Consider the following 56,810-nt stretch of genomic DNA (forward strand, 5'->3'; position numbering starts at 1 on the left):
TGATCTTTGGTGATTTCGGGTGTTGGAGGGCCTACCCGTTGTCGGTGGACCTACCCGGCCTGAGTCGCAGTCAGCCCCACTGGAACGCGCCAAAAAGCGCACATCCATGTGCAGGCTCGGGCGGCGACATCCATGTCGCCGCACGGTTCCAGTGGGGCTGACTGCGACTCAGTCCTCGCATTGCGGTTAACCCGGATCTTTGGTGAGTTCGTTCAAACAGAAACTAATCGGGAATGGGCTTTGATTTGTCGTTTGGTATTTCTTGATCACACACTTGCTCCCGATTCCCGATTCCCGATTCCCGATTCCCGATTCCCGATTCCCGATTCCCGATTCCCGATTCCCGCGCCTTGGTTCGAGAATGGATTCCTCCAGCGCACCGCACTCGCTCGAAACGGAGGGCTGTGCAGGACTATGCCTGTTGGAACCGTGTGGCGACATGGATGTCGCCACCCGAGCCTGCACACGGACGTGCGCTTTTTGGCGTGTTCCAACAGGCATAGTCCTGCACAGACCGGGGAGCCACGCACCGCCCCCAAAAACCTCCCGATTACACAAACACAGTTATTCAAGAACCAGGCCAAACTACGAAAATTCGTAATCAAAAACTACGAAACCCCGTGATTTACGAAATTTCGTACCCCCAGGCATCTCCGGCCTAACCCAAATAAATCAACACATAACAACAAGTTAAGCCAGTACCGACAGTTTGGCACCGGAATTGCTATCTACCTGTCAGCGGCTGCGCAAAGAGTGCCGATCCGGCGGAAGCCGGCCGAAAGCAGGGCAGCAAGCAGGGGCAACATGAGCAGAGAGCGACCCGCGCGATCCACCTGCGCACCAACTTGAACCACACAACGACAACCGGATGAGGACACACCACCATGAGCAACAAGAGCCTTGGCAATCCCTTCGATGCCGATACCCGACTGACCCATACCGCCAGCTGCAGTTGTGATGCCTGTTCAGCGGAAGCGGCGAACCCCGGGGGGCTGGGAGACAGGGAGCGCCAGATACTCTTGGAACGCCAGATCGAGGCGGGCGCCAGCCACGCGCACACGGCCCCGGCGGCGGGTCCCGCCAGCCCGCAGTTCGACAGCTCGGAGGACATGATGGACCGGGTGATCGAGAGCGCGATCGTGCGCGGGGTGTTCGGCCACAACGACGCCGACCGGCGCCAGTTCATCAAGCTGGTGGGCGGCGGCACCCTGGCGGCGGCGCTGGGTACCATCCTGCCGATGGATAAGGTCAAGGCGGCGGTGAAGGATTCCATCGGGCCGCTGGAAAAAACCAAGCTGAAAGTCGGTTTCGTGCCGATTACCTGCGCCACGCCGATCATCATGGCCCAGCCGATGGGTTTCTACGCCAAGTACGGCCTGGACGTGGACGTGATCAAGACCGCCGGCTGGGCGGTGGCGCGGGACAAGTCGCTCAACGGCGAGTACGACGCCTCCCACATGCTCACCCCGATGCCGCTGGCGATGACCATGGGCGCGGGTTCCACGGCGACGCCCTATATCATGCCGGCGGTGGAGAACATCAACGGCCAGGCCATCGTGCTGCACAACAAGCACAAGGACAAGCGCGACCCGAAACAGTGGAAGGGCTTCAAGTTCGGCGTGCCCTTCGACTACTCCATGCACAACTTCCTGCTGCGCTACTACGTGGCGGAACACGGCATCGATCCGGACCAGGATATCCAGATCCGCGTAGTGCCGCCGCCGGAGATGGTGGCCAACCTGCGCGCCGGCAACCTCGACGGCTATCTCTCACCCGACCCTTTCAACCAGCGGGCGGTGTACGAGAAAGTCGGCTTCCTGCACACCCTGACCAAGGACATCTGGGAGGGTCACCCCTGCTGCGCCTTCGCCTGCAGCCAGAAGTTCGCTACCGAGATGCCCAACACCTACGCGGCGCTGTTCAAGTCCATCGTCGACGCCACCCACTACTCGCACAAGGCGGAGAACCGCGCGGAGATCGCCAAGGCCATCTCGCCGAAGAACTACCTCAATCAGCCGGAGATCGTGGTCAACCAGGTGCTCACCGGGCGCTACGTGGACGGCCTGGAGAAGAAGGTCTACGACGTGCCCGACCGCATCGACTTCGACCCCTTCCCCTGGCACTCGATGGCGGTGTGGATCCTCACCCAGATGAAGCGCTGGGGCTACGTGGAGGGCGACATCGACTACACCGGCATCGCCGAGCAGGTCTACGTGGCCTCGGAAACCGCGGAGGTCATGAAGAGCCTCGGCTATGAGCCGCCGGCCAAGACCTACGAGAACTACACCATCATGGGCAAGGAGTTCGACTACACCAAGCCGGAAGAATACATCGCCAGCTTTGCCATCAAGCGGACCTGAACCATGGCCTCACTGAATGTTCGCGCGACCCTGGTGTCGCTGATGATCCTGGTGGTCTGCCTGGGCCTGTGGGAGGCGCTGAACCAGCCTCCCGAGGCCACGGAGGCGATGTCCGAGTTCGAACTGCTGATGGGCGGGGCCGACGACGAGGCGCGGGTGCCCCCGCCCTCGGACGTGATCAAGCACGCCTGGGCGGAACTCAGCGATCCCTTCTACGACGCCGGCCCCAACGACAAGGGCATCGGCATCCAGTTGGCCTATTCATTGTTTCGCGTACTGACCGGCTATTTCGCCGCGGCCCTGATCGCAATCCCGCTGGGCTTCGTGGTGGGCATGTCGCCGCTGATGTACAAGGCGCTCAATCCGTTCATCCAGGTGCTGCGGCCGATCTCGCCGCTGGCCTGGATGCCGCTGGCGCTGTTCATCATCAAGGACTCGGAGCAGTCGGCGATCTTCGTGATTTTCATCTGCTCCATCTGGCCGATGCTGATCAACACCGCCTTCGGGGTGGCCAACGTGCGCGAGGACTGGGTGCGGGTGGCCAAGACCCATGAGCTGGGCCCGCTGAAAACCGCCTTCCAGGTGATCCTGCCCGCGGCGGCGCCAACCATCCTGACCGGCATGCGGATATCCATCGGTATCGCCTGGCTGGTGATCGTGGCCGCCGAGATGCTGGTGGGTGGCACGGGCATCGGCTACTACGTGTGGAACGAGTGGAACAACCTGGATCTCAACAGTGTGATCTTCTCCATCCTGATGATCGGGGTGGTGGGCATGGCGCTGGATCTCATTCTCGGACGGGTTGAAAAACTCGTGCAGTACGAGGAGTAATCATGACCAAGCATTTCCTCAGTATCGAGGGGCTGGCGCGCAAGTACCCGTCCAGGGACGGCGAGATGGTGGTCTTCGAAGACGCCAACTTCACCATCGACAAGGGGGAGTTCGTCTGCATCATCGGCCACTCCGGCTGCGGCAAGTCGACCATTCTCAATGTGCTGGCGGGGCTGGATACACCCTCCGCGGGCAATATCATCATGGACGGCAAGGAGGTGCTCGGCCCCAGCCTGGAACGCGGCGTGGTGTTCCAGAACTACAGCCTGCTGCCCTGGCTCACCGCGCTGGAAAACGTCAACTTCGGTGTGCGCGCGCGCTTTTCCGAGTGGAGCAAGAAGCAGGTTACCGAGCACAGCACGAAGTTCCTGGAGATGGTCGGCCTTGGCCACTCCCTGTACAAGAAGCCCTCGGAGCTGTCCGGCGGCATGCGCCAGCGGGTGAGTATCGCCCGCGCTTTCGCCACCAGCCCCAAGCTGTTGCTGCTGGACGAACCCTTCGGCGCGCTGGACGCGCTGACCCGCGGCATCATCCAGGACGAGCTGATCAAGATCTGGAGCGAAACCCACCAGACCGTGTTCATGATCACCCACGACGTGGACGAGGCGATCCTGCTGGCCGACCGCATCCTGCTGATGACCAACGGCCCCCACGCCCGGGTGGCGGAGTCGGTGAAGATCAGCATCGATCGCCCGCGCAACCGCGGCGAGATCATCGACAACCCGGCGTATTACCGCATCCGCAATTACCTGGTGAACTTCCTCGTCAACCGCTCCGGCGAATTGTCGGGACCCGGCACACCCGCGGGCGCACAGCCGCGCGAGGTGGACCCGGGGGCGGAAGGCGAATCAGCGGAAACTGAAATCACATCGGGGCAGGGCGCCCCGGAATCAACGACATCGGCGGTCAAGGCCGCCATCTGACATCACCATCGCGAGCAAGAGGAAAATCCTGATGGATAAAATCACCATGACTGAAACGATCGTCGCCACCAAGCTGGCGAAGGGCCTGAGCTGGGAAGCGATGGGCAAGGAACTGGGGATGTCGCCGGTCTGGCTGACCTCGGCCTGCCTGGGCATGAACAGCGCGCCGCCGGAAAAAGCGGCGGCCATCGCCGAGTACCTGGGCCTGGGGCCGGAAGTGGCGACCGCGCTGGAAGCTTTCCCCACCAAGGTCTGGGAGCAGACGGTGCCGACGGACCCCCTGATCTACCGCCTCTATGAAATCGTCGGCGTCTACGGCGATACCCTGAAAGAAGTCATCCAGGAAAAATTCGGCGACGGCATTATGAGCGCCATCGACTTTTCCATGGAGGTGGACAAGATCGAGGATCCCAAGGGCGACAGGGTGCTGCTTACCATGAACGGTAAATTCCTGCCCTACAAGAGCTGGTAAGACAGTGAGTGCCAGTTCCCTGGTAGCGCCTGACGCGGAGGCCGGGATCGAGCCCAGGCCTCCACTGCCGCCCTTCAGCTACGAGGAGGCGGTACTCAAGGTGCGCAAGGCAGAGGACGCCTGGAACAGCGGCGATCCGGAAGCCATTGCGCTGGCCTATTCGCCGGATTCGGTGTGGCGCAACCGCACCGAATTCCTGCGCGGACGCAAGCAGATTGTCTGGTTTTTGCAGCGCAAGTGGCAGCGGGAGCTGGACTACCGCCTGATCAAGGAAATCTGGGCCCACAGCGATAACCGCATCGCGGTGCGCTTCGCCTACGAGTGGCACGACGACAGCGGCAACTGGTTCCGCTCCTACGGCAACGAGAACTGGGAGTTCGACGAGTACGGCCTGATGCGCGCTCGCCACGCCAGTATCAACGACCTGAATATCGGCGAGTACGACCGCAAGTTCTTCTGGCCGAAGGGACCGCGGCCGGCTGATCATCCGGGATTGTCGGCGCTCGGGCTCTAGTACAACCGGTTATTCCCGGGGTGATCGCAATCGCTCTGTCTGCTGCTGGAGACAGCGGTGGGCATTGTTTTCATATTCCCGAAGTTAGCCCTCAAATGTCGTTCTATACTGCTTGTCGGTAACGGCCAATAAGACCATCCCGACAGGTGAACATTATGAAAAAGCTCTTACTTCCCGTATTGCTCGTACTCCTTCCCGTTTGCGTCCAGGCCGAAGAGGAAGGCAATTGGGACAAGGCAAAGGAATCCAGTGCCGAGGCCTGGGACAAGACCAAGGAAGCCTCCGGTGACGCCTGGGACGCCACGAAGGAAACTTCGAAGGATGCCTGGGACGCCACCAAGGAGGGTAGCGAGAAAGCCTGGGACGCGACCAAGGAGACCTCGGGCGAAGCCTGGGACGCCACTAAAGAAGGCAGTGAAAAAGCCTGGGATGCTACCAAGGAGGGTAGCGAGAAGGCCTGGGATGCCACCAAGGATGCAGTCGGCGCCGGTGAGGATTGATCCGGTCCGCGGTTGAAGGCGTCCCCCTACTTTTTACTGGATAAACCCGGTCGGCTCCTCGTCGTGGCCGAGCAGCTTGATCTTCACCGGCGAGGCGTGCCAGATATCCTCGCAGTATTGCTGGATCGAGCGGTCCGACGAGAACTTGCCCGAGCGCGCCGCGTTGAGGATCGACATGCGCGTCCAGTGCTCGCGATCCAGGTAGGCGCGCGAAACTTCATCCTGGCAGCTCACGTAGGACGCGAAGTCGGCGAACAGCATGTAGGGGTCGTGGTGCAGCAGGCCGTCGGTGAGCCCCCGAAACAATTCGGTGTCAAAAAGGGGCTCTGACCCCTTTTTTCGTTGAAAATTTTCACGCGCGAATCGGTTGCCAAGCTGCACAATGGACCAGGCACACAGACAGGGCTCCTCTCTGGTGATTACGGCCCTCGCAGCTTTTACCTTGCTGGAACGATTGGACCACACAATAACCGGCGGTCGCATTTGGCCAGGTCCAGAATGTCACTGCCTTTTGTGTTATGTCTGGACCGTCCCGTGAATTGCCGTTCCTGCTCCGGATATCGAGTAGCGAAAGTGACTCTGATGCCAAATTCGTGAAACTCTTGCGGTTCTCCTTTGCTACCGTCTCAAGGCACGATCACCCGAGAAAATAATGACGTGAACTTGACGAATCGTAAATACTGGACTAGACCCATTCTTTAACTTCACTGTGCTTCGAAACAGCACGCTGCGTGATCAGGGATGGAAATGCATAACTATCCCCATTCTTCCTCATATCACGCAAAGTCTCAGGCCCTGTTTTCCAGGGTAGCCAGTCTTCCGGAGGTTCGCCGATTAGCGGGTGAGCTTTTTGCGGGCTGGATTGAAAATCTTTAACTGCATTTTAGTCGAGCGCCAAAATGATCTATGGCCTTGACGCTGTCATGCAACAAGAATTTTGTGACCGTGTGAATTGGGATGTCAGCTTTTCCTGTCGGTCACAAATAATCGGAGAATCTGAAGAGAGGTCAATTATTCAGTAGATCCAGATACCAAAGCGGGTTCACGCCCCTATTCGCATGCAGTTGTTCTTACGGAGGGAGTAAGACATGAACACAGACTGTATATGTAACCGTTGTGAACGCGCGACAGGAAGGTCGCCGCGATTGATCACTCGATCATTTACTGGAGTGGCGTTAGCGGTGCTATCGCTCGCTGCAACTACCAGCCGAGCTGATTTTCTTTCGAATGGTGATTTCCAGAGTGCACCACTGTCAGCCGGTGAGGCTTACACTATCAGCAGCAATCTGGATCAGTGGATCACCTTCTCGAGCCAGTACACGCTGGAAGCAAAGACTGCCGATCCTACAGATTTCTTTGCCAAACACCGTGAAACCGGTGGTGGGCAGGATGAAAAACTTGTGCAATTCATCGACGCGAGCGGGATCAGCGGTACGCTGGCATTGAATCTGGATTACGTCTACACGGATTCTGTCGGAGCACAATCAAATCCACAGGGGAGAGTGTCTCTTATCGGCATTGCCGCAGACCGCATGTATTACATGTACGGCGGGAGAGGGGTAGATGGTTTCCCCGCTCCCCCTACCCCAGATGGATCCGGGGATTACGGGGTAGCTCCACCGGACAGTTTGCTCGCCCAGGTGCAACTTCCGTTCTCCAGTTCATGGACGCCTGCAATAACACTCATCGCCAATGTGCCAGCCGGCACCTATGACTACATCGGTGTGGTCGTACAATCAGGGTGTTACGAGGGCGGCGGTACTCCAGACTCCTGCGAAACGTTACGGGGCGTCGACAATTTTGCCTTGTATGTCGATGAAGAAGGTCCGTTCACCAAGCACGTCATGGGAACGCCCAATGCGGCTGTGTTTGGAACACCCTTTGTCATTACTGCAGTTGTTGATGACACGGAACGCGGAAACTCCACCATTAAAAGCGCTGAATACAGGATTCTCGACGGTGGTGGCGAGGTAGTTCCCTGGACGCCGATGAACGCGGCGGATGGGGCATTTGACATGTCATTCGAGGAAGTATCGGCTAACCATGGTGGACTCCCCATCGGTAATTATGAAATTTGCGTCCGGGGAACGGATGTGGTCGATAATACCGGCGAGGAGAGCTGCAGCAATTTCGTCACGTTTAACCCGATCTCGGATTCAGGCCTGAACATACCCATCTCCAACGAGTGCGCGATCTTCTACACGCTGGAAAACCCGGGGGCGGAGAACGAGGTCACGACGCTGAACTATGGCGAAGATATTGTGTTTGACACGATGTTCCACCTCAATACGAGCCTGAACCTCAGCAATCCCGAGAATATCAAATTCAAGTTTCACGTCTCGGCCAATGGACAGGGCGAGGGTGTGACTTCGGGTATTCAATACAACCTGCTGCTGAATTCCATGCTCAAGGTGAACCTGGCGGATGATTTCGATCCCTTCACGAGTGATTTCAGTTTGCGAGCCAAAATTGTCGGCCAATCCCAGGAAATTGACGGCTACGGCATTCTCAATGGTGCGCAGAATAATGCAACTCTGCTGTTGAAGGTTCGCATTCACTATGAGGCCGGCGTACTCAATCTGGAGGTGTTCGATTTCAGCATCGAGTGCCAGGGCGACCCGTGGTCGAACCTGATGGAGAACAAGGATAAAGATACGGGTCTGCCAGTAGGTCGAGGCTTCGGAGATGAATACAACAAGTACGGATGGACGGGAATCGAGGCATTCAACTCCCTGATTGTGGGTACGAAGAACGCGTACTACGATCTGGAGACTTACGTGAATGGCGACGGTGGCGGGATCAGCGCCTGTTATGCCGCCCCTTCCGACTTCCCCAGTATCTACCAGCGCTTTGCCTGTATGGAGATTCTGGGCTTCGGCAATCCCAATGTCCGCGACTCGCACGGGGCGCAGATCTGGAATCTGAGCAACAAAGACAAGCGGTGGAGACTTGCTTACGATGCTATCCCACGGCATGTGCCAGAGGGTAACGCGGGTGAGTATGTACAGGGCTTCCGCGATTCGGCGCTCTACAATGGCAAATTGTACGTGGCCGCAGATCTCGGTGCCTTTATCAGTGGCGTTTCCTACGAAAACTTCAGTCATTTCCCGGGGGTTGCGTTGCTGGTTTCCGATGACGGGATAAACTTCGAGATAGTTCCCAATTGCCCGACAGGTAATGGTGATCTGTGTGAAGCGGAAACTGTCGCATTGCCTGGGCTTCCCGAGAACAATATCTCGATACGGTCCCTGGCCGCCTATGGCGGGAAGCTGCACATCGGCACGCTGAACAATAGCGGGGGCGAACACTGGACCTTTGATGGAACGAATTTTGCGAAGGTTTACAAGTTCCCAGACACCGTGCCGGCGGTAGCCGAGTTGGAACCCTATGCCGGCAAGCTGTACATCGGCGTGCTCGGCTTGCTGACCTACGATGACAGTCCGAACAACGACTACATCTATGTTTGCGATGACTGCGATGCTGGAGATCATGCGCCGCTTGCAGGTCTGCCGGACGTCGATCCAGATAACCTCGGTGTGCTCAAACTGTACGCGTCACCATCGATGAACAAGCTGTTCGCCGGCACGGTCAATTTCACAAACGGTGCCACCCTGCTCTCCTATAACGCGGTTGGCAACGTGTTTGATGTGATCGTGGATGGTGCACCGGACGGTGGTTTCTTCGATACCGGCAATATCTACATGTGGTCGATGTCGGAACAAAATGGACGGTTACTGGTGGGTACCTTCAATCCCTCGACCCTGCCGACGCTGCCCAAGGGTAGTGCGGAATTGTGGACATCGGATGACGGTGTGAACTTCTTCCAGTACCCAATGCCGCTGGACTGGTCACTGCTGGGTTACGGGATACGCGATATTGTCGAGTGTGACAACGGCAAGGCAACCTGCCTGCTGAGCGCCACCTTGATGCCAGCAGCGTCACTCCTTGGTATCGAAGGCAGTCCCTTGCGCCCGGGGCTGGAGGTCTGGAAGATCCGTGAGCAGAAGATAACCAATCCGAGCGGAGGCACCCAGGGTAGTTCAAAAGGCAAAAAGAAATAGTAGTAAGCCGAATGAACTGAATAAAAATTGATATGGCCGGGAGAAATCCCGGCCATTTTTTCTGCCCGTGCGGAGGATTCGAAGGAAGCTTGCTCCGACCAGCGCCGCGATGCTACTGGATAAACCCGGTCGGCTCCTCGTCGTGGCCGAGCAGCTTGATCTTCACCGGCGAGGCGTGCCAGATATCTTCGCAGTATTGCTGGATCGAGCGGTCCGACGAGAACTTGCCCGAGCGCGCCGCGTTGAGGATCGACATGCGCGTCCAGTGCTCGCGATCCAGGTAGGCGCGCGAAACTTCATCCTGGCAGCTCACGTAGGACGCGAAGTCGGCGAACAGCATGTAGGGGTCGTGGTGCAGCAGGCCGTCGGTGAGACCGCGAAACAGCTCGGTGTCACCGCGAGAGAAGGAACCGCCGCGAATCAGGTCGATCACGTCCTTCAGGTGCGGGTCGCCGTGGTAGTAGTCCATGGGGTGGTAGCCGGAGGCGCGCAGGGCGTAAACCTCCTCGGTGGCGAGGCCGAAGAGGAAGAAGTTTTCCGCGCCGACCTCCTCGCGGATCTCCACGTTGGCGCCGTCCAGGGTGCCGATGGTGAGCGCGCCATTCATCGAGAACTTCATGTTGCCGGTACCCGAGGCCTCCTTGCCGGCGGTGGATATCTGCTCTGAGAGGTCCGCCGCAGGATAGATACGCTGCCCGTTGGTGACGTTGAAATCGGGCACGAACACCACCTTGAGCTTGTCGCGGATATCCGGGTCGCGGTTGATCACCTCACCCACGGAGGTGATCAGTTTGATCATGCGTTTCGCGGTGTGGTAGCCGGGCGCCGCCTTGCCGCCGAACAGGAAGGTGCGCGGGGGAATGTCCAGCCCCGGGTTGTCCTTGAGCCTGCGATACAGGGCAATGATGTGCAGCACGTTCAGGTGCTGCCGCTTGTACTCGTGGATGCGCTTGACCTGGCAGTCGAACATGGATTCAGGGTCCACCAGGATGCCGGTGCTCCTGAGGATGAATTGCGCGAAATCGACCTTGTTGGCGCGCTTGATCTCCCACCACGACTTGCGGAAGTCGGGATCGTCCGCCAGCGGCTCCAGTTGCCGCAACTGGTCCAGGTCGCTGACCCATCCGGCGCCGATGCGCTCGGTGACCAGCTCGCTGAGCCGCGGGTTGGAGAGCACCATCCAGCGGCGCGGGGTCACTCCGTTGGTCTTGTTGCGGAATTTCTCTGGCCACAGTTCGTAGAAGTCCTTCAGCACGTCCTGTTTCAGCAACTCGGAGTGCAACTCGGCGACGCCGTTGATCGCGTGGCTGCCGACGCAGGCGAGGTGCGCCATGCGCACGTAGCGCTCGCCGGCCTCGTTGATCAGCGACAGGCGCGCCAGGCGCGCTTCGTCGCCAAGGAACTTCATGCGCACTTCGTCGAGGAAGCGGTCGTTGATCTCGTAGATGATCTCCAGGTGACGCGGCAGCACGCGGGCGAACAGAGGCAGCGGCCACTGCTCCAGTGCCTCCGGCAGCAGGGTGTGGTTGGTGTAGGCGAAGGTGCGCTGGGTAATCTCCCAGGCGTCATCCCAGGGAACCAGGTACTCGTCCAGCAGCAGGCGCATCAGCTCGGCGACGGCAATCGAGGGGTGGGTGTCGTTCAACTGTACCGCGAACTTCTCGTGGAAGCGGGAGAGCGGGATATTCTGCCCGGTGAGGATGCGCAGCATGTCGCGCAGCGAGCAGGCGACGAAGAAATACTGCTGTTCCAGGCGCAGGCGCTTGCCGGAGAGCTGTTCGTCGTTGGGGTAGAGCACCTTGCTGATGTTTTCCGAGGTGACCTTCTGGTCCACCGCGCCGTAGTAGTCGCCGCGGTTGAAGATCTCGAAATCGAAGGACTCCGGCGCCTCGGACTTCCACAGCCGCAGGGTGTTCGCGGTGCTGTTGCGGTAGCCCAGGATAGGCGTGTCGTAAGGGACGCCGATGACCAGTTTTTCCGGCACCCAGCGCACCCGCAGCCGATCCTCCTCGTCGGTGTACTGCTCGGTATGGCCGCCAAGTTTGACAGGTTGCGACCACTCCGGCCGGGGTATCTCCCAGGGGTTGCCGTTGCGCAGCCACTTGTCGGTCTTCTCCACCTGCCAGCCGTCGACGATCTCCTGGTCGAAGATCCCGAACTCGTAACGTATGCCGTAGCCCAGGCTGGGAATCTCCAGCGTGGCCAGGGAATCGATGAAGCAGGCCGCCAGGCGACCGAGACCGCCGTTGCCCAGCCCCGGCTCCTCCTCCTGGGCCAGCAGGTCGTCGAGGTTCAGGCCCACTTCCTCGACCATCTCCGCCACGGTGTCGTAGATGCCCATGTTGACCAGGTTGTTGCCCAGGTGGGGTCCCATCAGGAACTCTGCCGAGAGATAGCACACGGTGCGCGCGCCCTGGTCGTAGTAGGCAGCCGCCGTGCTGATCCAGCGGTGCAGCATGCGGTCGCGAATGGTGTAGGCCAGGGCCAGGTAGTAGTCGTTCTGGCTGGCGATATGGGGAAACTTGCCCTGGATGAAATACAGGTTGTCGAGGAAGCCCCGCTTGAGTTTTTCCTTGGACAGGGCGGTGCGGTTGTGATCGCTGTAGGGCGGCGTATCGAGTTCCATGGCGGCAGGTCCAGTCGGGAAAGGGCAAGCTCTTGGCGGGGCGATGCAATTTACGTGCAAAAGACGCCGTTACCATTTACTTATAGTTGATTTGCACCGAATTGCAGTGCCGGGTGGGGGCGCGGGCGCGGATTGTGCGCCGGGATGGGCCGGGCGTGCCCCGTTTCGGTGAGCCGCGCCTACCTGAAGGGGGCTGCCCCTTTTGCGCTGATCAGTGATCAGGGCGTATACCAGATCGGCGAACTGTAAGCCCGCTCCTGCTGAATGCCGGTATCGCCCGGCTCCAGCGGCACGCCATAGTAGACCGAATCGTGGGCCGTCCAGCGCGGGGTCGGGATTTCCAGTACCCGAGCGTAATAGAAGGCCCGGAGCGCCGGATCGAAATCCGGGTCTTTCCAGGCCGTAATGAATTCCGTGGCGCCGATGGTATTGGCCCAGGTGGCGGTCGCGAGGTCCACGGTGTTGCCCACGGCGGTGTCACAGCGGCCGTCGCTGCCGATCTTGCGGCCGTCGGAGACGGCGACATCGTAGATGCGTTCCTGGGTTTTTCCACTGGCGTCCAGCCAGCCCTTCACCACCTGGATACGGTCAAGGTTGGCGCCCATCGGGTCCTTCAGTGCAGCGAGCAGGAAGGTGGGAGCCTTGCCCGCCGGCGCAGCGCTGAGCTCACCGCCCATGGGCACACCCTTGCGATAGCCTACCGTGGCGGGCTGGCGGGTTTCGGTATCGGCCTGGGCGAAGTCCCAGCCGCCGAAAAAGCGCAGCAACATTCGCGGGCCGGTAGTGGCGTAGGTCTCGCGGCGCGCCATGGCGTCGAACAGGGCCTCGCGGGTATTGTCTGTCGCCCATACGCCGGCGTAGCCGGAGGCGAGGGTTTCCCAGCCGAGAATCTGCTTGTCGCCGAACTTGGCGAAGGGGTGCTTCATCCGGTCGGGGCCGGGCTCGGAGCCGGAGTGCTTGCCGAAGAAATTGTCGTCGTCGGCGGTGGCCAGCGAGGTGTGGCTGTCGGTGGAGCCGATCAGGCCGAACTGGTAGGGGTTGATACCCAGCTTGGCATCCAGCTGCAGGCCGATCAGCAGGGCACTGCGGGTGTACTCGTAGGGCAGCATGTCGGGTGTCTTGCCCTCGCTGAGGTTGAGGTTGCCCTTGTCCCAGGTGCCGAAATCGGCGAACTCGTCGTTGGGCGACAGCAGCGGGTGGGTTTCCCCGTCGCCCTTGATCTGCGTAGCTTCCGCCAGCGGCTCCCAGCGCGCGCGGGTTTTCGCGTAGGCCTCGGTAATGGGCTTGCCGTCGACCGGGTTGATCGTCGGGAACATCAGGCCGTTGGAGAGGTTGCCGTTGTGCGGGATGGCCAGGACCTTGCCGCCGGTCTTGTCCTCGTAGGTCTGCAGCAGCTGCCAGAGGTATTCCGGGTCGGTGCTGCCCTGGGGCGGGTAGGTAGTGGCCGGTACTGTCTGGCGCGCCTTGTCGGCGCCGTCGCGGTAGATCACCACCCGGTGCAGGTTCTGCCCCGGCGGTACCTGGGAGGTCCACTCGTAGCCGATGAAGGCGGTGAAGCGCCCGGGTTCGTTGTACTTTTCCGCCGCGTCAATGGTCTTGCCCCAGGCACTCCTGTACATGTCGCTATCGGGCCAGTACATCAGCGCGTCGGGAAAGGTGCCGCGGGAGAAGGAATCGATGATCTGCATTGCGACCTGCACGCCCTTGCCGGCGTTGATATCGTCGTACCATTCCCTGCCTTTGGGGTCGGCGAGGACCTGCTTGTCGCCGCCGACGAGGTCGGGAAAGAAGCCCATATTGTCCGAGTGGTCGGCGATCACCAGGAAGTCCAGCGGGCGGGCGAGTCGCGCCGGTCCGGCGGTGGTCGACTGGACCTCCTCGCCGCGGGCGAAGCGGTAGGCCTCTTCCAGGCCGAGGCGGTTGCCGAAGGCGCCGGCGTCCATTGAAAACGAGGTGTGCAGGTGGGTGTCGCCCCAGTACACCCGGGTGGGCGCCGAGCCGGTGGCATAGGGCGAGTAGGGCAGTTCCGGGTCCCGGTGTTGCAGTTCCTCGCCGCTCAGGGTGCCGGCGTCCTGGGCCGCGATGCCGGCTGAGCCGACGGACAGGAGGGCAAGAATAAGGGTGCTTTGAAGCCTTTTTGTCATTTGCTGCATGAGTTACTCCCCGGCTGGTCGCCAGAATAACCTTTATTATTGAAAGGGATTAGCGTAGTAGATCATGGGTGGGCCGGCAATTTTCTTTTGGCTTACCGATAAAGGGGTCAGAGCCCTTTTTGGTTATTTTTGATGGGAAAATGGGCTCTGCCCCCCTTCTTCCTGGGATGCCAACAGGGAAAACGGTTGGTGCAGGTGAGGAATCACCCCGCCCCGGATTCAGAGGCCGCCGGTTCGATATCTTTGATGCTCAACTTCTGTTTTAACGATTAGAACCTTAACCAGATTGTGGCTACAGTGAACTTCACGATTCAGCTGGCCTCGTAGTAAGGGTCAGTACCCGGTAAGCAGACGAAGGAGAACGATATGGACAAACATTCCTCTGGTGGCAAGTGCCCGGTCATGCACGGCTCGATGACCTCCGCCGGCAAATCCAACACGGACTGGTGGCCCGAGACCCTCAACCTCGACATCCTGCACCAGCACGACCGTAAAACCGATCCCCTGGGCGCCGACTTCGATTACCGTGAGGAATTGAAAAAGCTCGATGTGGCGGCGCTGAAAAAAGACCTGCTCGCCATGATGCACGACAGCCAGGACTGGTGGCCGGCGGACTGGGGCACCTACGCCGGCCTGATGGTGCGCATGGCCTGGCACGCGGCGGGCAGCTACCGCCTGGCTGACGGCCGCGGTGGCGGCGGTACCGGCAACCAGCGCTTCGCACCGCTCAATTCCTGGCCGGACAACGTGAGCCTGGACAAAGCGCGTCGGCTGCTCTGGCCGATCAAGAAAAAATACGGCAACAAAATCAGCTGGGCGGACCTGATCATCCTCGCTGGCAATGTCGCCTATGAATCCGTCGGCCTGAAGACCTTCGGCTTCGGCTTCGGTCGCGAGGACATCTGGGCACCGGAGAAGGATACCTACTGGGGTTCCGAGAAAGACTGGCTGGCGCCTACCGCCAACCCCGAAAGCCGCTACTCGGGCGATCGCGAGCTGGAAAATCCCCTCGCCGCAGTGATGATGGGCCTGATCTACGTCAACCCGGAAGGTGTCGACGGCAATCCGGACCCGCTGAAAACCGCTGCGGACGTGCGCGACACCTTCGCCCGCATGGCCATGGACGACGAGGAGACCGTGGCATTGACCGCCGGCGGCCACACCATCGGCAAGGCCCACGGCAACGGCGACGCCGGCCTGCTGGGCCCGGCACCGGAAGGCGCGGATGTCACGGAGCAGGGTTTTGGCTGGAGCAATCCTACCGGCAAGGGCGTGGGTCGCGACGCCATCACCAGCGGTATCGAGGGCGCCTGGACCACCCAGCCCACGAAATGGGACAACGGCTACTTCAAGTTGTTGCTCGGCTACGAGTGGGAACTGAAAAAAAGCCCGGCGGGCGCTCACCAGTGGCAGCCCATTGATATCCGCGAAGAGGACATGCCGGTGGACGTGGAAGACCCCTCCATCCGCTGTATGCCGATCATGACCGATGCCGATATGGCAATGAAGATGGACCCCGCGTATCGGGTGATCTCCGAGCGTTTCGCCGCGGACCAGGACTACTTCTCCGAGACCTTCGCCCGCGCCTGGTTCAAGCTGACCCACCGCGACATGGGTCCCAAGGCGCGCTACTTCGGTCCGGAAGTCCCCGCGGAAGACCTGGTCTGGCAGGACCCGGTACCGGTGGGCAGCACCGACTACGACGTGGCGGCGGTGAAAACGAAGATCGCCGCCAGCGGCCTGAGCGTCAGCGAGATGGTCTGCACCGCCTGGGACAGCGCGCGTACCTACCGCGGCTCCGACATGCGCGGCGGCGCCAACGGCGCGCGCATCCGCCTGGCCCCGCAGAAGGACTGGGAAGGCAATGAGCCGGCGCGCCTGGCGAAGGTGCTCGGGGTGCTGGAAGGCATCGCCGCGGAAACCGGTGCCAGCGTCGCCGATGTGATCGTGCTGGCCGGTAACGTCGGCGTCGAGCAGGCGGCGCAAGCAGCGGGCTACAGCGTCGAGGTGCCGTTCTCTCCCGGGCGCGGCGACGCCACGGACGCCCAGACCGACGCCGATTCCTTCGATGTGCTGGAGCCGATCCACGATGGCTACCGCAACTGGTTGAAGCAGGATTACGCGGTGAAGCCGGAGGAGTTGCTGCTCGACCGCAGCCAGTTGATGGGCCTGACCGCGCCGGAGATGACGGTACTGGTCGGCGGCATGCGGGTGATCGGCACCAACCACGGCGGCAGCAGCCATGGTGTATTCACCGATCGCGTGGGCGCACTCAGCAACGATTTCTTCGTCAACCTGACCGACATGGCCAATAGCTGGAAACCGGCGGGCGAGGGCGTCTACGACATTGTCGATCGCAAGAGTGGGGCAGTGAAGTGGACCGCCACCCGGCTCGACCTGGTGTTCGGCTCCAACTCCATCCTGCGCAGCTACGCAGAGGTCTACGCCCAGGACGACAACCAGGAGAAATTCGTCAACGACTTCGTTGCCGCCTGGACCAGGGTGATGAACGCGGACCGCTTCGACCTGCCGTAACTGCGGCCTGCAAGGAAAACCACGCGACATTGTGTCGCGTGGTTTTTTTCTGCCCGCAGATCAGGTGTTGGAGATGGCCGCATAGGCCTGGAGGGCGCTTTCCCGGGCCTGTTGGTGATCGACAATCGGCAGGGGATAATTCGCGCCGAGGTCGACTGCAGCGGAGGCGAGCACCGCCGCCGGCGCCTCCCAGGGTGCAAACAGGTATTTCGTTGGCAGGGCCGCGAGTTCCGGCACCCAGCGGCGGATGTAATGGCCTTCCGGGTCGAATTTCCTGCCCTGCAGGATGGGATTGAAGATGCGGAAGTAGGGCGCCGCGTCGGCGCCGCAGCCGGCCACCCACTGCCAGCCGCAGCTGTTGTTGGCGAGGTCTGCATCCACCAGCGTATCCCAGAACCAGCGCTCGCCCCACTGCCAGGGCAGCAGCAGGTGCTTGGTCAGGAAGGAGGCGGTGATCATCCGCACCCGGTTGTGCATGAAGCCGGTCTGCCACAGTTCGCGCATGCCGGCATCGACGATCGGGTAGCCGGTGCGTCCCCGTTGCCAGGCCTGCAGGTGTCCCTCCTGGGCCAGCCAGGGCATTGAACCAAAATTGCGTTTCAACGGCAGTACCGGCATCTCCGGGTTGTGGTAGAGCAACTGGTAGCTGAACTCCCGCCAGCCGAGTTCGGCGAGAAACTTGTTGCGCGCAGCTGCATCGGCTCCGGCTGCGCCCTGCAGCGCATGCCAGACCTGCCGCGGGGAGATCTCACCGAAGTGCAGGTGCGGCGATAGCCGCGAGGTGGCATTGAGGGCGGGAAAATCGCGCCCTTGCGGGTATTCATCCAGGGCATCCTTCAGGAAGCGTCGCAGCGCCGCGGCCGCCCCGGCTTCCCCTGGCTGCCACAGTTGCTGCCAGCCTGCCGCCCAGTCCGGTTTGACCGGCCGCAGGGCGAGTTCATCGATGTCCAGACCCGGGGGCTGAACCGCGGCGAAGTGCGCAGCCCGCGGTGCCCGCAGGGGCGGTGCGGGCTCGGGCTGGTTCATGCAGGCCCGCCAGAAGGGGGTGAATACCCGGTAGGGCTGGCCGCCGCCGGTGCGAATGGCATCGGGGTGGAACAGCAGGCCACCGGGATGTACCTGCAGGGCGATGTCGGCGGCCCACAGGCTGTCGCTGGTAGCGCGCAGCAGCAGGCGGCCCCGGGGTTCGCAGGCCTCGCTGCAGTAGACCGCGCTCGCACCCACCTCCGTGGCGAGTGCCAGCAATTCGTGGGCGCTTTTGCCGCGCCGGATATGCAGTGCGCTGCCGAGCTTGCGCAGGCTGGCATCCAGCGCCGCCAGGCTGTGGTGCAGCCACCAGCGGCTGGCGCCTCCAGGCGCCCAGTCGCCGTCCGCCTCCTCGTCGAGGATATAACAGGGAACCACGGCATAGCCCGAGGCGGCGGCCGCAGCCAGGCCCGGCAAGTCAGCCAGGCGCAGGTCGTTGCGGAACCAGTAAATGGCGCTATTCATCGCTGGGGTATTACCTCCGGATCAGGCGCTGCCGGCTTGCGGGGGGGCATAACCCCGCAGCCAGTCCAGCACCGCGGCGCGTTCCGCCGGGGTCTCCCGTGTCGATTCGCGCAGGTACAGGGGCTGCGCCTCGCGGTCCAGGAACAGGCCGCCGCTGACCCGCCCGGCCTCGCTTGCCGCTGCCAGCCAGACCGCGGTGTCCGCACCCTGTTCGGGGGAGCGCAGGAGCCAGCGCATGCAGCTGTGGAAGCCGGGCAGGCCGCGCTGCAGTCCCGGGGTATCGACCCAGCCCGGGTGCATGGCGTTGACCGCAATCCCGTAAGCGCGCCACGTCTCCGCCCAGTCCAGGGTGACGGCCATCAGCGCGCGCTTGGCCTGGGCATAGGCAACGGCGCCTGAGTAATCGTCGGCGTCCGCCTGGGCCAGCTGTGCCAGCGACAGGCACTGGGTGTACATGCCGCCGGACACAATATTGATGACCCGCGCCCCGTCACTGGCGCGCAGCGCCGGCAACAGGCCGAGGGTAAGGCGGTAGGGCGACAACAGCAGCAGCGCGGTACTGCGCTCGATGCCCTCGGTAGTGAGCGCGAATTCCGGGTACAGGGCACCGGCATTGTTGACCAGGATATCGATGGCTTCGCGCCTCTGGCGCAGGCGTTCGCACAGGGCATCGACCTCCGCGAGCAGGCTGAGGTCCGCTGTCTCGATACGGATTGCCGGGTTGCCCGTCTCGAACTGGATTTCTTCCCGCAGTTGCTGGCCCCGGCCCGCGTCGCGGACCACCAGCGTCAGCGCGGCGCCCCGTCGCGCCAGCGCCAGGGCCGTCGCCTTGCCCAGCCCCGAGGAGGCGCCGGTGACCAGCGCGTGCTGCCCTGCAAGATTGGCCGTTATCGCCTGCCAGTGCTTGCGGGCACGGCTGTAGCCGAAACGGGTGAATTGCACCAGCCGCGAAGGTGTATTGCGGGAAGGGGGCGTGAGTTCGGGGGGGGTGGCGGCGTCCTCCAGGGCCCGCCGCAGGCCCTCGATGGACTCGGCGCCCATGCGCTCCATGCCCGCTTGCAGCCGCGACTCTACCCGCCGGGGTAATCCCCTGAACTCAAAGCGCGCCCGGTACTCGAGCCGGGTGCCCCCGGCTTCCTCGTGCAGGCTGATGTCATCGGTAACGGTGAAAAAGCGGCTGCTGCCGCGCAGCGTCAGCTGTCCGGGCCGGTCCAGGGTGGTGATATGGTAATCGAGGTCCACCGAACCCAGCGGGAGGGCGCAATTCACCCGGAAGTGGCTGCCCTCACGCAGCGGCCCGGGCGTGAGCTTGCTCGCGGTTTGTGCCGTCGCATCCCATTCCGGGGTGTTGCTGAAATCCGCCAGGTAGTCAAAGACTTCGCCGGGGGCACGGGCGACCTTTATCGTCTCGTTCAGTTCTATCAAGCGTAGTTCGCCAGCAGGGGGATGTTCCCTTGTTTACGCAGCAATAGAACGATCGGTTCAGCGCGTTAGCTCAGGCCTCCTCGACAATATCCCGGTAGGCATACCAGGTGGCGTGGCCCAGCAGTGGCACCACCAGGATCATGCCCCACAGCCGCGTGCCGAAACCGAAGGCCACCAGCGCCACGATGATCAGGGCCCACAGAATCATGGCCGGAAAATCGCGCAGGAAGGCCCGGGCGCTGGTGCGCATGGCCACCCGCGGCGTGACATGGCGGTCGATGATCATGGGCACGCTCACCACGGAGAGCGCGAAGACTATGGCGCAGATGACCAGGAAGGTCGTTGCGTAGGCCGTCAGCTGGTGCGGGGACAGGCGGTCGAGGACGTCGCCCCAGACCGTGCTGTTGAGGCTCGGGGCGACACTGTCGCCGCTCGCCAGCAGGAACAGCCCGGCGATGGCGATCCCCGCTATGGCGATTGTCGCCAGGACGCAGGCAAACTGGAACAGTCGTTCGCGGTTGCGGGTGACGACCTCCAGGGAACGCTGGAAATCGCATTGCGCGCCATGATCGCGGCAGCGGGAGAGTTCGCATACCCCCGCTGTGATCACCGGTCCCACCACCAGGAAGGCGGTAAGCGCCAGTCCCACGTACAGGGGGTGTTGCTGGTAGGCCAGGATCAGGGCTCCGAGGAAGGAGATGATCACGCCGTAGGCGAGGCTGGCACCGGGGCTGTGCATCAGGCCGTCCCAGCCCTCCGCCAGCCAGATAAACGGGCGGGTCAGGGGGACGCGGTGCAGGGGGAAGGTGTCCATCGACGGGTGTATTGCGCGCATACAGGCCTCCTTCGGCGAGATTGTCTCGCACAGTTCGTGCCGGAGGCGGCGCTGGGTGCCATGACTGCCGGGCGCAAGCGCCATTGCCGTTACCGGCCAACAGATTACCCTGAGTTTAGTCCATTCCAGTGAACTGTGTGACCAGACATCAAACGCGAGGCTCCGGGAATTCGACAGCTGGTTGGACCATCCGGGCCCCGGAGTGCGCGAGCCCGGGTCCCTCCTGCCCTGCGTCAAATGACGTAGCCCCCTGCGCCAGTTGACGAATAGTGGTACAGGACCCGATCCCCCAGTATTGGTGACATCGGTTTTAACCGACACACCGGCGGCCACGTGCTGCTCGACAATGACAGCCTGAACACAGGTGGGGGAAGAGATGAACAAACTTGCATGGAAGTCGGCGGGCGCAGCGGTGTTGACCGCGGCCGCTCTGCCAGCCCTGGCAGGGGCTAAAATGGAGATTGGTGACGAGTCCTGGGTCAGCCTGGGAGCGGGACTGCGCACCGCGTTCACGGCAGTTGAAGACGGCGCGCCGAGCGGCGATGACTGGAGCACGGATTTCGATGTGCAGAACATCCGCCTCTACTTCACCGGCCAGATCACCGACAAGATCGGTATCACCTTCAACACCGATGAAATCTTTGGCGACGGCCCGGTGGACACCCTGGACGTGATCGCGCGCTTTGAGTTCAGCGAGGCCTTCAATGTCTGGATGGGCCGCATGCTGACGCCGGCGGACCGCATCGAGATGAATGGGCCGTTCTACAGTGTTAGCTGGAACCAGTACACCGTGCCGCTGTATCCCTCCGACCAGGGCGGCGATGCGGGCACCTACGGCCGCGACGATGGCCTCACCGTGTGGGGACGGGTAGGCAAGTTCCAGTACGCCGTGGGCGGTTTCGAGGGCGTGAGCGGCGGACCCAACGAGGAAGACAACATCCTCTGGGCCGGCCGTTTCGCCTACAACATCCTCGCCTCGGAAAACAGCCCGGCCTACTACACCAGCAGCACCTACTTCGGCAGCCTGGGTAATATCCTGACCGTGGCCGCCTCGGTGCAGAACCAGGACGGCGGCACCGGCAGCGCCACCGAGTCCGGTGACTTCACCGGCTACACACTGGAAGTGTTCTCGGAAACGGCCCTCGGTGGCGGTGCGGTGCTCAACATCGAAGCCGAATACAAGGAGTTCGAGGCGGACTACACCATCGCCTCGCCCGCGGCGGGCGACTGTTTCTGCCTGTTCGACGGTGAATCCTGGTTCGGCACGGCCTCCTTCCTGTTCGGCGGCAAGATCGGCCCGGGCCAGGTCCAGCCCTACCTGCGCTACGTGGAGAACTCGCCATCCGACGGCGACGATTCCGACCTCACCGAGATCGGCGTGAACTACTGGATTTCCGGTTACAACGCGCGCCTCAACTTCAACTTCGGCACCGGCGACGCCAACATCAGCGGGTACAAGGGTTCGGATTCCGATTCCTTCTCCTTCGGCGTTCAACTCCAGATCTGATTACCCAGCAGAGGAAATACGATTATGAAAATCAGGAAAATTGCTTCAATTGCAGCGGTCGCCGCCGGCACGGCGCTGCTCAGCGCCAGCCTCTACGCGGCGGATACCATCAAGGTCGGCGTGCTGCACTCGCTCTCCGGCACCATGGCAATCAGCGAAACCACGCTGAAAGACACCGTGCTGATGATGGTCGACGAGCAGAACAAGAAAGGCGGCGTGATGGGCAAGAAACTGGAAGCCGTGGTGGTGGACCCGGCCTCCAACTGGCCGCTGTTCGCGGAAAAAGCCCGCGAATTGCTCACCCAGGACGATGTCGACGTGATCTTCGGTTGCTGGACCTCGGTGTCGCGCAAATCCGCGCTGCCGGTGATCGAGGAACTCAACGGCCTGCTGTTCTACCCCGTGCAGTACGAGGGTGAAGAGTCGTCCAAGAACGTGTTCTACACTGGCGCCGCGCCGAACCAGCAGGCCATTCCCGCCGTCGATTACCTGATGAACGACATCGAGGTGGAGCGCTGGGTGCTCGCGGGTACCGACTACGTCTATCCCCGGACCACCAACAAAATCCTCGAGGCCTACCTGAAAGCCAAGGGCGTCGCCGACGAGGATATCATGATCAACTACACCCCCTTCGGCCATTCCGACTGGCAGAGCATCGTCGCGGATATCAAGAAGTTCGGCAGCGCGGGCAAGAAAACCGCGGTGGTTTCCACCATCAACGGCGACGCCAACGTTCCCTTCTACAAGGAACTGGGTAACCAGGGCATCTCCGCGGAAGACATCCCGGTGGTGGCCTTCTCCGTGGGCGAGGAGGAACTCTCAGGTATAGACACCGCGCCGCTGGTTGGCCACCTCGCCGCCTGGAACTACTTCGAGAGCGTGGATACCCCGGAAAACGCGGCGTTCATCAAGCAGTGGCACGAATTCATCGGCGATGAGAAGCGCGTGACCAACGACCCGATGGAAGCGACCTATATCGGCTTCAACATGTGGGTGAAAGCGGTGGAGAAAGCCGGCACCACCGACGTGGACGCGGTCGAGCAGGCGATGATCGGCATGACCACGCCGAACCTGACCGGCGGCGTTGCCACCATGGGTAAAAACCACCACCTGTCCAAGCCGGTGCTGATCGGCGAGATCCAGGATGACGGCCAGTTCCTGGTGGTTTCCGAGACCGAGGACCTGGTGCCTGGCGACGCGTGGTCCGACTTCCTGCCCGGTTCCAAGGACATCATTGCTGACTGGACTGCGCCGATCAAGTGCGGCAACTACAACACGGTCACCAAAACCTGTTCAGGGCAGAACTACTAACAGCAGGGACAATCAGGTGTGAGACGTTGAGAGGCCCCAGGGCCTCTCCTTTTTCACTCCCAGAGGTATTTCGTTTGTTTCCGGAGAATGCTCTTGAACGTAATCAGTAAGGCCCTAATTACCTGCGCCTTCGTCCTGTGGTCACTCACGACCCATGCGCAGGACGCCGGTACCGAAGATCTGCATGCGATCGCCCAGGAACTGGGCAGTGTCTCGCTGAGCAAGATGCCGAAAGTCCTGGAGCGACTGGTGGCCGCGGGTGGCGACAGCATCGTGCCGCTGGCCGACGCCCTGCTGGCGGGTGACCTGTACGTCGACGCGGACAGCAAGTCGCTGGTAATCGCGACCGCCGCCGGCGGCGACAGGTTCACCGTGCGCGACGCGCTGGATGGCACTGAAGTCGGGGAACAAACGAAATCCAATCTGAAAAAAGTCCGGGTGACCAACAAGGTGCGGGTGCAGTTGCGCGACATCATCGCGCGGATGACCCTGCTGGCCAAGGACCCGGAAGTGCGCAAAAAAGCCGTGAAAAATATTTTGCAGCGACCCGACGATGAAAGTGTCGCGTTGCTGCGCGAAGCGGTGCTCAGCGAGTCCAACCAAGAAGTCGCCGACCTGCAGTGGGTGGTTATCGGGCTCTACGACCTGCAGAACAGCGAGGACCCCACGGTACAGTTGCAGGCCCTCGGGCATTTCGAGGGCAGTGTCGAACCGGAGGTGCGCAATGCGCTGCAGGCACTGGTCGACAGCGACGCGGCTGCAGCGCCGGAAATCCGCCGCAAGGCGAAGTCGCTGCTGGCGGAGATCGATTCCAAGATCGCTTTTTACGAGTTCCTGGAAACCCTGTTCTTCGGCCTCAGCCTCGGCTCGGTCCTGCTGCTGGTGGCTACAGGTCTTGCGATCACCTTCGGCGTCATGGGCGTGATCAATATGGCCCACGGCGAGTTGATCATGCTCGGCGCCTACACCACCTACGTGGTGCAGCTGTTGATGCCCGACCATATCGGCCTGTCCATCCTGGTGGCGATTCCCGCGGCGTTTATTGTTTCCGCGCTGGTCGGCGTGCTCATCGAGCGCGGGGTGATCCGCTTCCTGCACGGCCGGCCGCTGGAAACCCTGCTGGCCACCTTCGGTATCAGCCTGGTGTTGCAGCAGGCGGTGCGCAGTATTTTTTCGCCGCTCAACCGGCAGGTGTCCACGCCCGACTGGATGTCCGGCTCGCTGGAGATCAACGCCATTTTCTCCATCACCTATAACCGCCTTTACGTGCTGATCTTCGCCCTGCTGGTGTTTGTCGCGCTGCAGCTGATCCTGAAGAAGACCTCCCTCGGCCTGCACGTGCGCGCGGTCTCCCAGAACCGCAACATGGCGCGCTCGCTGGGTATTCGCACCGAGTGGGTGGACGCCATGACCTTCGGCCTCGGCTCGGGTATCGCCGGGCTCGCGGGGGTGGCGCTCAGCCAGCTGACCAACGTCGGCCCCAACCTCGGCCAGGCCTACATCATCGACTCCTTCATGGTGGTGGTGTTCGGTGGCGTGGGTAACCTGTGGGGCACCCTGGTGGGCGGCTTCACCCTGGGTATCGCCAACAAGTTCCTGGAACCGGCCACCGGCGCGGTGCTGGCGAAAATTCTCGTACTGGTATTCATCATCCTGTTCATCCAGAAATGGCCGCGCGGGCTGTTTCCGCAAAAGGGGAGGGCCGCCGAATGAGCAATCTCTACGGCCAGTTTTCGGCCCTGCACCAGTTGCGCGAGAAGGCGCCGGTCTTCGTCGCCGTGCTGTTCGCGGTTACCGCCTGGGCTTCCGCCTGCAACCTGTTGCTGCCGGAGGATTCGTTCTTCCATGTCAGCACCTTCACCATCACCCTGCTCGGCAAGTACCTGTGCTACGCGCTGCTGGCGATGGCGGTGGATGTGGTCTGGGGTTACTGCGGTATTCTCAGTCTCGGTCACGGCGCGTTTTTCGCCCTCGGCGGCTACGCCATGGGCATGTACCTGATGCGCCAGATCGGCGATCGCGGCGTCTACGGCGACCCGCTGCTGCCGGATTTCATGGTTTTCCTCAACTGGCAGGAACTGCCCTGGTACTGGCTGGGCTTCGACAGCTTCTGGTTCGCCATGCTGATGGTGCTGCTGGTGCCCGGCCTGCTGGCCTTTGTCTTCGGCTGGCTGGCCTTCCGCTCCCGGGTGGCGGGGGTCTACCTGTCGATCATCACCCAGGCCCTGACCTATGCGCTGATGCTGGCCTTCTTCCGCAACGAGATGGGCTTCGGCGGCAACAACGGCCTCACCGACTTCAAGGACATCCTCGGTTTCGACCTGCAGGCGGATGTCACCCGGGTATCGCTGTTCATCGCCACCGCGCTGATCCTGGCGCTGGCTTACTGCGCCAGCCAGTTGATCCTGTGTTCGAAGTTCGGCCGGGTGATTCTCGCGGTGCGCGACGCCGAGGCGCGCACCCGCTTTACCGGCTACCGTACCGAGACCTACAAGGTCTGGCTGTTCGTCTACTCCGCCGTGCTCGCGGGAATCGCCGGGGCGCTGTACGTGCCCCAGGTGGGGATCATCAACCCCGGTGAGTTCTCGCCGCTGAACTCCATCGAGATCGTGGTCTGGGTGGCGGTGGGCGGACGCGGTACCCTCTACGGCGCGGTGATCGGCGCCCTGCTGGTGAACTACGCCAAGACGCGGTTTACCGCGATCATGCCGGAAGCCTGGCTGTTCGCCCTCGGCGCCCTGTTCGTCGCGGTGACCCTGTTCCTGCCCCGCGGTCTCACCGGCCTGGTGGCGGGCTACCTGCCGGGCAAGCGCCGCAAGGATGACACGCTGAAGGAGGCCACCGCATGAGCCTGCGCCAAACCATGGGTGAACTCACCAATCGCGATCGGGTCTGGCCCTTTCTGGTGCCGGACCAGGGGCCGCGGGTGGACGTCTCCAAGCAGGTGATCCTCTACATCGAGGGCCTGTCGGTTTCCTTCGACGGATTCCGGGCGATCAACAACCTCAACCTTTATATCAACGACGGCGAACTGCGCTGCCTGATCGGCGCCAACGGCGCGGGTAAAACCACGCTGATGGACATCATCACCGGCAAGACCCGCCCCGACACCGGCCAGGTCTACTTCGGCCGCAACCTGAACCTGCTCGGGCGCAGCGAGGCGGAGATCGCCGAACTGGGCATCGGCCGCAAGTTCCAGAAGCCGACGGTGTTCGAGGCGCAGACCGTGTACGCCAACCTGGAGCTCGCGCTGCGGGCGGACAAGGGCATCCTGCCCTCGCTGACCTCGCGGCTCACCAGCGAAAAGCGCGATCGTATCGACGAGGTACTGCGTACCATCGGCCTGTCCGACGAGCGCGCCAAGCTGGCCGGTGCGCTGTCCCATGGCCAGAAGCAGTGGCTGGAGATCGGCATGCTGCTGATCGCCGACCCGCGCCTGCTGCTGGTGGACGAGCCGGTGGCCGGGATGACTGCCCAGGAAACTGAGCGCACCGCGGAATTGCTGACCTCGCTGGCCGGCGAGCGCACCGTGGTGGTGGTCGAGCACGACATGGAATTCGTGCGCAGCATCGCCCGCACCGTCACTGTGCTCGACCAGGGCACCGTGCTGGCGGAGGGTACCATGGACCAGATTCAGAGCGATCCGAGGGTGATCGAGGTTTACCTGGGGGAATCACATTGATCAGTTTCGCGAAGGTTAACCAGTTGTACGGCGGCACCCAGATCCTCTGGGACCTGGATATGGAAATCGCCAAAGGGTCCGTCACCTGCATCATGGGCCGCAACGGCGTGGGCAAGACCACCCTGCTGAAATGCCTGATGGGCCTGCTGCCGATCGCCTCCGGTTCCCTGACCATCGGCGGCGAGGATTTCAGCAGGCGCAACGCCGAGTCGCGGCCGCGGGCCGGTATCGGCTTCGTGCCCCAGGGCCGCGACATCTTTCCCCTGCTGACGGTGGAGGAGAACCTGCGCACCGCGCTGGCGGCGGGTCGCAGCCCCGGCAATACCATACCGGAGAAAATCTACGATCTGTTCCCGGTGCTCAAGGAAATGCTCGGTCGTCGCGGCGGCGACCTGTCCGGCGGCCAGCAGCAGCAGCTGGCGATCGGCAGGGCGCTGGTGCTGCAGCCGGAAATCCTCATCCTCGACGAACCCAACGAGGGTATCCAGCCGAACATCGTCAAGCAGATCGGCGATGTCATCACCCAGCTCAACGAGGAGGAGGGCATGACCGTGGTGCTGGTGGAACAGAAGCTCGGCTTCGCCCGCCGTGTCGGGCGCGAATTCCGCCTGATGGAAAAGGGCCGGGTGGTGGCTTCGGGCGCCATGCCCGAGCTGTCCGACGAGTTGATTGCCAAACACCTGGCGGTTTAGACACAGAATTCCTTATCGCCATGTGCCGCGCGGTGTACCATGCTCTGCTCACCGACGGCCGACAGGAGACAGACAATGCATAAATTTCCCATTGCCGCCGCAGCCAGCCTGGCCAGCGCCGGCGCCTTTGCCCACAGTGGCGACCACGCCGGCAATGCCCTGCAGGCGCTCTCCCATATCTGGACTCACGCGGATCACTGGCTGACCCTGGTTGGTGTAGCCGTTGTCACCATCGCCGGCCTGGTTTACCAGCGTGCGCGCCAGGGCATGCATTCCACCGGGGAAGAACGCGGGGAGTGAACAGCCCCGCTGTTTTCCAGGCCGCGACCGCGGGCACCTGGCCGGCCCGACTGGAACTGCAGGTCGGCAGGCGCGGCGACAGCAGCCGGTTGCGGCGCTGCCATCACCGCGGCCCCCTCTATGTGCAGCGGGCCTTTTATCCGGAAGGCGAGGACCTCGCGCACCTCTACCTGCTGCACCCGCCGGGTGGTGTGGTTTCCGGCGACGCCCTGCAAATACGCGTGGAGTGCCAGCAGGATGCGCGCGCCCTGGTGACGACACCCGGCGCCGGGCGCATCTACAGGGCGCGGGATACCCTGCCCCTGCAACAGCAGAAGGTGGAGCTGCGCCTGCAGCCCGGCGCCAGCCTGGAGTGGTTTCCGCTGGAAACCATTGTCTACGACGGTGCCTGTGTCGATATGGGCACGGCAGTGCACCTGGCGAAAGACAGCGCCTTTATCGGCTGGGAACTGGCCTGTTTCGGCTTGCCCGCCTCCGGTGCACCCTTCAGCCGCGGCAGTTTTCGCCAGTGTTACCGCATTTTCCGTGAAGGCGTGCCGCTGTTTATCGACGCACTGGACATCGACGACAGCAACCGCGATGCGCTGCTATCCGGCCCGGCGGCGATGCGCGGCAGCGCGGTGTCCGGTTTTTTCCTGGCGGGGCCTTTCGCGCGGGAACAGGGCCGGGCGTTGATCGAGACAATCCGCGGGCTGCAGGTGCCGGACGCCGCGCCAGCTGACAGTTGCGCCATCTCCCAGGTCGGCGACCTGCTGGTGGGGCGCTACCTGGGCGGCAGCGCCGAGCGCGCCCGCTGCCAGTTTGCGCGCTGGTGGCAGGTCCTGCGACCGGCCCTGCTGTCGCGGCAAGCCTGTCCGCCGCGCATCTGGCTGACCTGACCTGGTGAATACGAAGAGGAAGCGATGGAACTGTTACCCAGAGAAAAAGACAAGTTGCTCATCGTCACGGCGGCGCTGCTCGCCGAGCGCCGCCTGGCGCGCGGGCTGAAGCTCAACTACCCGGAGGCTGTGGCCCTGCTGACCCTGGAAATCATCGAGGGTGCCCGGGACGGCAGGAGCGTGGCGGAACTGATGAGCTACGGCCGGGAAATCCTCAGCGTGGACCAGGTGATGCCCGGCGTCGCGGAGATGATCCACGAGGTGCAGGTGGAAGCGACATTTCCGGACGGGACCAAGCTGGTCACCGTCCACGACCCGATCCAGTAGCGGAGGCGCGCATGAAACCCGGAGAACTGTTCCCCGCGGACGGGGACATCGAACTCAACGCGGGGCGGGAGACCCTGACCCTGGCGGTGAGGAACACCGGCGACCGGCCGGTCCAGGTGGGTTCCCACTACCACTTTTACGAGGTCAATCCGGCGCTGGATTTCGACCGCGAGGCGGCGCGGGGCTTTCGCCTCAATATTGCCTCGGGCACCGCGGTGCGCTTTGAGCCGGGGCAAGAGCGGGAGGTGGAACTGGTGGCCTACGCCGGCGCGCGCAAGGTCTACGGCTTTCGCGCCGAGGTCATGGGTGAGCTCGATGCGGGCCAGCCCTGATGACCACTATCCCGAAAATCACGATAAGGCCCTGAGCAGCCACAGCGGCTGCTTGTCCACCAGCACGGAGCGGGGAACACGGCAATGACACGAATCGACAGAAAATCCTACGCCGCGATGTTCGGTCCCACCACCGGTGACCGGGTGCGGCTCGGCGATACCGCGCTGGTGATCGAAGTGGAAAAGGACTTCACCACCTACGGCGACGAGGTGAAGTTCGGCGGCGGCAAGGTCATCCGCGACGGCATGGGCCAGGGCCAGCTTTCTGCGGCGCAGGTCGCCGACACGGTGATTACCAACGCGCTGATCCTCGACCACTGGGGTATCGTCAAGGCCGACGTGGGGATCAAGAATGGCCGTATCAGCGGTATCGGCAAGGCCGGCAACGCGGACATCCAGGACAACGTGACCATCCATATCGGCGCCGGCACCGAGGTCATCGCCGGGGAGGGCAGCATCCTCACCGCCGGTGGTATCGACGCGCACATTCACTTCATCTGCCCGCAGCAGGTGGAGGAGGCGCTGATGTCCGGCGTCACCACCATGATCGGCGGCGGCACCGGCCCGGCCACCGGCACCAACGCCACCACCTGTACGCCCGGACCCTGGCACATCGGCCGCATGCTGCAGGCCACCGATGGCATGCCGATGAACTTCGGCTTTCTCGGCAAGGGCAACGCCAGCCTGCCGGTACCCCTGGAGGAACAGTTGCAGGCGGGCGCCTGCGGCCTGAAGCTGCACGAGGACTGGGGCACCACGCCGGCGTCTATCGACAACTGCCTGTCGGTGGCGGAGGCCTACGACGTGCAGGTCGCCATCCACACCGACACGCTCAACGAATCCGGTTTTGTCGGCGACACCCTCGCTGCCTTCCGCGGCCGGGCCATCCACACCTACCACACGGAAGGCGCGGGCGGCGGCCACGCCCCGGACATCATCCGCGCCTGCGCGGAGGCCAACGTCCTGCCCTCGTCGACCAACCCGACGCGGCCCTATACCCGCAACACAGTGGACGAGCACCTCGACATGCTGATGGTCTGCCACCACCTCGACCCCTCCATCCCCGAGGATGTGGCCTTCGCCGACTCCCGCATCCGCAAGGAAACCATCGCCGCAGAGGATATCTTCCACGACCTCGGCGCCTTCAGCATGATCGCCTCGGATTCGCAGGCCATGGGGCGGGTGGGCGAGGTGGTTACCCGCACCTGGCAGACGGCCCACAAGATGAAACTGCAGCGCGGGGCGCTGGCCGAAGACAACGAGCGCATGGACAACTACCGCGCCCGCCGCTACATCGCCAAGTACACCATCAACCCGGCCATCACCCACGGTATCGACAGCGAGGTGGGTTCGGTGGAAGTGGGCAAGCTGGCGGACCTGGTACTGTGGAAACCGGCATTTTTCGGTGCCAAGCCCTCCATGATCATCAAGGGCGGGATGATCGCCGCGGCGCCCATGGGCGATCCCAACGCCTCGATCCCGACGCCGCAGCCGGTGCATTACCGGCCGATGTTCGGCGCCCACCCGGACGCGGCGAAACGCACCTCGCTGACTTTTGTCGCCGGGGCCGCCATCGAGGCAGGGGTCGCCGCGCGACTGGGCCTGGGGCGGCAACTGATTGCCTGCCGCAACACCCGCAGCATCCGCAAGTCCGATATGATCCTCAACGCCTGGCAGCCGGTAGTGACCGTGGACCCGCAGACCTACGAGGTGCGCGCCGACGGCGAACTGCTGGTGTGTGAGCCGGCGGAAATCCTGCCGCTGGCCCAGCTCTACAACCTGTTCTGAGCAGAGTCGAAATAATGTACGAAATCTATGAACGCCTGACCGCGGTGCCCTCGGAGAAAATCCGCGGCGATATCGTGCTCGATCACCTGCAGCGCGAACGCGGGCGCTTCCGCGCCTGGACCAGCGGCGGCGAGGAAGTCCGGGTTTTCCTCGAACGCGGCCAGACCCTGCGGGTCGGCGAAATTCTGCGCGCCGCCTGCGGCGCCTGCTTCGTGGTCGCCGGTGCCGAGGAAGAGGTCACCTGGGCTGGTACCGACGACTGGCAACTGTTCAGCCGCGCCTGCTATCACCTCGGCAACCGGCATACCAAGGTGCAGATCGGCGCGCGCTGGCTGCGCATCAGCCGCGACCACGTGCTGGAAGACATGCTCCGCGACCTCGGGCTGCAGACCCGGGACGAGGTCGCGGTGTTCATACCCGAGTCCGGCGCCTACGCGGGTAAGGGCCACGCCCACCACCACGGTGATCACGACCACGGCGACCACCACGACCACAGCCATGGCCATCACCACCACTGACACGGCGCTGCTGCGGCTGCTGCAACTGGCCAGCCCGGCGCTGCCGGTGGGCGGCTACGCCTTCTCCCAGGGCCTGGAAACCGCCCTCGAACTGGGCTGGGTGAAGGACGCGGCCAGCACCCGGGACTGGTTGCGCCAGCAGATCCTGCATTCCCTGGCGCGGGTAGACGTGCCGCTGCTGTTGCGCCTGCACCGCGCGGCGCTGGGTGGCGATGCGGACAGTTTCGATTACTTCAACAGCTACGCGCTGGCCTGCCGGGAAACCGCGGAACTGCGCCTGACCGACAGCGCCATGGGCGAGGCGCTGTGTCGCCTGCTGCCGGAGGTGGGCCTGCCGTTGCCGGCGCTCGGCGGCGACTCGAGCTTCACCGCGGTATTTGCCTGGGCGGCGGCGCACTGGGGTATCGATGAAAACACGGCGGCCAGCGGTTTCCTCTGGGCATGGCTGGAAAACCAGGTGGCGGCGGCCACCAAGCTGGTGCCGCTGGGGCAGAGCGCGGCGCAGCGCCTGCTGGGCGAGTTGATGCCCGCGCTCAACGAGGCCCTGGCCTGTGGTGCGGCGCTGGAAGATGCCGGCATCGGTAGTTCGCTGCCGGCGCTGGCACTGGCCAGCGCCTGGCATGAGACCCAGTACACACGATTGTTCCGATCCTGAGGAGTGAGACCATGAACCCGAAACAAACCCTGCGCGTCGGAGTCGGCGGCCCGGTGGGCTCCGGCAAGACGGCCCTGCTGCGCGCGCTGTGTGCCGCACTGCGCGACGTCTACGATATCGCAGTTGTCACCAACGATATCTACACCCGCGAGGACGCGGAGTTCCTCACCCGCAATGAAGCGCTGTCCGCGGACCGCATCCTCGGCGTGGAAACCGGCGGCTGCCCGCACACCGCCATCCGCGAGGACGCCTCCATGAACCTCGCCGCCATCGATGAACTGCAGCGCCGCCACGGCGACCTGGACGTGATCTTTGTGGAGAGCGGCGGCGACAACCTGTCGGCCACCTTCAGCCCCGAGCTTTCGGACCTGACCATCTACGTGATCGACGTGTCCGCTGGCGACAAGATCCCCCGCAAGGGCGGGCCGGGCATCACCCGCTCCGATCTGCTGATCATCAACAAGACCGACCTGGCGCCGCTGGTGGGCGCATCGCTGGAAGTGATGGACCGGGATGCGAAGAAAATGCGCGGCGAGCGCCCCTTCGTGTTTTCCAACCTGAAAGCCGGTGAGGGGCTCGACGCCATTATCGCCTTCATCGTGCGCGAGGGCATGTTGCCGGAGCGGGCGATCGAGGCGCAGGCCTGAGAGGCGGCCTTTGCGGGCCGAGAGCTGCCCGACGCCATTCAGCTGTAGCTGCTGCGAATCCGCCGGGCACTGTACTACACTGCACCTGAATGAATCGAACCCCGGAGCCCCGGTCTTCGCGTAGCAGTCGTTCCGGGGCCCGTGCAACACAATAAAAGCGGAGCAGCGGATGCGAAACCTGAAAACCACCTGTCTTGGCTGCCTGCTCGCGGTGGCCCTCAGCCTGCCGGCCAGCGCTCGCGCCGAAGCGATAGAAATCGCGCCCGCAGCGGACCGTGAACGGGCGCAGGCACTGGGCGCCTACGGTCCCGTCAAGAGCCAGGGCATCGCCGCCGCCGAGGTCATGGGAAGCATGCCGCTGGACGCGGACTTTCCCGCGCTCGAAGGCTATGTCATGCGCGCCCGCCGGATCACCGTCCTGCCCGGCGGCGTGGTCGGCGTGCACCAGCACGCGGGCCGGCCGGGTGTGCTATACATGTTGGAAGGCGAAATGAGCGAAATCCGCAGTGACCAGGCGCAGCCGAATAACTGGTCCGCCGGGGAGATGACCTTCGAAAGCCACGGCACCATCCACTGGTGGCGCAATGACGGCGAAACCAGTTCGGTGGCCTTCGTGGTGGATATTGTTCCCGCCGATCCTCAATGAACCTGGTGCAGGTAAGGTGAAATGAACCCGGGCGATTACGATCTGCAAATCAACCTCAAGCGCTGGACCCTGGTCCTCGGCGTGTTGCAGATCACCGTCGGTTGCCTGGTCGGTTTCATCCCGCCAGGCGCCGTAGAGTGGTTCCGCGGTATCGTCATGGCGCACATCGAGTACACGGTCAACGGTATCCTGGTGATCGTCCTGGGCTTCCTGCTCACCGAGATGCGACTGGGTACGGCGGCACTCTGGGTGTGGTTCGTCACGCTGCAACTGGGCACCTGGACCAACGGCAGCGCCGGCCTGGTGGGCGCCTTCGCCGGGGCATCCTCGCAACTGATGCCGACCATCAACGAGAAATTCCCGCCGCCCCACGGCACCGACAACCCGCTGGTCTCCGGTTTGCTGCAGCTCTGCGGCCTGACCATCATGGTGGCGCTGCTGTTGACCCTGTATGGACTGCTGCGCAAGGGAGGTACTGCACGGAGCCCGGTTGCCGGTGAGTAGGGTGAGGGTCGCCATCCCGCCGATGGCGCGGATTGCCCGGTGACGCTGACCACGCACATCCGGCAACTGGCCAGCGATGACGCAGGACAGCTGTCGGCGTTTTACCAGCGCAACGCGCAGCACCTGCGTCGGTGGGAACCCCTGAGGGACGGGCAATACCACAGCGAAGCTGCATGGCAGGCGCGGGTGCGGGAACGGCTGTCGGAACAGGCTGCGGGCCACTCCGCCTATTTCCACAGCTTCGACGGCGGGAACGGCCGGCTGATTGCCACCTGTGCCCTGACCAATATCGTCAGGGGGCCATTCCAGGCGTGCAATATCGGCTACGCCATTGACGCGGGGTTCGAAGGCCGGGGCCTGATGAAACAGCTTTGCCGGCAAGTCATCGACTTTGCTTTCGGCCAGCTAGAACTCAACCGGATCATGGCCAACTACATGCCCGACAACCAGCGCTCGGCAGCACTGCTGGCCAGCCTCGGCTTCCGCCAGGAAGGGCGCGCGGAGAAATACCTGCTGATCAACGGCAGCTGGGAGGACCATATCCTGTCGTCCCTGCTGCATCCGCGGCACCGCTGAACACTGGCAGTGCCCGCTAATCGGCTACGCCTTCCTGGAACGTGCGCACTGGAGAGACGGTGGTAGGAGGGCTCGATAGTCGGCTTTATGTGCAGCTGTATTGCCGTTGACGGAACAGGATTAGTGCGCCGCGGTCTTGCTGCAGGGCTGAGCGACGGACTCCTTCACAGCACATTCCTCTGCCCGGATATCCGCAGCGACAAGGTCGGCGAGTTCGTCGGCAACGTCCGGAATCGCCTGTAGTTCCGCTGCCGCGCGCTGTCGGAGTGAAGGGTCCGCTACGGCCAGCATTTCGACGCGCAACAGCCACTCCCTGGGGTAGCGGTGAAGATTTTCGTGCAGGTATTCCAGAGTTTGCCGGTCCGGGGGCGCCACGGAAACGCGTAGCGAAGCGACGCGCTGGTAGGCGCCCATCAATGCGCTGTCCGCAGGTTTGCGCACGGTTTTACTGGCGGGCGGGAGGGCGAACAGCTGCCACCTGCCCTTGTCTGCCACACCGCCATACACCGATGTCACCCGTGAACCCACCACCAGGTCGTAGGCTCCCCACTCCGGCCTGAACAGGGCGTTTCCGTCCAGGTCGGTCACTGTGCAATCGTCGAATTCCAGGATGAGGTTGCGGTGTTCCTGGCGGAATACCTGCCGCAACACGCCGCGGACGGTGATGCCGGAGAGGTATTCCAGGGTCACCGGCCGGTCGATGGCAATATCGTGGGCCTTGAGTTCGTCGATCGTGTACAGCGAGAGGCAGCGGCTGAAATCCTTGAGCTGGCCGATCGGCGAACCGAAGCCGCGGGCGTGGCGTTCCACGCCGTGGCCGAACACCTCGCAGTCGCGGTAGGCCAGTTGCGTCGGGCCGGCGGTGCGCAGGTAGACCGCGTTGCCCACGGCGTCACACAGTACCTCCTGCATTACGCCGCTGACCTGTACACCCGAGTCGTAGAGCGCCGTGCACACGGTGCCGGCCTGTACGGCCTTCTGCAGCGCCGCCGCGCCGCCGCGCTGGTAGGCCATGGTGCGGGCGAATTCCTCGAGTACCTGGCTGAGGTGCCTGCAGCTGCGGGTGACGTAGAGTTGCGGCTGTTCCGCAGTGATATCGTAGGGCTGGCTGACGGCGTTGACGGTAAGGGGCAGTTTTTTTACCCGCTGGTCGTCGAGGCAGTGGCGGCTTTCACCGAGCGAGGAGAGCAGGCCCGCACCGAAAATTTTATAGTCCTCCAGGCTGCCGACCAGCCCGTACTCCACCGTCCACCAGTGCAGGCGGCTCAGCAGGCTGGCCTCGGAAACCTCGCAGCTGGCCGCACTGGCCTGCCGCAGTCGCGCCTCCGCGGCGGCGATATCGGCCTCCGTGCTGTCACCGCATTCCTTGACGATGGAAAGGTGCCTGATGGCTTCGTAGAGCGCCATGTCTTCCCGGCTGGGTATCGCCTTTGCGCCAATCTCGCCAAAGCGCTGCAGGAACTCGGCGTAGTCGATATCGACGATAAAGGGCGCATGGCCGGCGGACTCGTGCACGATGTCCGGGGCGGGGGTATGGAAAATGTGCTCTACGCTGCGCATGTCCAGGGCGATCACCAGGATCTTCAGCGACTGGAATTCCATAAAGACGGCCGGGGGGATGAATCCGTCCACCACCAGCGCGCGCCAGCCCAGGGGTTCCAGCTGTGCGTTCATGGCATCAATCGAGGGAATCTGGTCCAGGCTGATGCCGGTGCGCGCCAGGCCCTCGCGATACACCGGGTGTGCGCTTTGGTCCAGCTGCCGGGTGAGGTGGCGCATGATGAAACGCCACAGGGCGTGGTCCCGCGGTGAATAGTGTTCCGGCTGCTGCACGGTGACGAAGGGGCGCAGGTGAACCGGCAGGCTGGCAATGATCTCGCGCTGGTTCATGGCCGGCTCCCGGTCAGCTGGCCGCGTCCGGCTGTGCTTCCGGCGCGGCGCGGGCGAAGGCAGCGAGGGTAAGGCAGTGGTCGTAGATGCGGCGGATATGCCGGTAGTCCTGCGTATCGATGCCGAAGCGATCCGCATTGTAGACCTGCGGTACCAGGTAGCAGTCGGCGAGGCCGGGCTGGTCGCCGAAGCAGAAATCGCCGCTGCTGCTGGCGAGGGTATGTTCCACTGCGTCGAAGCCGCGCCGGATCCAGGCCGTGTACCAGTCGTTCACGGCTGCGTCGCTGGCCCCCAGGTCCCGCTTCAGGTAGTTGAGAATGGCGATGTTGTTCAGCGGCTGGATATCACAGGCGATACTCTGGGTCAGCGCCCGCACCCGGGCGCGCTGCAGGCTGTCGCCGGGCAGCAGGGCGGGGGCGGGGTGATTCTCCTCCAGCCACTCGAGGATGGCGGTGGACTGGCCGATGATGTCGCCGCCGTCCAGTTGCAGCGCCGGCACCAGGCCCTGGGGGTTGTGAGCAAGGTAGGCATCGCCTTTCTGCTCGCCCTGCACAATGTTGACCGGCAGGTACTCGTAGTCCAGCCCCTTGAGGTTGAGCGCGATGCGCACCCGGTAGGAACAGCTGGAACGGTAGTAGGAATACAGTTTCATGGTTGACTCCCCTCAGCGCGGTGGCTGGTAGCGTTGGACCACCTGGTCGATCCTGCCGAATATACTCTGCCCCTGTGCGTCGAGCATGTCGATCTCGATGCGGTCGCCGAAGCGCATGAACGGGGTGGAGGGCTTGCCGTCGGCGATGGTCTCCAGGCAGCGCACCTCCGCGAGGCAGCAGGAACCGCTTTCACTGCCGGCATTGGAGACCGTGCCGGAGCCGATCACCGTGCCCGCCACCAGAGAGCGGGACTTCGCGCAGTGGGCAATCAGGGTGGGAAAGTCAAAGGTCATGTCGACGCCGGCGTTGGGCGCGCCAATCAGTCGATCGTTGAGCGTGGCGCGCAGCGGCAGGTGCACCCGGGCACCGTCCCAGGCGCCGCCCAGTTCGTCCGGCGTGGCCAGTACCGGGCTGAAACTGGTCCAGGGCTTGGACTGGTAAAAGCCGAACTGCTTGCCCAGTTCCGCCGGGATCAGGTTGCGCAGGGACACGTCGTTGACCAGGCCGACCAGCTTGATGTGCTGCCGCGCCTGCTGCGGCGTGATACCGGCGGGCACATCGTCGGTCACCACCACCACCTCGGCCTCGAAGTCGATGCCCCAGTCCTCGTTTTCCACTTCGATGGGGTCGCGAGAACCGATAAAGGCGTCGGAGGCGCCCATGTAGACCAGCGGGTCGCTCCAGAAAGACTCCGGCAGTTCCGCGCCGCGCGCCCTGCGCACCAGTTCCACATGAGTCACATAGGCGCTGCCGTCGGCCCAGTGGAAGGCGCGCGGCAGGGGCGCGGCACAGGCGGCCGGGACAAAATCGAGCGCGTGGGGTGCACTGCCGGCATTAAGCTCCGCGTAGCGCACCTGCAGGCGGGGCGCGAGGGCTTCCCAGTTATCCAGTGCCTGCTGCAGGGTATCGGCAATGTCGGGCACCGGCACCGCGTGACGCAAATCGCGCGATACGACCAGCAACTGGCCGTCGCGGCCGGATTTGAGGCTGGCGACTTTCATACGTGTTCTCCAGTGGCTTTCCTGGCATGCAGCCAGGCCGCGTGTCGCGGCGCCTGTTTGGTCCGGCTCCATTCCTCCAGCATGGCGGGGGCGACCCGGTGCAGTTCCGCCATCTCGCGGTCGCTGTGGGTGTTGGCGGACAGTTCGATGCGGTGGCCGTTGGGGTCGCGGAAATAGATCGACTGGAAGATGCCGTGATCGGTGGGGCCGATGACCTCCAGCCCTGCCGCCAGCAGTACTTGTCGGGCCGCTTCCAGCGCTGCGGTATCCTCGACTTCGAAGGCGATGTGCTGCACCCAGTCCGGGGTGTTCGGATCGGCGCCCATCGGCGGTGAATTGGGCAGTTCGAAAAATGCCAGCACGTTGCCCATGCCGGCGTCCAGAAACACGTGCATGTAGGGGTCCTGCGCGCCGGTGGAAGGGACCTCGTTCTCCGCGATGGCGAGCACGAAGTCCATGCCCAGCAGGCGCTGGTAGAAGTCCACAGTTTCCCGCGCGTCGCGGCAACGGTAGGCCACATGGTGAATCCGCTTGAGTTGCATGGCCGCCTCCTCAGGTCGCGGAGTGCGATGTGTCGAGCACACCGCGGCGCATCTGGTCCCTTTCTATCGAGGCGAACAGCGCCTGGAAGTTCCCCTCGCCAAAGCCCTCGTCGTCCTTGCGCTGGATGAATTCGAAGAAAATCGGCCCGATCAGGGTTTCGGAGAATATCTGCAGCAGTAGCCGCGGGTGCTCGCCAGCGGTCGAACCGTCCAGCAGGATGCCCCGGGTTTGCAGTTCCGCAACCGGCTCCCCGTGCCCCGGCAGGCGCTCTTCCAGCATTTCGTAGTAGGTGTCCGGGGGCGCCGGCATGAAGGGTACGCCGCGGGCCCGCAACCGGTCGAGGCAGGCCGGCAGGTCGTCACAGGCGAAGGCAATGTGCTGGATGCCCTCGCCGTTGTACTGCATCAGGTACTCCTCGATCTGCCCGTTGCCGCTGGCCTCCTCGTTGAGGGGAATGCGGATCTTGCCGTCGGGGGCGCTCATGGCGCGGGATTTCAGGCCGGTGTATTCACCCTTGATGTCGAAGTAGCGGATCTCGCGGAAGTTGAACAGTTCCTCGTAGTAATGGGCCCAGTAGTCCATGCGCCCGCGGTAGACGTTGTGGGTCAGGTGGTCGATAACCCGGAAACCGCAACCCACGGGATGGCGCTCGACACCCGGCAGGTAGTTGAAGTCGATGTCGTAGATGGAGGAACCCTCCGCATAGCGGTCGATCAGGTAGATGATCGCCCCGCCGATGCCGCGAATCGCGGGCAGCTTCAGTTCCATCGGCCCCACCGGGATATCGATGGCCTGCGCACCCCTGGCCAGCGCCTGCCGGTAGGCCGCCGCCGCGTCGCGCACCCGGAAGGCCATGCCGCAGGCAGAGGGGCCGTGCTCTTTCGCGTGGAAGTACGCGGGCGAGCCCTCCTGGTAGTTGATGATGAAATTGATATCACCCTGGCGCCACAGGTCCACCGCCTTGGAGCGATGGCTGGCCACGTGGCTGAACCCCAGCCGCTCGAATACCGCTTCGATGACGCCGCGCTCGGTGGCGGCAAACTCGACGAACTCGAAGCCGTCGAGCCCCATGGGATTGTCAACTACGTCGGGCATAATCTGTCTCCGTTATTATCGGTCCGCCGCGGCGGACGCTCGTTACATGCCAATAGCGTAGTCCCGGGTGCCCGGCGTATTTGTTCTAATTACATCTGATCGGTGCTATAAACAGCAGGAAGTATTCTGAAATTTCCCTTTTCAGGGGGGATTCTTGCCATGGCACTGGATCGCGCAGAAGTGGACATCCTCCGTGTGTTGCAGGCAGAGGGGCGGATTTCCAATGTCGAGCTGGCGGATCGGGTAGGACTCTCCGAGTCGCCCTGTTTCCGCCGGGTGAAGAAACTGGAGGACGGCGGCTATATCCGCGGCTACGGCGCGCGGCTGGACCAGCGCCGGCTGGGCCTGCAGGTGACGGCGTTCGTGCAGGTGATGCTGGAGAAGGGCGACGATCGCCAGCAGCGGGATTTCCTGGCGCGGGTGGAGGCGGAGGAATACATCGTCGAGTGCCACGCCATGAGCGGGTCCCACGATTACCTGATGAAAATTCTCGCCTACAGCATGGATCATTTCTCCGACCTGTGCATGAACCGGGTACTGAAATTCCCCGGGGTAAAGAACATCGAGTCCAATTTCAGCCTGCTGGCGGTGAAGGAGGGCGGCGCCCTGCCGGTGCGCTGAGGAGGCGAACGTTATGGAGAAGATGCAGTTCAGCAGGGAAGAAAAGGCGCAGATGGTGCGCAAGGTACAGCTGTACTTCAGCGAGGAACTGGGCCAGGAGATCGGCGGCTTTGACGCCGAATTCCTGGTGGATTTTTTCGCCGGGGAGATCGGCCCGTTTTTCTACAATCGCGGTCTCTACGACGCGGAGTCCGCAGTGACGGAAAAGCTGGCGGAGATTTCTGATTTATTATTGCAGCTGGAGCGTCCGGTAAACCCGGGGCGTTGAAGCCCGCCCGGGGTTGACTGCTGCTCGCTGGAGAACAAGGAGAAACAAGCTATGGAATGCCCTGCCTGCAAGAGCACATTTGCCCACGTGGAAATTGACGGTATCCAGGTCGATATCTGCAAGGGAGGCTGTGGTGGAATCTGGTTCGATACCTTCGAGTTCCGCAAGTTTGACGAGCCCCACGAGGAGGCGGGGACCGAGTTGCTGAATATCCCGGTCGACCCTACAGTCAAGGTGGATCGCGAAGTCCGCATCAACTGTCCAAAGTGTGACAACATTACGCTGATGCGCAATTTCTTCAGCGTTAAAAAGGAAGTGGAAATCGACACCTGCGCCAACTGCGCCGGAGTCTGGCTGGACATGGGGGAGTTGAACCACATCCGCAAGCAGTACGCTTCCGAGGAGGAGCGCAAGGCCGATGCCGCCGCGGCCTTCGACGAGATGTTCGGCCCGGAACTGGAACGCCTGAAGCTGGAGCGCGAACACAAGCTGGAAAATGCCAGGCGCATCGCCAATATGCTGAAGTTTATCTGCCCCTCATACTACCTGCCCGGCAATCAGGATGGTGGGGCGTTCTAGTCCGCTCAGGCCGTTGGAAGCGCTGGCGACGATTGCGAGGTCACGATGTATACGCTGTATATCGCCAACAAGAACTATTCCTCCTGGTCCCTGCGGCCATGGATTTTGCTGCAGGCGCTGCAGATTCCCTTCGAGGAAGTGCTGACACCCTTTGACCAGGGGTCGAGCTGGGAGAGCTTCCGGCGCTTCAGTCCGACCGGCCTGGTACCCTGCCTGGTGGACGGGGAGCGCTCGTTGTGGGATTCGCTGGGCATCGTCGAATACGTGGCGGAGGACTACCTGGAGGTCTGGCCGGCGAGCCGCGATGCGCGGGCCTGGGCGCGCTGCGCCGTGGCGGAAATGCACGCGGGTTTCGGCGCACTGCGGCGTATTTGCCCGATGAATTGCGGCCTGCGGGTGGAACTGGTCCGGGTCGACGCAAACCTGCGCCATGACCTGGCCCGGCTCGACGAGTTGTGGCAGCAGGGGCTGGGTCGATTCGGCGGCCCGTTCCTGGCGGGCGGCGCGTTTACCGCGGTCGACGCGTTTTTTGCCCCGGTAGTGTTCCGCATCCAGTCCTATGGCCTGCGCCTGTCCGCAGCCTCGGATGCCTACGCGCAGCGCATGCTGGCCCTGCCGGGTATGCGCGGCTGGGAGACCGCGGCCCTGCAGGAACCCTGGCGGGAAGAGCAGCACGAACTCGAAATACTGGAATACGGCCGGATAACCCGGGATCTGCGCCTCGCCTGAAGTCGCAGGGTAACAATCGATACAGGAATGACTATGCCTCACCATGAGAAACACCGCTCACATCGTGTGGGCTGGCTGCGGGCGGCGGTACTGGGCGCCAACGACGGCATCGTTTCCACTGCCAGCCTGATCATCGGTGTCGCTGCAGCGAATAGTTCCCGCGAGGGCATCTTGTTGGCGGGCATTGCCGGGCTGGTGGCCGGGGCCATGTCGATGGCCGCCGGTGAATACGTATCGGTCAGTTCCCAGGCGGATACTGAGAGGGCCGACCTGAAAATCGAGGCCGCGGCGCTGGACAAGCACTACGAGGCCGAGGTGAGGGAACTCGCTGAAATTTACCAGAAACGCGGCCTGGATCCCGCGCTGGCCCACGAGGTGGCGGAGAAACTGATGGAGCACGATGCCATCGGCGCCCACGCGCGCGATGAAATCGGCATCACCGAAAATGGCAATGCGCAGCCGGTGCAGGCGGCGGTATTCTCCGCGGCGACGTTTACTGTCGGGGCGGCCCTGCCCCTGGCCTTTGCCTGGCTGGCCCACGGGCCGCTGTTGATTCCCCTGGTGGCTATCGCGTCTCTGTGTTTTCTCGCCATCCTCGGTGCCGTCGCGGCGCGGGCGGGAGGTGCGCCGCTGCTGGTGGGGGCGGCGAGGGTCACTTTCTGGGGCACCATGGCCATGCTGTTGACCGCAGCGATCGGCCGCCTGTTCGGCGTCAGCGTCTAGCTGTCGCCACCCGACGGCGGGCGCCGCAACGCGTTCACACCTCGTCCAGCAGGAAACGCAGGGCGATGGCGGCCGCCGAGGTCCGGTTGTCCACTTCCAGTTTGCGGAAAATCTGTTCCAGGTGCTTGTTGACCGTGCGCGGGCTGGTATCGAGAATCTGGCCGATTTCCCGGTTGGTCTTGCCCTTGCCGATCCAGTACAGCACTTCCGATTCGCGCTCCGTCACCGGCAGGTGGTGGCGCAGTTTTTCCGGGCCGGTGGGCGCCTGGCCGTCGAGCAGGCGCAGCATGGTCTCGCCGCTGGAGGCCTGTCCCACCAGCTTGACCTGCAGCGGATAGTCCAGGGCGCCGAGCGGTAGCGTCTGTCCGTTGGCGGGCTTGAAGGCCATCCAGTGGCGCAGTTGCCCGGGCAACTGGCTGGCCAGCCAGGTCTCGTCGATGCCCGCGCGCCGGAACAGGTCGCGGGTTTGTGGCGTGGCCCACAGCATTTCGCCTTTTTCGCTCACGCTGAACAGGTGCTGGCCGGTGGAATCGAGGGCCAGTTGCGCGCTGTTTTTCAGTTTGGCGTTGGCCAGGTGGACGCGCATGCGCGCCACCAGCTCGTCGATATTCACCGGCTTGGTCAGGTAGTCGACACCGCCGGCGTCGAGGCCCTTGACCACGCTGTCGGTATCGGTGAGCCCGGTCATGAAGATCACCGGCACGTCAGCCAGGTGGGGGTCGGCCTTGAGGATACGGCAGGTGTCGAAACCGTCGAGGGCGGGCATGATCGCATCCAGCAGGATGATGTCCGGGTGAATCTTGCTGGCAATGGCGAGGGCCTGGCGGCCCTCGAGGGCGATGAGAACCGTGTAGCCCTCCTGTTCCAGCGCGGCATTGATCATGCTCAGGCTGTCCGGGGAGTCGTCGACCACCAGCACCACGCCCTTGGAGGGCTCCACTGCCGGTTTGGTATCAGGCAGTACCTGTGTCATCAGGTTTCACTCCTGTTGAGTAGTTCGACAATCTCGGCATAGCGCATCTGGCGCGCCAGCATGGCGAGCTGTTCCAGTGCCGCCGCCGGCAGTATACCGTCCAGCTGCAACTGGTCGAGTTCCTCCGTGACGCCGCGGGTATAGCCGATCTCGGCATAGGCGCGCAGGCGGCTGGCGCTGGCCGCGGCAGCGGGTGACAGTTGCAGGATGGCCGGGGATTTCGGCTCCCCCGGTTTCGGCGGCGCGTACGTCCAGGTCAGCCCGAGCAGGTTGGACAGCACGTCGGTAAGGACCGAGAAGCGGATGGGTTTGACCATGTAGGCATCGTGTGCCGCGTCCGGCATATCCTCCGCGCGGCGTTCCTGCGCGTCAGCGGACACCATGACGATGGGGACGTTGAGGCCGCGTTTGCGCAACCTCCGCGCCAGCTCCATCCCGTCCATGCCGGGCATTGATACGTCCAGCAGGAATGCGTCTGGTGTGTGTGACTCCAGCAATGCCAGGCAGGCTTCGGCGTCCCCGGCTTCAAGGATGCTGAAGCCCAGGGGCGCGAGGTAATCCGCCATCAGGCTGCGATGGGTGGGTTCGTCGTCCACCACCAGCAGGGTGCGTTGCTCGCCGGTAAAACCGGTGATGTGCTCGCTGGCGGGCGCGGCAGTGAGCTGGGGGCCGGCACTGTTCAGCATCAGGCTCAGGGTAAAGGTGCTGCCGCTGCCCGGCGTGCTCCTGACCTCGAGGTCGCCGCCCATGATCTCCGAGAGCAACTTGACGATGGTGAGGCCCAGGCCGGTGCCCGCGACCTCCGGGTTGCCATTGGTATGGGCGCGCTCGAAGGGATTGAAAATACGCTGCAGGTCGCTGGCGGCGATGCCCACGCCAGTGTCGCTGACACTGATCTTGGCGACCTGGTTGCGGTAGGTGATCTTCAGCACCACCTCGCCGTGGTGGGTGAATTTCACCGCGTTGGAGAGCAGGTTGATCAGGATCTGCCGCAGGCGCTTGCCGTCGGTGTAGACGAAGCGCGGCAGGTGCGGGTCGTTCTCGTAGCGGAAGCTGATGCTCTTGCCCGCGGCCTGCAGGGAGAACATGTTGACGATCTCGTCGAGCATCGCCGCGAGGTCCACCTTGGCGCGGTGAATCTGCAGTTTGCCCGCCTCGATGCGCGAGATGTCCAGCAGGCCCTCGATCAGGTCCGCCAGGTATTCCCCCGAGCGGCGGATGATGGCGATGGAGTCGCGGCGGTCCTCGGGGATGCGCTCGTCGCGGGCCAGGATCTGGGTGTAGCCGAGGATGGACTGCAGCGGGGTGCGCAATTCGTGGCTGATGCCCGAGAGGTAGCGGCTCTTGGCGTCGTTGGCGGCCTCGGCTATTTCCTTGGCGGTTTGCAGTTCGCGGTCGGTCTGCCGGTGGGCCTCGATCTCGTGCAGCAGCAGTTCGGTCTGCCGCGCGGTTTCCTCGTGGGCCACGGCGCGGCTCTCGTGGGCCAGCAGGAACAGCCAGGCGATCACCCCGAACACGATCATCAGCAGGAAGAACAGCGTGTTGAGCAGTTCCTGCAGGGTCTGCGCCATCTCCGCACCCTGCGGATCGATGTGGTAGTAGGCCAGCGACAACATCGCCGCGTTGGCCAGCGATATCAGGAACAGGATGCTGACGAAGCGGCCGAGGCGGCTGTCGATCCGGCGCATGGCCGGGCCGGGCAGCAGCTTGCCGAGAAACTGCGCCACCTGGATCGAGAAGCGCGCGTCGCTCTTGCAGCTGTCGTAGCAGCGCGAATCCAGGGTGCAGCAGAGGGAGCAGATCGGCCCCTGGTAGGCGGGGCAGTGGCTGATATCCTCGGTTTCGAAGTGGTTCTCGCAGATGACGCACTCATGCTCGTGGCGCGCCAGCAGGTTTTCATCCGGGCTGCGGGCGATGTAGTAGCGGCCCCGGGTCATGAAGGCGATCAGCGGCACCATCACGAAAGTGCAGCCGAGTGTGATGAAGTGGGTCAGCGCCGCCGGTACCGGGCCGAACACGCCGAGGTGGCAGAGCATGCCGATGGTAGTGGAGACGAACATCGAGCCCACCCCCACCGGGTTGATGTCGTAGAGGTGGGCGCGCTTGAACTCGATGAAGGGCGGGGAGAGCCCGAGGCGCTTGTTGATCATCAGGTCGGCGGAGAGTGACCCCAGCCAGCTCACGGCGATGATCGCAAAGGCCGACAGGATGTTCTCCAGCGCCCGGTAAATCCCCAGTTCCATCAGCAGCAGCGCGATGGCCACGTTGAACACCAGCCAGACTACCCGGCCCGGGTGGTTGTGGGTCAGGCGGGAAAAGAAATTGGACCAGGCGATGGAGCCCGCGTAGGCGTTGGTCACGTTGATCTTGAGCTGGGAGATGATCACCATCACCCCGGCCAGCACCAGCGCGATGGTCGGCGAGTTGGTCAGGTAGTTGTAGGCGCCCTGGTACATGTGGGTCGGGTCCGCCGCCAGTTCCGGATCCACGCCCTTGCTCAGCGCCAGCCAGGCGAGGAAGGAGCCCAGCAGCATCTTGGGTACACCGACGAAAACCCAGCCCGGTCCGGCGCTGACCAGGGCCATCCACCAGCGCAGCCTGCCGGTTTCCTCCTGCGGCGGCAGGAAGCGCAGGTAGTCGACCTGTTCGCCAATTTGCGCCATCAGTGCGAACAGGATCGAGGCGGCGGCGCCGAACAGCAGCAGGTCGAAGCTGCCGCCGCGCTCGGCGACCGCCCCGCTGCCGGGAAAGTCCATCCAGCCGCCGATGTTGTGCCATTCGTTCCAGGCGATGGCCGCTACTGCAAGAATTTGCAAGCCCACCCAAAGGTACTGGGTGCCCACCTGAAAGCGGGAGATGAAGGTGATGCCGTGGGTGACGATGGGGATCACCGCCACCGCGCAGAGGATATAGCCAAGTGCCGGCGGGATGCCGAACAGGGCTTTCAGCGCCATCGCCAGGATGGCGGCCTCGATGGCGAAAAACAGGAAGGTAAACGAGGCGTAGATCAGTGAGGTGATGGTGGAACCGAGGTAACCGAAGCCGGCGCCGCGGGTCAGCAGGTCGATGTCCACGCCGTACTTGGCGGCGTGGTAGGTGATCGGCAGGCCGGTCACGAAGATCACCAGGCCCACCGTGAGCATGGCCCAGAAGGCGTTGGTGAAACCGTAACTCAGGGTGATGGCACCGCCGATCGCCTCCAGCGCGAGAAAGGCAGCGGCCCCGCCCAGCGCGGTGGTCGCCACCACCCAGGGGCTGAAGCGCCGCGCCCGCTTGGCGGTAAAGCGCAGCGCGTAGTCCTCCAGCGTCTGGTTGCCCACCCACTGGTTGTACTGGCGCCGGGTGCGGAATATGTGCTGTGAAGGGCGCATTGACTCGGTCTGGTTGGCCTGTTTTATGTGGTGTACCCGTATTGGCAGCAAGTTACATGCCACCGCTCAGCACGGACGCAGGAAGGCAGGGAGTATCTCAGGAAGCCCGAAAGGGCGCCAATACGTTATTTGACGCAGGCCGCGTCGCCCTTTGCCGGAGGCTGAATCAGGCCGGCGGCGTGCAGGTGGGGCGCCAGCTGCTAAAGTGGAAGAGTCTCGCTGTCGAAGCGGGAGGCGTCCGTACAGTATGTGGGTCACAGGGCCGGATGACTGCCGGGCTCTCCACAGGCCCCGGGAGTGGCGCGCAGCCGCCGCAGGAGAAACCATGACCAGTCACAGACAACCCAGGGGTACCGGATCGGCCGGCGTGGCCCTGCTGGTGTTCGCAGGTATGGCGGCACCGCTGCAAGCGGAAGTCCTGGGCAGCAACGCCGCGGGCTTTGCACTGCGGGTGGAGGCCGTGGCGCCAGCGCCGCCGGCGCAGGCCTGGGAGCGGCTGGTGCACCCGGAGCAGTGGTGGGATTCCGCCCACACCTGGTCCGGCGATCGCGCCAACCTGTCACTGGCCCCGGTAGCCGGCGGCTGTTTTTGCGAGCAGGCCGAGGGCCTGTCGGTGCTGCACCTGACGGTGTCCCAGGTACGTCCCGGTCAATCGCTGGTGATGCTTGGCGGACTGGGTCCGCTGCAGGCGATGGGGCTGCACGGTGCCGCCAGTTTCACTCTTGAAGCGACGGAGGACGGCGCCACTCGGTTGGTGCACGAGTACCGGGTCAGCGGCTATGCCGCGCAGGGCTTCGCCGAGCTGGCGAAAATTGTCGACCGAGTGCAGCAGGGGCAGGTAGACAGCTTTGTTGCCAGTTTCGGCCAGTAGTGCTCAGGGGAAGGTGAGCGTGACCCGCGCGCCGCCCAGCGGGCTGTCACTGATTTCCAGCCAGCCGCGATAGCTCTCGACGATATCCGCCGCCACCGCCAGGCCCAGGCCCTGCCCGGGCGCCATCTGGTCCAGGCGGGTGCCGCGCAGCAGGCTGTGCTGGCGCGCCCCGGGCGGGATGCCGGGGCCGTCGTCCTCGATGCGGATACGCAGGAGCTTCGGCGCGCTGCCCTCGGCGCTGACCCGGACCTGCCGCCGGCCGTATTTGCAGGCGTTGTCCATCAGGTTGCCGAGCACCTCCATCAGGTCGCGCTCGTCGCCGCGGAAGCGGCAGCTGTCGACGATAGCCAGTTCGATGTGCAGGTTCCTGTCGGCATAGACCTTGAGCAGGGTATCCCGCAGGCGCTGGACCAGGGGAGCGACCGGCAGCAGTTGCAGCAGCCGGTGACTGCCCCCGGAGGCCCGCTGCAACTGGTAGCTGACGATCTGCTCCATATGTGCCGTCTGTTCTCCCACCAGCGCGGCGTAGTCCGCATGCTGCGGGTCCGCGCCGCGCAATACCGCCAGCGGGGTTTTCAGGCTGTGGGCGAGGTCCGCCAGGGTGTTGCGCACCCGCTCCCGGCGCTGGCGTTCGCCCGCCAGCAGGGTGTTCAGGTTGCTGGTGAGGGGTAGCACCTCCTGCGGGTAGTCTTCGCCGAGCAGTTCTGCCTCGCCGGCCTCGATGGCGCCGACCTCCCCGGCCAGCCGGTGCAGGGGACGCAGCGCCCAGCCCAGTACCAGCGCCTGGAACAACAGCAGCAGCAGGGCGGAACCGCCCAGCCACAGGCGCAGGCCGCGGCCGTACTCGGCGATGTCCGCTTCCAGCGGGGCGGCGGTTTCCATCACCGTGAACTGCAGGGGGATTTCCTCGCCTTCCTCCGCCGCCCAGACCACCTGCCAGGCCAGCGAATACAGCTCGCCGCGGCGGCTGAAGTGGTGCTCCCCGGGCTGCAGCGGAGTCGGCGCCGCGGTGGTCGCGCTGGCGGGCAGGGTCACCGCGGAGGGGGAGAGCCAGAGAATCCTGCCGCTGGCGTCGGTGACACGCGCATAGAGGCCCGAGCCCGGCTGGTTGTAGCGGCGCTCGATCAGCTCCGCGGGCATGCTGAAACTCGCTTCGAACTCGGCCTGGGCCAGCAGCGTGAACAGCTGCAGTTGCAGGCGTTCTACCTCCGCCGCCTCGAGGCTCTTGCGGTGGCTGCCCTCCAGGTACCAGCCGCTGGCGGACAGGAACACTGCCAGCAGCAGGGCGCTGCCCAGGACCAGGCGGCCAGCGATGGAATGGAACAGGAAGTTCACGGGTCGAGGGCTTGCAGGGTGAAGCGGTAACCGGCGCCGCGCACCGTGGCAATCGGTTGCAGTTCGCCGTCGGGGTCCAGTTTGCGCCGCAGGCGGCCGATAAAGACCTCGATGACATTGCTGTCCCGCTCGTGGTCCTGGGCGTAGAGGTGTTCGGTCAGTTCGGTCTTGGAAATGACCTGGCCGGGGCGGCTGGCGAGGTATTCGAGGGTGTTGAATTCGTAGCTGGTCAGGTCCAGCGCCGCGCCCTCGCGCAGCACGTTGCGGCTGGCGAAGTCGATCTGCACCGGGCCGTAATTCACCACGTCGCTGCTGCGTCCGGCAGCGCGGCGCAGCAGGGCGCCGACCCGGGCGACCACTTCCTCCGGCTGGAAGGGCTTGGTGACGTAGTCGTCGGCGCCGGCTTCGAGGCCCTCGACCTTGTCGCGCCAATCGCTGCGCGCGGTGAGGACCAGGATGGGAAACTCGAGCCCGGCCTCGCGCCAGCCGCGAACCAGTTGTATGCCGGATATGTCCGGCAGGCCGAGATCGACGATGGCGATGTCAACGGGAAACTCACTGCCGAGATAGCGGGCCTCGCGGCCGTCCGGGGCGCAATCCACGACCCAGCCGTTGCGCTGGAACAGGGAGCGGAGCTGTTCCTGCAATTGCAGGTCGTCCTCGACGATCAGCATGCGCATGCGCTCAGTCCCCGATAAAGACGGTGATTACCCGGCCATCGTTCTGCAGCAGGCGGACATTGTAGCCGGAGCCGCGCGGCTCGACTTTCAGCACCCGGCCACCGTAGCGGGACTGGGCCTGGGCAGAGGCCTGCTGGGCGCTCATCTGCTTCTGCTCCTTGTCCTTTCCGTTGCGCTGGTTCTGCTTGTCCTGCTGGCCGCGGTTGTCGTTCTTGCTGCCCTGGCTGTGTTTGTCGGATTTGGCGACAGCCTCCGGGGCGGGCAGGGTCAGCGCGAGCGTGGCGCACAGCACGCCCAGGCAAAGGGTTTGCAGGCAGGAGAGGCGTGACATGGTGTCCCCGGGGAAGTCCTCGCTGGCGTCATGGTTCCGGGCTCACATCGACGCGCAGGCGGATGGTGTTGCCGGGCGCCGAGGCAGTCCGTGTGTAGAAGGTATTGCCCTGATACTCGTAGCCGACACGATACCCCACGACGCGCTCGATGTCGCGCAGTTCGTATTCCGTGTCGCAGCGGCGCTCGTTGACGTAATAGGCCTGGGCCGACTGGCGGTGGGCGATATCGGTGCCGATGGAGGCGCCGAGCAGCGCGCCGGCACCGGCGATCACCGGCTGGTAGCGGCTGTCGGAGCCGGCGGCACCGCCGACCACTCCGCCGACAACAGCCCCGAGCAGTCCCGGTGTGGCGGAGTGTGCGCCGTTGTTGACCACCCGGACCTGTTCGTTGCGGCAGTACTCATGGGGGATCTTCCGGGTGACAACTTCCACAATGGGCTCCGCAAGCACTACCGGCGCATTGATATACACACTGTCCTGCGCCTGGGCGGCGGCCAGCGGCAGGAGGAGGGCGGTAGCGGCAAGCATGCGTTTCATGGCGGGAGTCTCCAATACTTTCTGGTGGCTACAGTGTCCCCCCGGCTGGCTGAACCGAAGCTGAACGAAAATGCCCGATTGCGTTCAGGCAGCGTTCAGGTGGGGGTCGTTAATCTGCACCTGTGCATGGGCACAACGGAGGATGTAGAACAATGAAACGACTGACTGTAATCCTGATGAGCCTGGTAATGGCGGCCGGTTCAGCCACCGCCCTCGCGGATCGCGGCTGGGATAAGGGCAAGGGCCACGGTGACCGCTATGACAGCAGGCACAATGGCAAGCATTTCAAGGGCCACTACGACAAGCATTACGACAAACACTACAACAAGCACTACAAGGGCGGCCATCACCACGTCTACTACTACCCGAGACACGACTACCGGCCGCGCGGCTACTACAGCTACGACCCCTACCTGCCACTGGGCGCGGCGCTGGTGGGTGGTGCGATCGGCTATACCCTCGGCCACAGCCACGATAACGCGTCGACTACCTATTCGCAGACCACGACCACCCAGGTGTCCGGCTGCTACCGGATCGAACGCTACCAGGACGGCAGCGAGCGGCGGGTGGAATTGCCGCCCTCAGCCTGCTACTAGCCGGCCCCTTGCAGAGCATCCAGGGTCCTGGCGGCCCTGGAGTCCTGCAGCCTGTATAGCCATGCCCGGTCAGCGCGGCGGGTCGACCCGCCCGCTCACCGAGGTGTTCAGCCGGAACCAGCCGGCGACCGAATACCTGTCGCGCTCCGCGGGCAGGACTTCGTGGGGAAACTCCTCGCTGAGGAAGGCCACCAGCGTACCCGGCGTGGGCAGTACCCGGATGCCTTCCTGGTCCTCCCCGTCGCGGTACAGCACCAGTTCACCGCCTTCCCCCGTCTGCCAGTGGGGGTTGAGATAGGCCACCAGCGAGAGCATGCGGTTGGCCTCGCCGCGGAAGGCGTCGTAATGGCGGCGGTAAAAATCCCCGGGGCCGTAATGGGCGAAGTGGCTTTCGAAGGAAAACAGTCCCAGCAGCAGTTCCCGGTTGAGGAACTGGCGCAGGCGTCCGGCCCAGTCCAGCCAGGCTGCCCCCGCGGTGGAGTCGCCGCTGATCCAGCAGATTTCATCCCGGCGCACAAAATCGTTGAGCACGTGGTCACGCTGCCGGCCGGTGCCGGCGCGCGCAAACATGTCCGGAGCCATAGCCTGGACGTGCTGCATCAGCGGCTGCAGGAGCTGTGGCTCGAGGGCCAGCGGATTGATGCTGTAGCCGGATTCACGAATGTCCCCGGCGATGCGTGCGAACAGGGTCTCCTCGCCGGTGCGGCCGCTGTCGGCGAGCGCGGAGGGGAAATTGGGCATCCTGTGGTGACCTGCAGGGGGCCGGTGCGGCCGCGATTGAATGGAACCGGTCCCGGCGCGCGAAAGTCAGTCAACGCGGCGGACTGGGGGGCGGAAAATTAGCAGAAATCGGCGGGTGAGGCGATAGCGTTCCGCGGGAAAATTGCCCCCCGCGGTGCGCCCACCGGCGGGGGAGTTTTTGCGTAAAACGGGGGGTCAGGCCTTCGTATTCTTTGGCGGGCGCTCCACCACCTTGCGCTTGCCCTTGGCACAGGCGGACAGTTCGCGGATACCCTTGGCGTCGAAGGCGTCGACGCGAATCACGTCGTAGAGGGCAGTCAGGGCGTCCAGCAGGGGCTCGCGCTCCTGCGCGGTGATCACGTTTTCCGCGACCGCCCAGTCCACCAGTTCCTCGCGCTGGTGGCCCAGCAGCAGGGCGATGGCGTCCACCTGGTCCTCATCCCGCTGGCGGATGGCCCGGTGCAGCTTGTCGCGGCTGTCGCGGGTGTCCAGCGCCAGCCGGTAGGCGTTGAGCACGCGACCCACCGGGTCCTGGGGACTGTCGTTGCGGTAGCAGCCGGCGGCCAGGTGCTCGCGCAGCGGCGCATCCTCGACGATGGTCGCCGCGACCTTGCCGCCGAGCGCATCGTCCGGGGCTTTCTGCTTCTGGTAGCCCGGCGGGAAGACCAGCAGGCGCAGGGGCCAGCGCAGGGCGCTCACCGGGAAATTGTCGATGGCCGCCAGCAGTGAATCCTGGGCGCCCTTGACGCTGCTTTGCAGGCTCCATTCCACCAGCGGCCGCTGGTCGTCCGGCCGGTCCTGGTCCAGCCAGTACTTGATGACCGCGCTGCCGTAGTAGAGGTGCACCAGGCAGTCGGCCATGCGCCCGGAGAGCCGCTGCCGCGCCTTGAGGCCGCCGCCGACACTGAGCAGGGTGACATCGGTAAGCAGGGCGAATGCCGCGGAGAAGCGCGCCAGCTGCCGGTAGTAGCGCTGCAGGTCGCCGGTTTCCGGAACCTGCTCCAGGGCGCCGCCGGCATAGGACAGCGCGAAGGCGCGCAGGGCGTTGCGCGAGGTGTGGGCGATATGCCGGTAGAACACCGCGTCGAAGTCGCGCGCCCCGGCGTTGCCGTCGGGGTTCTCCGCGGCGGCGATTTCCTCGGTGATGTAGGGGTGGCAGCGGATGGCGCCCTGGCCGAACACCATCAGGCTGCGGGTCAGGATGTTGGCGCCCTCCACGGTGATGGCGATGGGTACCGCCTGGTAGGCCCGGGCCAGGAAGTTGCGCGGGCCGGTAATCACCCCGCGGCCGGCGACCACGTCCATGGCGTGGTTGATGGCCCGGCGCATCAGCTCTGTGTTGTAGTACTTGAGCAGGGCCGAGGGCACTGCGGGCTTGACCCCCCGGTCCAGCATGCCGGAGGTCAGCAGGCGCGCCGCATTCATCTGGTAGGTGTAGCCGGCGAGGGATTCCATCGCCTCCTGCACGCCCTCGAACTGGCTGATGGAGCGGCCGAACTGTTCGCGGGTCAGGGAGTAGGCGCCGGTGACCAGGCAGGCCAGTTTGCCGGCGCCGGTCCCCAGTGCCGGCAGGGAAATTGAACGGCCGATGGACAGGCACTCCAGCAGCATGGTCCAGCCCTTGCCGAGCATGTCCTCGCCGCCGATGATCTGGCTCATCGGGATGAACACGTCGGTGCCCCAGGTCGGGCCGTTCATGAACACGGTGTTCATCGGCAGGTGGCGGCTGCCCGCGTTGACCCCCTCGAGGTCCCGCGGCACCAGCACGCAGGTCACGCCGACCACTTCCTCCCCGCCGAGCAGGTGATCCGGGTCGTAGACCTTGATCGCCAGGCCGATCAAGGTGGCCACCGGCGCCAGGGTGATGTAGCGCTTGTTCCAGGTCACCTTGAGCCCGAGCACCTCCTCGCCCTGCCATTCGCCCATGCAGACCACGCCCTTGTCGGGGATGGCGCCGGCGTCGGAACCGGCCATGGGTGAGGTCAGGGCGAAGCAGGGAATCTCCTCGCCGGCGGCGAGGCGCGGCAGGTAGTAGTTCTTCTGCTCCTCGGTGCCGTAGTGGCTGAGCAATTCACCCGGGCCGAGGGAGTTGGGAACCATCACCGTCACCGCGCCGGAGACGCTGCGGGTGGAGATTTTCATGACGATCTCCGAGTGGGCTGTGTGGGAGAAACCCTTGCCGCCGTATTCCTCCGGAATCACCAGGCCGAAGAAACCGTTGCCGCGGATGTAGTCCCACACTTCCTGCGGCAGGTCGTACTCCTCGTGGGTGATCGCCCAGTCGTCGAGCATGTCGCAGAGGGTCTCCACCGGGCCCTCGACATAGGCCTGCTCCTCCTCGCTGAGCTGCGCCGGGCGGGCCTCGATCAGCTTTGCCCACTGCGGGTCACCGGAGAACAGTTCCCCGTCCCAGTCGACGGAACCCGACTTCAGCGCCTCGCTCTCGGTATCGGAGAGTTTCGGCAACATGCCGCGCACATAGCCGAGCAGCGGATGACTGACCCTGTGCAGGCGGAAATCGCTGGGTCGCACCAGCACGAACGCGGCGGCCAGCAGCGCGGCGCCAAACAGGAAGCTGAAAAAGCCGAAGTCGTCGAGCAACCAGCCGATAAAGGTGGCGATGGCGAGGGTGGCAAGTGCGGTCTGGGCGTCGGCGCGGCGGTAGAGCAGCACCGCCGCGGCGATAAGGAACAGCAGGATACTCATGGGCTTCCAGCCTCCGGGAGTGAGCGGTTCTATAACGTTAGTCCATAGTCGGGGCTTTGCCAGCGCAGGCCCGGCCAGGTTGGGTGGATAACTTGCAAGAAGCGGTCCAGATCAAGCGCGAATAGCTTTCACCGCCGTCCAGTCTGAGCTTGCCCGCTGTCCCTGGAGTAAAAAGCTCACTTAATCTGATGCAGTCATGGAAGCGACATGGCCCGCGGCTATACTCAAACGCCTTCATTTCGAGGTAGTTCCCGATGCAAGACCCCAGCGGCAAGTTCACTCGTCGATCCATTGTCAGGGGTATCAGCGCCGCCGCGCTGCTGCCGCTGTTGTCCGCCAACCTCACCGGTTGTTCCGACAGCAACAACCGCGACAAGGGGGTGGCGGCGAGCTTCGAGCACGGCGTTGCCTCGGGCGACCCGCTGACCGACCGGGTAATTCTCTGGACCCGCGCCACACCTGAAGAGGAGGGCGCGGTGCTCCTCGACTGGGAGATAGCCCTGGACGAGGCTTTTGCCGAGGTGGTCGCCAGCGGCCGTGGCGAAACCACCGCGGACGTCGACTATACCTTCAAGGTGGATGCCGACGGCCTCGATGCGGGTACCGCCTATTTCTATCGCTTTCGCTGCCGGGAGGTGGAGTCGCCCATTGGCCGCACCCGCACGGCGCCTGCCGGCAGCGTGCCCGCCGCGACCTTCGCCGTCGTGTCCTGTGCAAATTTCCCGGCAGGTTATTTCAATGTCTACCGCGAGGTGGCGGGACGCGAGGTCGACGCGGTTCTGCACCTCGGCGATTACATCTATGAATATGGCGCCGATAGTTACGCCAGCGAACAGGCCGAGGCCATCGGGCGGGTGTCCGACCCAGCCCATGAAATCATCACCCTGGCGGATTACCGCAGGCGCTACGCACAGTACCGCGGCGATGGCGACCTGCAGGCCTGCCACGCCCGGCACCCTTTCATCCTGGTCTGGGACGATCATGAGATTGCCGACAACACCTGGCGGGAGGGCGCGGCCAACCACGACCCCGCCACCGAAGGCGCGTTCAGCGAGCGCCGCGCGGCGGCGATCCAGGCCTGGTACGAATGGTTGCCGGTGCGGCCCCCCGCCGAGGCCCGGGAGATCATCTACCGGCGCTTCAGCTACGGCGACCTGCTCGACCTGCTCATGCTCGATACCCGCAACATCGGCCGCGACCTGCAGCTGGACTACGCCGATTTCACCAACGGCGACCTGATCGATGTCGAAGCGCTGCGCGCGGCGGTCAACGACAGTAACCGCAGCATGCTCGGCGCGGAGCAGCTGGCCTGGCTGGAAGGTGCGCTGACGGAAAGTACGGCGCGCTGGCAGGTGCTCGGCCAGCAGGTACTGATGGCACGCCTGGCCCTGCCGGAACCGATTATCAGCGGGCTCAACAGTGGCGCCCTGGGCGCGGCGACCAGCGCCCTGCTGGCCGCTGTTTCCGCCAAAAATAC

General features: G+C 63.7%; 52 protein-coding genes (1 of these 52 only partly in view). 33 read left to right on the plus strand and 19 right to left on the minus strand.

Features of this window, described 5'->3' with window-relative positions:
* Positions 1-884: 884 nt before the first annotated feature.
* From ACNKU3_RS01980 to ACNKU3_RS02005, 6 genes are all read left to right on the plus strand, one after another.
* Entirely contained in the window at positions 885-2,360 is a 1,476-nt protein-coding gene (locus ACNKU3_RS01980) for a CmpA/NrtA family ABC transporter substrate-binding protein (protein WP_418257727.1), read from the plus strand.
* Positions 2,361-2,363: 3 nt separating this feature from the next.
* Positions 2,364-3,191: a nitrate ABC transporter permease gene (gene ntrB / locus ACNKU3_RS01985; RefSeq protein WP_418257728.1), complete on the plus strand. Its 828-nt coding sequence runs from the start codon at positions 2,364-2,366 to the stop codon at positions 3,189-3,191.
* 2 nt (positions 3,192-3,193) lie between these two features.
* Positions 3,194-4,114, plus strand: a complete 921-nt coding sequence (locus ACNKU3_RS01990) for an ABC transporter ATP-binding protein (protein WP_418257729.1) — start codon at positions 3,194-3,196, stop codon at positions 4,112-4,114.
* A 31-nt stretch (positions 4,115-4,145) separates the two neighbouring features.
* Positions 4,146-4,586 (plus strand): cyanase, encoded by a 441-nt coding sequence (gene cynS / locus ACNKU3_RS01995; protein ID WP_418257730.1) that lies wholly within the window; start codon positions 4,146-4,148, stop codon positions 4,584-4,586.
* A gap of 4 nt (positions 4,587-4,590) precedes the next feature.
* The gene (locus ACNKU3_RS02000; protein WP_418257731.1) at positions 4,591-5,100 is read left to right on the plus strand and encodes a DUF1348 family protein; all 510 of its coding nucleotides are present in this window, start codon (positions 4,591-4,593) and stop codon (positions 5,098-5,100) included.
* 155 nt (positions 5,101-5,255) lie between these two features.
* Positions 5,256-5,600: a hypothetical protein gene (locus ACNKU3_RS02005; RefSeq protein ID WP_418257732.1), complete on the plus strand. Its 345-nt coding sequence runs from the start codon at positions 5,256-5,258 to the stop codon at positions 5,598-5,600.
* A 33-nt stretch (positions 5,601-5,633) separates the two neighbouring features.
* On the opposite strand, the gene ACNKU3_RS02010 is transcribed toward ACNKU3_RS02005, so the two are convergent.
* A complete protein-coding gene (locus tag ACNKU3_RS02010) occupies positions 5,634-5,906 on the minus strand; it encodes a glycogen/starch/alpha-glucan phosphorylase (RefSeq protein ID WP_418257733.1) in 273 nt (90 codons plus the stop codon).
* A gap of 839 nt (positions 5,907-6,745) precedes the next feature.
* On the opposite strand from ACNKU3_RS02010, the gene ACNKU3_RS02015 reads away from it, so the two are divergent.
* A complete protein-coding gene (locus ACNKU3_RS02015; protein WP_418257734.1) occupies positions 6,746-9,661 on the plus strand; it encodes a hypothetical protein in 2,916 nt (971 codons plus the stop codon).
* Between the two features lie 112 nt (positions 9,662-9,773).
* On the opposite strand, the gene ACNKU3_RS02020 is transcribed toward ACNKU3_RS02015, so the two are convergent.
* Complete coding sequence (locus tag ACNKU3_RS02020; RefSeq protein WP_418257735.1) at positions 9,774-12,287, minus strand: glycogen/starch/alpha-glucan phosphorylase; 2,514 nt, start codon at positions 12,285-12,287, stop codon at positions 9,774-9,776.
* A 218-nt stretch (positions 12,288-12,505) separates the two neighbouring features.
* On the minus strand, positions 12,506-14,440 hold the full coding sequence (locus ACNKU3_RS02025; RefSeq protein WP_418257736.1) for a DUF3604 domain-containing protein: 1,935 nt from the start codon (positions 14,438-14,440) through the stop codon (positions 12,506-12,508).
* 366 nt (positions 14,441-14,806) lie between these two features.
* On the opposite strand from ACNKU3_RS02025, the gene katG reads away from it, so the two are divergent.
* The gene (katG, locus tag ACNKU3_RS02030; RefSeq protein ID WP_418257737.1) at positions 14,807-16,975 is read left to right on the plus strand and encodes a catalase/peroxidase HPI; all 2,169 of its coding nucleotides are present in this window, start codon (positions 14,807-14,809) and stop codon (positions 16,973-16,975) included.
* A 60-nt stretch (positions 16,976-17,035) separates the two neighbouring features.
* Here katG and ACNKU3_RS02035 read toward each other — a convergent pair whose 3' ends face one another.
* From ACNKU3_RS02035 to ACNKU3_RS02045, 3 genes are all read right to left on the minus strand, one after another.
* On the minus strand, positions 17,036-18,466 hold the full coding sequence (locus ACNKU3_RS02035; protein ID WP_418257738.1) for a cryptochrome/photolyase family protein: 1,431 nt from the start codon (positions 18,464-18,466) through the stop codon (positions 17,036-17,038).
* Between the two features lie 21 nt (positions 18,467-18,487).
* On the minus strand, positions 18,488-19,891 hold the full coding sequence (locus ACNKU3_RS02040; RefSeq protein WP_418257739.1) for an SDR family NAD(P)-dependent oxidoreductase: 1,404 nt from the start codon (positions 19,889-19,891) through the stop codon (positions 18,488-18,490).
* 70 nt (positions 19,892-19,961) lie between these two features.
* Positions 19,962-20,726, minus strand: a complete 765-nt coding sequence (locus ACNKU3_RS02045) for a DUF2189 domain-containing protein (protein WP_418257740.1) — start codon at positions 20,724-20,726, stop codon at positions 19,962-19,964.
* A gap of 376 nt (positions 20,727-21,102) precedes the next feature.
* Between ACNKU3_RS02045 and ACNKU3_RS02050 the strand changes: the two genes are divergently transcribed.
* The 17 genes from ACNKU3_RS02050 (at position 21,103) to ACNKU3_RS02130 (ending at position 35,089) form a co-directional block, all read left to right on the plus strand.
* A complete protein-coding gene (locus tag ACNKU3_RS02050; protein WP_418257741.1) occupies positions 21,103-22,233 on the plus strand; it encodes a hypothetical protein in 1,131 nt (376 codons plus the stop codon).
* A gap of 24 nt (positions 22,234-22,257) precedes the next feature.
* Positions 22,258-23,544 carry an urea ABC transporter substrate-binding protein gene (gene urtA / locus ACNKU3_RS02055; RefSeq protein WP_418257742.1) on the plus strand — a complete coding sequence of 429 codons (1,287 nt, stop codon included), beginning with the start codon at positions 22,258-22,260 and terminating at the stop codon, positions 23,542-23,544.
* Positions 23,545-23,637: 93 nt separating this feature from the next.
* Positions 23,638-25,257, plus strand: coding sequence for an urea ABC transporter permease subunit UrtB (gene urtB, locus ACNKU3_RS02060; RefSeq protein ID WP_418257743.1), 1,620 nt, complete (start codon positions 23,638-23,640; stop codon positions 25,255-25,257).
* Positions 25,254-26,393 carry an urea ABC transporter permease subunit UrtC gene (gene urtC / locus ACNKU3_RS02065; protein ID WP_418257744.1) on the plus strand — a complete coding sequence of 380 codons (1,140 nt, stop codon included), beginning with the start codon at positions 25,254-25,256 and terminating at the stop codon, positions 26,391-26,393. Before urtB ends, urtC begins: the two co-directional genes overlap by 4 nt.
* Positions 26,390-27,226 carry an urea ABC transporter ATP-binding protein UrtD gene (gene urtD / locus ACNKU3_RS02070; protein ID WP_418257745.1) on the plus strand — a complete coding sequence of 279 codons (837 nt, stop codon included), beginning with the start codon at positions 26,390-26,392 and terminating at the stop codon, positions 27,224-27,226. The genes urtC and urtD overlap by 4 nt, the downstream gene beginning before the upstream one ends.
* Positions 27,223-27,918: an urea ABC transporter ATP-binding subunit UrtE gene (gene urtE, locus ACNKU3_RS02075; protein WP_418257746.1), complete on the plus strand. Its 696-nt coding sequence runs from the start codon at positions 27,223-27,225 to the stop codon at positions 27,916-27,918. Before urtD ends, urtE begins: the two co-directional genes overlap by 4 nt.
* Positions 27,919-27,993: 75 nt before the next feature.
* Positions 27,994-28,218: a hypothetical protein gene (locus tag ACNKU3_RS02080; protein WP_418257747.1), complete on the plus strand. Its 225-nt coding sequence runs from the start codon at positions 27,994-27,996 to the stop codon at positions 28,216-28,218.
* Entirely contained in the window at positions 28,215-29,096 is an 882-nt protein-coding gene (locus ACNKU3_RS02085) for an urease accessory protein UreD (protein ID WP_418257748.1), read from the plus strand. The genes ACNKU3_RS02080 and ACNKU3_RS02085 overlap by 4 nt, the downstream gene beginning before the upstream one ends.
* A gap of 24 nt (positions 29,097-29,120) precedes the next feature.
* A complete protein-coding gene (locus tag ACNKU3_RS02090) occupies positions 29,121-29,423 on the plus strand; it encodes an urease subunit gamma (protein WP_418257749.1) in 303 nt (100 codons plus the stop codon).
* 11 nt (positions 29,424-29,434) lie between these two features.
* On the plus strand, positions 29,435-29,755 hold the full coding sequence (locus tag ACNKU3_RS02095; RefSeq protein ID WP_418257750.1) for an urease subunit beta: 321 nt from the start codon (positions 29,435-29,437) through the stop codon (positions 29,753-29,755).
* Positions 29,756-29,839: 84 nt separating this feature from the next.
* Positions 29,840-31,543 carry an urease subunit alpha gene (gene ureC / locus ACNKU3_RS02100; protein ID WP_418257751.1) on the plus strand — a complete coding sequence of 568 codons (1,704 nt, stop codon included), beginning with the start codon at positions 29,840-29,842 and terminating at the stop codon, positions 31,541-31,543.
* 14 nt (positions 31,544-31,557) lie between these two features.
* Complete coding sequence (gene ureE, locus ACNKU3_RS02105) at positions 31,558-32,061, plus strand: urease accessory protein UreE (RefSeq protein ID WP_418257752.1); 504 nt, start codon at positions 31,558-31,560, stop codon at positions 32,059-32,061.
* On the plus strand, positions 32,042-32,716 hold the full coding sequence (locus ACNKU3_RS02110; RefSeq protein ID WP_418257753.1) for an urease accessory protein UreF: 675 nt from the start codon (positions 32,042-32,044) through the stop codon (positions 32,714-32,716). The genes ureE and ACNKU3_RS02110 overlap by 20 nt, the downstream gene beginning before the upstream one ends.
* Before the next feature lie 11 nt (positions 32,717-32,727).
* Positions 32,728-33,363, plus strand: coding sequence for an urease accessory protein UreG (gene ureG, locus ACNKU3_RS02115; RefSeq protein WP_418257754.1), 636 nt, complete (start codon positions 32,728-32,730; stop codon positions 33,361-33,363).
* 169 nt (positions 33,364-33,532) lie between these two features.
* Positions 33,533-34,009 (plus strand): cupin domain-containing protein, encoded by a 477-nt coding sequence (locus tag ACNKU3_RS02120; RefSeq protein WP_418257755.1) that lies wholly within the window; start codon positions 33,533-33,535, stop codon positions 34,007-34,009.
* A 21-nt stretch (positions 34,010-34,030) separates the two neighbouring features.
* Positions 34,031-34,513: a hypothetical protein gene (locus ACNKU3_RS02125; RefSeq protein WP_418257756.1), complete on the plus strand. Its 483-nt coding sequence runs from the start codon at positions 34,031-34,033 to the stop codon at positions 34,511-34,513.
* Between the two features lie 39 nt (positions 34,514-34,552).
* Positions 34,553-35,089 carry a GNAT family N-acetyltransferase gene (locus tag ACNKU3_RS02130; protein WP_418257757.1) on the plus strand — a complete coding sequence of 179 codons (537 nt, stop codon included), beginning with the start codon at positions 34,553-34,555 and terminating at the stop codon, positions 35,087-35,089.
* Between the two features lie 120 nt (positions 35,090-35,209).
* Here ACNKU3_RS02130 and ACNKU3_RS02135 read toward each other — a convergent pair whose 3' ends face one another.
* The 5 genes from ACNKU3_RS02135 to hppD are packed head-to-tail and all read right to left on the minus strand — an operon-like array spanning position 35,210 to position 40,271.
* Positions 35,210-36,979, minus strand: a complete 1,770-nt coding sequence (locus tag ACNKU3_RS02135) for an aromatic amino acid hydroxylase (protein ID WP_418257758.1) — start codon at positions 36,977-36,979, stop codon at positions 35,210-35,212.
* Positions 36,980-36,992: 13 nt separating this feature from the next.
* Positions 36,993-37,631, minus strand: coding sequence for a maleylacetoacetate isomerase (gene maiA, locus ACNKU3_RS02140; protein ID WP_418257759.1), 639 nt, complete (start codon positions 37,629-37,631; stop codon positions 36,993-36,995).
* A gap of 12 nt (positions 37,632-37,643) precedes the next feature.
* On the minus strand, positions 37,644-38,633 hold the full coding sequence (locus ACNKU3_RS02145; protein ID WP_418257760.1) for a fumarylacetoacetate hydrolase family protein: 990 nt from the start codon (positions 38,631-38,633) through the stop codon (positions 37,644-37,646).
* Positions 38,630-39,175, minus strand: coding sequence for a VOC family protein (locus tag ACNKU3_RS02150; protein ID WP_418257761.1), 546 nt, complete (start codon positions 39,173-39,175; stop codon positions 38,630-38,632). The genes ACNKU3_RS02145 and ACNKU3_RS02150 overlap by 4 nt, the downstream gene beginning before the upstream one ends.
* 10 nt (positions 39,176-39,185) lie before the next feature.
* Positions 39,186-40,271, minus strand: coding sequence for a 4-hydroxyphenylpyruvate dioxygenase (gene hppD, locus ACNKU3_RS02155; RefSeq protein ID WP_418257762.1), 1,086 nt, complete (start codon positions 40,269-40,271; stop codon positions 39,186-39,188).
* 159 nt (positions 40,272-40,430) lie between these two features.
* Here hppD and ACNKU3_RS02160 point away from each other — a divergent pair, with 159 nt between their 5' ends.
* From ACNKU3_RS02160 to ACNKU3_RS02180, 5 genes are read left to right on the plus strand one after another with little or no spacing between them, the layout of a single operon-like run.
* Positions 40,431-40,892 carry an Lrp/AsnC family transcriptional regulator gene (locus ACNKU3_RS02160; RefSeq protein WP_418257763.1) on the plus strand — a complete coding sequence of 154 codons (462 nt, stop codon included), beginning with the start codon at positions 40,431-40,433 and terminating at the stop codon, positions 40,890-40,892.
* A 13-nt stretch (positions 40,893-40,905) separates the two neighbouring features.
* On the plus strand, positions 40,906-41,160 hold the full coding sequence (locus ACNKU3_RS02165; RefSeq protein WP_418257764.1) for a DUF2164 domain-containing protein: 255 nt from the start codon (positions 40,906-40,908) through the stop codon (positions 41,158-41,160).
* A gap of 51 nt (positions 41,161-41,211) precedes the next feature.
* A complete protein-coding gene (locus ACNKU3_RS02170) occupies positions 41,212-41,739 on the plus strand; it encodes a zf-TFIIB domain-containing protein (RefSeq protein ID WP_418257765.1) in 528 nt (175 codons plus the stop codon).
* Positions 41,740-41,784: 45 nt separating this feature from the next.
* Entirely contained in the window at positions 41,785-42,468 is a 684-nt protein-coding gene (locus tag ACNKU3_RS02175; protein ID WP_418257766.1) for a glutathione S-transferase family protein, read from the plus strand.
* A 33-nt stretch (positions 42,469-42,501) separates the two neighbouring features.
* Positions 42,502-43,191 (plus strand): VIT1/CCC1 transporter family protein, encoded by a 690-nt coding sequence (locus ACNKU3_RS02180; protein ID WP_418257767.1) that lies wholly within the window; start codon positions 42,502-42,504, stop codon positions 43,189-43,191.
* 34 nt (positions 43,192-43,225) lie between these two features.
* Here ACNKU3_RS02180 and ACNKU3_RS02185 read toward each other — a convergent pair whose 3' ends face one another.
* Both ACNKU3_RS02185 and ACNKU3_RS02190 read right to left on the minus strand, forming a co-directional pair.
* A complete protein-coding gene (locus tag ACNKU3_RS02185; RefSeq protein ID WP_418257768.1) occupies positions 43,226-44,164 on the minus strand; it encodes a response regulator transcription factor in 939 nt (312 codons plus the stop codon).
* Positions 44,164-47,535 (minus strand): ATP-binding protein, encoded by a 3,372-nt coding sequence (locus ACNKU3_RS02190; protein WP_418257769.1) that lies wholly within the window; start codon positions 47,533-47,535, stop codon positions 44,164-44,166. The genes ACNKU3_RS02185 and ACNKU3_RS02190 overlap by 1 nt, the downstream gene beginning before the upstream one ends.
* Before the next feature lie 325 nt (positions 47,536-47,860).
* Between ACNKU3_RS02190 and ACNKU3_RS02195 the strand changes: the two genes are divergently transcribed.
* Positions 47,861-48,406 carry a hypothetical protein gene (locus ACNKU3_RS02195; protein ID WP_418257770.1) on the plus strand — a complete coding sequence of 182 codons (546 nt, stop codon included), beginning with the start codon at positions 47,861-47,863 and terminating at the stop codon, positions 48,404-48,406.
* Positions 48,407-48,409: 3 nt separating this feature from the next.
* On the opposite strand, the gene ACNKU3_RS02200 is transcribed toward ACNKU3_RS02195, so the two are convergent.
* Genes ACNKU3_RS02200 through ACNKU3_RS02215 form a run of 4 tightly spaced genes read right to left on the minus strand, consistent with a single transcriptional unit; the run spans position 48,410 to position 51,290 of the window.
* On the minus strand, positions 48,410-49,741 hold the full coding sequence (locus ACNKU3_RS02200; protein WP_418257771.1) for an ATP-binding protein: 1,332 nt from the start codon (positions 49,739-49,741) through the stop codon (positions 48,410-48,412).
* A complete protein-coding gene (locus tag ACNKU3_RS02205) occupies positions 49,738-50,421 on the minus strand; it encodes a response regulator transcription factor (protein ID WP_418257772.1) in 684 nt (227 codons plus the stop codon). The genes ACNKU3_RS02200 and ACNKU3_RS02205 overlap by 4 nt, the downstream gene beginning before the upstream one ends.
* 4 nt (positions 50,422-50,425) lie before the next feature.
* Positions 50,426-50,752: a hypothetical protein gene (locus ACNKU3_RS02210; RefSeq protein ID WP_418257773.1), complete on the minus strand. Its 327-nt coding sequence runs from the start codon at positions 50,750-50,752 to the stop codon at positions 50,426-50,428.
* A 28-nt stretch (positions 50,753-50,780) separates the two neighbouring features.
* The gene (locus ACNKU3_RS02215) at positions 50,781-51,290 is read right to left on the minus strand and encodes a glycine zipper 2TM domain-containing protein (RefSeq protein ID WP_418257774.1); all 510 of its coding nucleotides are present in this window, start codon (positions 51,288-51,290) and stop codon (positions 50,781-50,783) included.
* A 152-nt stretch (positions 51,291-51,442) separates the two neighbouring features.
* On the opposite strand from ACNKU3_RS02215, the gene ACNKU3_RS02220 reads away from it, so the two are divergent.
* A complete protein-coding gene (locus ACNKU3_RS02220) occupies positions 51,443-51,886 on the plus strand; it encodes a hypothetical protein (protein ID WP_418257775.1) in 444 nt (147 codons plus the stop codon).
* A 69-nt stretch (positions 51,887-51,955) separates the two neighbouring features.
* Here the strand turns inward: ACNKU3_RS02220 and ACNKU3_RS02225 are convergent, their stop codons facing one another.
* Positions 51,956-52,627: a 2OG-Fe(II) oxygenase gene (locus ACNKU3_RS02225; protein ID WP_418257776.1), complete on the minus strand. Its 672-nt coding sequence runs from the start codon at positions 52,625-52,627 to the stop codon at positions 51,956-51,958.
* Between the two features lie 195 nt (positions 52,628-52,822).
* A complete protein-coding gene (locus ACNKU3_RS02230) occupies positions 52,823-55,333 on the minus strand; it encodes an acyl-CoA dehydrogenase (protein ID WP_418257777.1) in 2,511 nt (836 codons plus the stop codon).
* Between the two features lie 254 nt (positions 55,334-55,587).
* Here ACNKU3_RS02230 and ACNKU3_RS02235 point away from each other — a divergent pair, with 254 nt between their 5' ends.
* Positions 55,588-56,810 carry the 5' portion of an alkaline phosphatase D family protein gene (locus tag ACNKU3_RS02235; RefSeq protein WP_418257778.1) on the plus strand. The gene runs 484 nt beyond the window's last position, so the window shows 1,223 of its 1,707 coding nt (coding positions 1-1,223); its start codon is at positions 55,588-55,590; its stop codon lies beyond the right edge, outside the window.

Source organism: Haliea sp. E17, from assembly GCF_048323675.1.
Lineage (GTDB): Bacteria > Pseudomonadota > Gammaproteobacteria > Pseudomonadales > Halieaceae > Mangrovimicrobium.

Bases quoted from the DNA above. Each gene is read 5' to 3' on its own strand.
- ACNKU3_RS01980 (WP_418257727.1), top strand. From the start codon at position 885: ATGAGCAACAAGAGCCTTGGCAATCCCTTCGATGCCGATACCCGACTG.
- ntrB (WP_418257728.1), top strand. From the start codon at position 2,364: ATGGCCTCACTGAATGTTCGCGCGACCCTGGTGTCGCTGATGATCCTG.
- ACNKU3_RS01990 (WP_418257729.1), top strand. From the start codon at position 3,194: ATGACCAAGCATTTCCTCAGTATCGAGGGGCTGGCGCGCAAGTACCCG.
- cynS (WP_418257730.1), top strand. From the start codon at position 4,146: ATGGATAAAATCACCATGACTGAAACGATCGTCGCCACCAAGCTGGCG.
- ACNKU3_RS02005 (WP_418257732.1), top strand. From the start codon at position 5,256: ATGAAAAAGCTCTTACTTCCCGTATTGCTCGTACTCCTTCCCGTTTGC.
- ACNKU3_RS02020 (WP_418257735.1), bottom strand. From the start codon at position 12,287: ATGGAACTCGATACGCCGCCCTACAGCGATCACAACCGCACCGCCCTG.
- ACNKU3_RS02025 (WP_418257736.1), bottom strand. From the start codon at position 14,440: ATGCAGCAAATGACAAAAAGGCTTCAAAGCACCCTTATTCTTGCCCTC.
- katG (WP_418257737.1), top strand. From the start codon at position 14,807: ATGGACAAACATTCCTCTGGTGGCAAGTGCCCGGTCATGCACGGCTCG.
- ACNKU3_RS02035 (WP_418257738.1), bottom strand. From the start codon at position 18,466: ATGAATAGCGCCATTTACTGGTTCCGCAACGACCTGCGCCTGGCTGAC.
- ACNKU3_RS02045 (WP_418257740.1), bottom strand. From the start codon at position 20,726: ATGCGCGCAATACACCCGTCGATGGACACCTTCCCCCTGCACCGCGTC.
- ACNKU3_RS02050 (WP_418257741.1), top strand. From the start codon at position 21,103: ATGAACAAACTTGCATGGAAGTCGGCGGGCGCAGCGGTGTTGACCGCG.
- urtA (WP_418257742.1), top strand. From the start codon at position 22,258: ATGAAAATCAGGAAAATTGCTTCAATTGCAGCGGTCGCCGCCGGCACG.
- urtC (WP_418257744.1), top strand. From the start codon at position 25,254: ATGAGCAATCTCTACGGCCAGTTTTCGGCCCTGCACCAGTTGCGCGAG.
- urtD (WP_418257745.1), top strand. From the start codon at position 26,390: ATGAGCCTGCGCCAAACCATGGGTGAACTCACCAATCGCGATCGGGTC.
- ACNKU3_RS02080 (WP_418257747.1), top strand. From the start codon at position 27,994: ATGCATAAATTTCCCATTGCCGCCGCAGCCAGCCTGGCCAGCGCCGGC.
- ACNKU3_RS02090 (WP_418257749.1), top strand. From the start codon at position 29,121: ATGGAACTGTTACCCAGAGAAAAAGACAAGTTGCTCATCGTCACGGCG.
- ACNKU3_RS02095 (WP_418257750.1), top strand. From the start codon at position 29,435: ATGAAACCCGGAGAACTGTTCCCCGCGGACGGGGACATCGAACTCAAC.
- ureC (WP_418257751.1), top strand. From the start codon at position 29,840: ATGACACGAATCGACAGAAAATCCTACGCCGCGATGTTCGGTCCCACC.
- ureE (WP_418257752.1), top strand. From the start codon at position 31,558: ATGTACGAAATCTATGAACGCCTGACCGCGGTGCCCTCGGAGAAAATC.
- ACNKU3_RS02110 (WP_418257753.1), top strand. From the start codon at position 32,042: ATGGCCATCACCACCACTGACACGGCGCTGCTGCGGCTGCTGCAACTG.
- ureG (WP_418257754.1), top strand. From the start codon at position 32,728: ATGAACCCGAAACAAACCCTGCGCGTCGGAGTCGGCGGCCCGGTGGGC.
- ACNKU3_RS02120 (WP_418257755.1), top strand. From the start codon at position 33,533: ATGCGAAACCTGAAAACCACCTGTCTTGGCTGCCTGCTCGCGGTGGCC.
- ACNKU3_RS02125 (WP_418257756.1), top strand. From the start codon at position 34,031: ATGAACCCGGGCGATTACGATCTGCAAATCAACCTCAAGCGCTGGACC.
- ACNKU3_RS02135 (WP_418257758.1), bottom strand. From the start codon at position 36,979: ATGAACCAGCGCGAGATCATTGCCAGCCTGCCGGTTCACCTGCGCCCC.
- maiA (WP_418257759.1), bottom strand. From the start codon at position 37,631: ATGAAACTGTATTCCTACTACCGTTCCAGCTGTTCCTACCGGGTGCGC.
- ACNKU3_RS02145 (WP_418257760.1), bottom strand. From the start codon at position 38,633: ATGAAAGTCGCCAGCCTCAAATCCGGCCGCGACGGCCAGTTGCTGGTC.
- ACNKU3_RS02150 (WP_418257761.1), bottom strand. From the start codon at position 39,175: ATGCAACTCAAGCGGATTCACCATGTGGCCTACCGTTGCCGCGACGCG.
- hppD (WP_418257762.1), bottom strand. From the start codon at position 40,271: ATGCCCGACGTAGTTGACAATCCCATGGGGCTCGACGGCTTCGAGTTC.
- ACNKU3_RS02160 (WP_418257763.1), top strand. From the start codon at position 40,431: ATGGCACTGGATCGCGCAGAAGTGGACATCCTCCGTGTGTTGCAGGCA.
- ACNKU3_RS02165 (WP_418257764.1), top strand. From the start codon at position 40,906: ATGGAGAAGATGCAGTTCAGCAGGGAAGAAAAGGCGCAGATGGTGCGC.
- ACNKU3_RS02170 (WP_418257765.1), top strand. From the start codon at position 41,212: ATGGAATGCCCTGCCTGCAAGAGCACATTTGCCCACGTGGAAATTGAC.
- ACNKU3_RS02175 (WP_418257766.1), top strand. From the start codon at position 41,785: ATGTATACGCTGTATATCGCCAACAAGAACTATTCCTCCTGGTCCCTG.
- ACNKU3_RS02180 (WP_418257767.1), top strand. From the start codon at position 42,502: ATGCCTCACCATGAGAAACACCGCTCACATCGTGTGGGCTGGCTGCGG.
- ACNKU3_RS02185 (WP_418257768.1), bottom strand. From the start codon at position 44,164: ATGACACAGGTACTGCCTGATACCAAACCGGCAGTGGAGCCCTCCAAG.
- ACNKU3_RS02190 (WP_418257769.1), bottom strand. From the start codon at position 47,535: ATGCGCCCTTCACAGCACATATTCCGCACCCGGCGCCAGTACAACCAG.
- ACNKU3_RS02195 (WP_418257770.1), top strand. From the start codon at position 47,861: ATGACCAGTCACAGACAACCCAGGGGTACCGGATCGGCCGGCGTGGCC.
- ACNKU3_RS02205 (WP_418257772.1), bottom strand. From the start codon at position 50,421: ATGCGCATGCTGATCGTCGAGGACGACCTGCAATTGCAGGAACAGCTC.
- ACNKU3_RS02210 (WP_418257773.1), bottom strand. From the start codon at position 50,752: ATGTCACGCCTCTCCTGCCTGCAAACCCTTTGCCTGGGCGTGCTGTGC.
- ACNKU3_RS02215 (WP_418257774.1), bottom strand. From the start codon at position 51,290: ATGAAACGCATGCTTGCCGCTACCGCCCTCCTCCTGCCGCTGGCCGCC.
- ACNKU3_RS02220 (WP_418257775.1), top strand. From the start codon at position 51,443: ATGAAACGACTGACTGTAATCCTGATGAGCCTGGTAATGGCGGCCGGT.
- ACNKU3_RS02225 (WP_418257776.1), bottom strand. From the start codon at position 52,627: ATGCCCAATTTCCCCTCCGCGCTCGCCGACAGCGGCCGCACCGGCGAG.
- ACNKU3_RS02230 (WP_418257777.1), bottom strand. From the start codon at position 55,333: ATGAGTATCCTGCTGTTCCTTATCGCCGCGGCGGTGCTGCTCTACCGC.